The sequence below is a fragment of the Streptomyces sp. NPDC093065 genome (assembly GCF_044754585.1).
In the GTDB taxonomy this organism is placed as follows: Bacteria; Actinomycetota; Actinomycetes; order Streptomycetales; family Streptomycetaceae; genus Streptomyces.
The window spans coordinates 1-55,234 of the sequence record NZ_JBIVPJ010000019.1 but is presented as its reverse complement, the minus strand read 5'-3'; the positions used below and the strand labels follow the sequence as shown (position 1 = coordinate 55,234).

The 55,234-nt window shown below is 71.8% G+C and carries 62 protein-coding genes, 1 tRNA gene and 3 pseudogenes (1 of these 66 cut by a window edge); 53 read left to right on the top strand and 13 right to left on the bottom strand.

The features are described from left to right. Positions 1-3,819, top strand: the 3' portion of a protein-coding gene (locus ACIQFU_RS28325) for a PAS domain-containing protein (RefSeq protein ID WP_402555122.1). It extends 576 nt beyond the left edge of the window; only the last 3,819 of its 4,395 coding nucleotides appear in the window; its start codon lies beyond the left edge, outside the window; the stop codon is at positions 3,817-3,819. An 18-nt stretch (positions 3,820-3,837) separates the two neighbouring features. Here ACIQFU_RS28325 and ACIQFU_RS28320 read toward each other — a convergent pair whose 3' ends face one another. Continuing rightward, entirely contained in the window at positions 3,838-4,416 is a 579-nt protein-coding gene (locus tag ACIQFU_RS28320) for a TetR family transcriptional regulator (RefSeq protein ID WP_402555120.1), read from the bottom strand. Between the two features lie 143 nt (positions 4,417-4,559). Here ACIQFU_RS28320 and ACIQFU_RS28315 point away from each other — a divergent pair, with 143 nt between their 5' ends. Then, complete coding sequence (locus tag ACIQFU_RS28315; protein WP_402555119.1) at positions 4,560-5,876, top strand: MFS transporter; 1,317 nt, start codon at positions 4,560-4,562, stop codon at positions 5,874-5,876. Between the two features lie 88 nt (positions 5,877-5,964). Here the strand turns inward: ACIQFU_RS28315 and ACIQFU_RS28310 are convergent. From ACIQFU_RS28310 to ACIQFU_RS28295, 4 genes and pseudogenes are all read right to left on the bottom strand, one after another. Beyond that, a pseudogene (locus ACIQFU_RS28310) lies at positions 5,965-6,933 on the bottom strand (AMP-binding protein); the annotation flags it as partial. Between the two features lie 29 nt (positions 6,934-6,962). Then, positions 6,963-8,675 carry a recombinase family protein gene (locus tag ACIQFU_RS28305; RefSeq protein WP_402555117.1) on the bottom strand — a complete coding sequence of 571 codons (1,713 nt, stop codon included), beginning with the start codon at positions 8,673-8,675 and terminating at the stop codon, positions 6,963-6,965. Further along, the gene (locus ACIQFU_RS28300) at positions 8,672-9,088 is read right to left on the bottom strand and encodes a hypothetical protein (protein ID WP_402555116.1); all 417 of its coding nucleotides are present in this window, start codon (positions 9,086-9,088) and stop codon (positions 8,672-8,674) included. The genes ACIQFU_RS28305 and ACIQFU_RS28300 overlap by 4 nt, the downstream gene beginning before the upstream one ends. A 15-nt stretch (positions 9,089-9,103) precedes the next feature. Next, positions 9,104-9,550, bottom strand: coding sequence for a helix-turn-helix domain-containing protein (locus ACIQFU_RS28295; RefSeq protein WP_402555114.1), 447 nt, complete (start codon positions 9,548-9,550; stop codon positions 9,104-9,106). A 277-nt stretch (positions 9,551-9,827) separates the two neighbouring features. On the opposite strand from ACIQFU_RS28295, the gene ACIQFU_RS28290 reads away from it, so the two are divergent. The 47 genes from ACIQFU_RS28290 to ACIQFU_RS28060 all read left to right on the top strand — a co-directional run bounded on the left by ACIQFU_RS28290 (position 9,828) and on the right by ACIQFU_RS28060 (position 44,687). Beyond that, positions 9,828-10,052 carry an XRE family transcriptional regulator gene (locus ACIQFU_RS28290; protein ID WP_402555113.1) on the top strand — a complete coding sequence of 75 codons (225 nt, stop codon included), beginning with the start codon at positions 9,828-9,830 and terminating at the stop codon, positions 10,050-10,052. Beyond that, positions 10,049-10,252, top strand: a complete 204-nt coding sequence (locus ACIQFU_RS28285; RefSeq protein WP_402555111.1) for a hypothetical protein — start codon at positions 10,049-10,051, stop codon at positions 10,250-10,252. The genes ACIQFU_RS28290 and ACIQFU_RS28285 overlap by 4 nt, the downstream gene beginning before the upstream one ends. A gap of 70 nt (positions 10,253-10,322) precedes the next feature. Next, positions 10,323-10,697 (top strand): hypothetical protein, encoded by a 375-nt coding sequence (locus tag ACIQFU_RS28280; protein WP_402555109.1) that lies wholly within the window; start codon positions 10,323-10,325, stop codon positions 10,695-10,697. Next, a complete protein-coding gene (locus ACIQFU_RS28275) occupies positions 10,694-11,068 on the top strand; it encodes a hypothetical protein (RefSeq protein WP_402555108.1) in 375 nt (124 codons plus the stop codon). Before ACIQFU_RS28280 ends, ACIQFU_RS28275 begins: the two co-directional genes overlap by 4 nt. After that, positions 11,065-12,147, top strand: a complete 1,083-nt coding sequence (locus ACIQFU_RS28270; protein WP_402555107.1) for an ERF family protein — start codon at positions 11,065-11,067, stop codon at positions 12,145-12,147. The genes ACIQFU_RS28275 and ACIQFU_RS28270 overlap by 4 nt, the downstream gene beginning before the upstream one ends. Beyond that, on the top strand, positions 12,144-12,743 hold the full coding sequence (locus ACIQFU_RS28265; protein ID WP_402555105.1) for a hypothetical protein: 600 nt from the start codon (positions 12,144-12,146) through the stop codon (positions 12,741-12,743). The genes ACIQFU_RS28270 and ACIQFU_RS28265 overlap by 4 nt, the downstream gene beginning before the upstream one ends. Further along, complete coding sequence (locus ACIQFU_RS28260) at positions 12,740-14,434, top strand: DNA cytosine methyltransferase (RefSeq protein WP_402555103.1); 1,695 nt, start codon at positions 12,740-12,742, stop codon at positions 14,432-14,434. Before ACIQFU_RS28265 ends, ACIQFU_RS28260 begins: the two co-directional genes overlap by 4 nt. After that, positions 14,431-14,586, top strand: coding sequence for a hypothetical protein (locus tag ACIQFU_RS28255; protein ID WP_402555102.1), 156 nt, complete (start codon positions 14,431-14,433; stop codon positions 14,584-14,586). The genes ACIQFU_RS28260 and ACIQFU_RS28255 overlap by 4 nt, the downstream gene beginning before the upstream one ends. Positions 14,587-14,656: 70 nt before the next feature. Next, complete coding sequence (locus ACIQFU_RS28250; RefSeq protein ID WP_402555100.1) at positions 14,657-15,607, top strand: mucin-2; 951 nt, start codon at positions 14,657-14,659, stop codon at positions 15,605-15,607. Continuing rightward, complete coding sequence (locus ACIQFU_RS28245; RefSeq protein WP_402555098.1) at positions 15,604-16,308, top strand: cell surface glycoprotein; 705 nt, start codon at positions 15,604-15,606, stop codon at positions 16,306-16,308. The genes ACIQFU_RS28250 and ACIQFU_RS28245 overlap by 4 nt, the downstream gene beginning before the upstream one ends. Beyond that, on the top strand, positions 16,305-16,751 hold the full coding sequence (locus tag ACIQFU_RS28240) for a hypothetical protein (protein WP_402555096.1): 447 nt from the start codon (positions 16,305-16,307) through the stop codon (positions 16,749-16,751). Before ACIQFU_RS28245 ends, ACIQFU_RS28240 begins: the two co-directional genes overlap by 4 nt. Continuing rightward, entirely contained in the window at positions 16,748-16,918 is a 171-nt protein-coding gene (locus ACIQFU_RS28235; protein ID WP_274031426.1) for a hypothetical protein, read from the top strand. The genes ACIQFU_RS28240 and ACIQFU_RS28235 overlap by 4 nt, the downstream gene beginning before the upstream one ends. Positions 16,919-17,036: 118 nt before the next feature. Beyond that, complete coding sequence (locus tag ACIQFU_RS28230) at positions 17,037-17,552, top strand: HNH endonuclease signature motif containing protein (RefSeq protein ID WP_402555095.1); 516 nt, start codon at positions 17,037-17,039, stop codon at positions 17,550-17,552. 2 nt (positions 17,553-17,554) lie between these two features. Next, positions 17,555-18,052 carry a single-stranded DNA-binding protein gene (locus tag ACIQFU_RS28225; RefSeq protein ID WP_402555094.1) on the top strand — a complete coding sequence of 166 codons (498 nt, stop codon included), beginning with the start codon at positions 17,555-17,557 and terminating at the stop codon, positions 18,050-18,052. A gap of 95 nt (positions 18,053-18,147) precedes the next feature. Continuing rightward, complete coding sequence (locus ACIQFU_RS28220) at positions 18,148-18,813, top strand: hypothetical protein (protein ID WP_402555093.1); 666 nt, start codon at positions 18,148-18,150, stop codon at positions 18,811-18,813. Then, positions 18,810-19,022 carry a hypothetical protein gene (locus ACIQFU_RS28215; RefSeq protein WP_402555092.1) on the top strand — a complete coding sequence of 71 codons (213 nt, stop codon included), beginning with the start codon at positions 18,810-18,812 and terminating at the stop codon, positions 19,020-19,022. Before ACIQFU_RS28220 ends, ACIQFU_RS28215 begins: the two co-directional genes overlap by 4 nt. Continuing rightward, positions 19,019-19,822 carry a hypothetical protein gene (locus tag ACIQFU_RS28210; protein WP_402555091.1) on the top strand — a complete coding sequence of 268 codons (804 nt, stop codon included), beginning with the start codon at positions 19,019-19,021 and terminating at the stop codon, positions 19,820-19,822. Before ACIQFU_RS28215 ends, ACIQFU_RS28210 begins: the two co-directional genes overlap by 4 nt. A gap of 53 nt (positions 19,823-19,875) precedes the next feature. Then, complete coding sequence (locus tag ACIQFU_RS28205) at positions 19,876-20,694, top strand: hypothetical protein (protein ID WP_402555090.1); 819 nt, start codon at positions 19,876-19,878, stop codon at positions 20,692-20,694. A 166-nt stretch (positions 20,695-20,860) separates the two neighbouring features. Further along, the gene (locus tag ACIQFU_RS28200; RefSeq protein WP_402555088.1) at positions 20,861-21,724 is read left to right on the top strand and encodes a hypothetical protein; all 864 of its coding nucleotides are present in this window, start codon (positions 20,861-20,863) and stop codon (positions 21,722-21,724) included. A gap of 55 nt (positions 21,725-21,779) precedes the next feature. Further along, on the top strand, positions 21,780-22,133 hold the full coding sequence (locus ACIQFU_RS28195; RefSeq protein ID WP_402555087.1) for a hypothetical protein: 354 nt from the start codon (positions 21,780-21,782) through the stop codon (positions 22,131-22,133). Between the two features lie 56 nt (positions 22,134-22,189). After that, positions 22,190-22,516 carry a hypothetical protein gene (locus tag ACIQFU_RS28190; protein WP_402555085.1) on the top strand — a complete coding sequence of 109 codons (327 nt, stop codon included), beginning with the start codon at positions 22,190-22,192 and terminating at the stop codon, positions 22,514-22,516. A gap of 57 nt (positions 22,517-22,573) precedes the next feature. Next, positions 22,574-23,218 (top strand): hypothetical protein, encoded by a 645-nt coding sequence (locus ACIQFU_RS28185; RefSeq protein WP_402555083.1) that lies wholly within the window; start codon positions 22,574-22,576, stop codon positions 23,216-23,218. Positions 23,219-23,275: 57 nt separating this feature from the next. Continuing rightward, positions 23,276-23,698 carry a hypothetical protein gene (locus ACIQFU_RS28180; protein ID WP_402555082.1) on the top strand — a complete coding sequence of 141 codons (423 nt, stop codon included), beginning with the start codon at positions 23,276-23,278 and terminating at the stop codon, positions 23,696-23,698. A 148-nt stretch (positions 23,699-23,846) separates the two neighbouring features. Further along, a complete protein-coding gene (locus tag ACIQFU_RS28175; protein ID WP_402555080.1) occupies positions 23,847-24,374 on the top strand; it encodes a helix-turn-helix domain-containing protein in 528 nt (175 codons plus the stop codon). Between the two features lie 4 nt (positions 24,375-24,378). Further along, positions 24,379-25,629 carry a PBSX family phage terminase large subunit gene (locus ACIQFU_RS28170; RefSeq protein WP_402555078.1) on the top strand — a complete coding sequence of 417 codons (1,251 nt, stop codon included), beginning with the start codon at positions 24,379-24,381 and terminating at the stop codon, positions 25,627-25,629. Continuing rightward, positions 25,626-25,805 carry a hypothetical protein gene (locus ACIQFU_RS28165; RefSeq protein ID WP_402555077.1) on the top strand — a complete coding sequence of 60 codons (180 nt, stop codon included), beginning with the start codon at positions 25,626-25,628 and terminating at the stop codon, positions 25,803-25,805. The genes ACIQFU_RS28170 and ACIQFU_RS28165 overlap by 4 nt, the downstream gene beginning before the upstream one ends. Beyond that, complete coding sequence (locus tag ACIQFU_RS28160; RefSeq protein WP_402555075.1) at positions 25,792-27,279, top strand: phage portal protein; 1,488 nt, start codon at positions 25,792-25,794, stop codon at positions 27,277-27,279. Before ACIQFU_RS28165 ends, ACIQFU_RS28160 begins: the two co-directional genes overlap by 14 nt. 35 nt (positions 27,280-27,314) lie before the next feature. Next, positions 27,315-29,525 carry a phage minor capsid protein gene (locus ACIQFU_RS28155; protein WP_402555307.1) on the top strand — a complete coding sequence of 737 codons (2,211 nt, stop codon included), beginning with the start codon at positions 27,315-27,317 and terminating at the stop codon, positions 29,523-29,525. Positions 29,526-29,535: 10 nt separating this feature from the next. Next, the gene (locus tag ACIQFU_RS28150) at positions 29,536-29,697 is read left to right on the top strand and encodes an Rmf/CrpP fold protein (protein ID WP_274031409.1); all 162 of its coding nucleotides are present in this window, start codon (positions 29,536-29,538) and stop codon (positions 29,695-29,697) included. A gap of 104 nt (positions 29,698-29,801) precedes the next feature. Then, complete coding sequence (locus ACIQFU_RS28145; protein ID WP_402555073.1) at positions 29,802-30,551, top strand: hypothetical protein; 750 nt, start codon at positions 29,802-29,804, stop codon at positions 30,549-30,551. A 20-nt stretch (positions 30,552-30,571) separates the two neighbouring features. After that, the gene (locus tag ACIQFU_RS28140) at positions 30,572-31,534 is read left to right on the top strand and encodes a major capsid protein (RefSeq protein WP_402555071.1); all 963 of its coding nucleotides are present in this window, start codon (positions 30,572-30,574) and stop codon (positions 31,532-31,534) included. 2 nt (positions 31,535-31,536) lie between these two features. Further along, entirely contained in the window at positions 31,537-31,938 is a 402-nt protein-coding gene (locus ACIQFU_RS28135) for a hypothetical protein (protein WP_402555070.1), read from the top strand. Positions 31,939-31,941: 3 nt separating this feature from the next. After that, the gene (locus ACIQFU_RS28130; RefSeq protein WP_402555069.1) at positions 31,942-32,331 is read left to right on the top strand and encodes a hypothetical protein; all 390 of its coding nucleotides are present in this window, start codon (positions 31,942-31,944) and stop codon (positions 32,329-32,331) included. Continuing rightward, entirely contained in the window at positions 32,328-32,648 is a 321-nt protein-coding gene (locus tag ACIQFU_RS28125; protein WP_402555067.1) for a hypothetical protein, read from the top strand. The genes ACIQFU_RS28130 and ACIQFU_RS28125 overlap by 4 nt, the downstream gene beginning before the upstream one ends. Beyond that, positions 32,645-32,998: a hypothetical protein gene (locus ACIQFU_RS28120; protein ID WP_402555065.1), complete on the top strand. Its 354-nt coding sequence runs from the start codon at positions 32,645-32,647 to the stop codon at positions 32,996-32,998. The genes ACIQFU_RS28125 and ACIQFU_RS28120 overlap by 4 nt, the downstream gene beginning before the upstream one ends. Further along, entirely contained in the window at positions 32,991-33,404 is a 414-nt protein-coding gene (locus tag ACIQFU_RS28115; RefSeq protein WP_402555063.1) for a minor capsid protein, read from the top strand. The genes ACIQFU_RS28120 and ACIQFU_RS28115 overlap by 8 nt, the downstream gene beginning before the upstream one ends. A gap of 13 nt (positions 33,405-33,417) precedes the next feature. Continuing rightward, positions 33,418-33,894: a phage tail tube protein gene (locus ACIQFU_RS28110; protein WP_402555062.1), complete on the top strand. Its 477-nt coding sequence runs from the start codon at positions 33,418-33,420 to the stop codon at positions 33,892-33,894. Next, positions 33,891-34,364 carry a hypothetical protein gene (locus ACIQFU_RS28105; protein ID WP_402555061.1) on the top strand — a complete coding sequence of 158 codons (474 nt, stop codon included), beginning with the start codon at positions 33,891-33,893 and terminating at the stop codon, positions 34,362-34,364. The genes ACIQFU_RS28110 and ACIQFU_RS28105 overlap by 4 nt, the downstream gene beginning before the upstream one ends. A 256-nt stretch (positions 34,365-34,620) precedes the next feature. Next, positions 34,621-37,029, top strand: coding sequence for a phage tail tape measure protein (locus ACIQFU_RS28100; RefSeq protein WP_402555060.1), 2,409 nt, complete (start codon positions 34,621-34,623; stop codon positions 37,027-37,029). Between the two features lie 2 nt (positions 37,030-37,031). Then, entirely contained in the window at positions 37,032-38,342 is a 1,311-nt protein-coding gene (locus ACIQFU_RS28095; RefSeq protein ID WP_402555059.1) for a phage distal tail protein, read from the top strand. A gap of 13 nt (positions 38,343-38,355) precedes the next feature. Beyond that, a complete protein-coding gene (locus tag ACIQFU_RS28090) occupies positions 38,356-39,357 on the top strand; it encodes a hypothetical protein (protein WP_402555058.1) in 1,002 nt (333 codons plus the stop codon). Between the two features lie 11 nt (positions 39,358-39,368). Then, a complete protein-coding gene (locus ACIQFU_RS28085; RefSeq protein WP_402555057.1) occupies positions 39,369-40,469 on the top strand; it encodes a hypothetical protein in 1,101 nt (366 codons plus the stop codon). A 104-nt stretch (positions 40,470-40,573) separates the two neighbouring features. Continuing rightward, a complete protein-coding gene (locus ACIQFU_RS28080) occupies positions 40,574-41,194 on the top strand; it encodes a hypothetical protein (protein ID WP_402555055.1) in 621 nt (206 codons plus the stop codon). A 96-nt stretch (positions 41,195-41,290) separates the two neighbouring features. After that, a complete protein-coding gene (locus tag ACIQFU_RS28075; RefSeq protein WP_402555054.1) occupies positions 41,291-42,892 on the top strand; it encodes a collagen-like protein in 1,602 nt (533 codons plus the stop codon). A 76-nt stretch (positions 42,893-42,968) separates the two neighbouring features. Continuing rightward, complete coding sequence (locus tag ACIQFU_RS28070) at positions 42,969-44,042, top strand: peptidoglycan-binding protein (protein WP_402555305.1); 1,074 nt, start codon at positions 42,969-42,971, stop codon at positions 44,040-44,042. A gap of 64 nt (positions 44,043-44,106) precedes the next feature. Continuing rightward, positions 44,107-44,346, top strand: a complete 240-nt coding sequence (locus ACIQFU_RS28065; RefSeq protein WP_402555053.1) for a hypothetical protein — start codon at positions 44,107-44,109, stop codon at positions 44,344-44,346. Beyond that, on the top strand, positions 44,343-44,687 hold the full coding sequence (locus ACIQFU_RS28060) for a hypothetical protein (protein WP_274031389.1): 345 nt from the start codon (positions 44,343-44,345) through the stop codon (positions 44,685-44,687). The genes ACIQFU_RS28065 and ACIQFU_RS28060 overlap by 4 nt, the downstream gene beginning before the upstream one ends. 156 nt (positions 44,688-44,843) lie before the next feature. Here ACIQFU_RS28060 and ACIQFU_RS28055 read toward each other — a convergent pair whose 3' ends face one another. Together ACIQFU_RS28055 and ACIQFU_RS28050 are read right to left on the bottom strand one after the other, a co-directional pair. After that, a complete protein-coding gene (locus ACIQFU_RS28055) occupies positions 44,844-45,062 on the bottom strand; it encodes a DUF397 domain-containing protein (RefSeq protein ID WP_402555050.1) in 219 nt (72 codons plus the stop codon). Continuing rightward, positions 45,059-45,922, bottom strand: coding sequence for a helix-turn-helix domain-containing protein (locus ACIQFU_RS28050; RefSeq protein WP_402555049.1), 864 nt, complete (start codon positions 45,920-45,922; stop codon positions 45,059-45,061). The genes ACIQFU_RS28055 and ACIQFU_RS28050 overlap by 4 nt, the downstream gene beginning before the upstream one ends. 243 nt (positions 45,923-46,165) lie before the next feature. Between ACIQFU_RS28050 and ACIQFU_RS28045 the strand changes: the two genes are divergently transcribed. Both ACIQFU_RS28045 and ACIQFU_RS28040 read left to right on the top strand, forming a co-directional pair. Next, the gene (locus ACIQFU_RS28045) at positions 46,166-46,609 is read left to right on the top strand and encodes an ATP-binding protein (protein WP_402555047.1); all 444 of its coding nucleotides are present in this window, start codon (positions 46,166-46,168) and stop codon (positions 46,607-46,609) included. After that, a complete protein-coding gene (locus ACIQFU_RS28040) occupies positions 46,606-47,070 on the top strand; it encodes a hypothetical protein (RefSeq protein ID WP_402555046.1) in 465 nt (154 codons plus the stop codon). The genes ACIQFU_RS28045 and ACIQFU_RS28040 overlap by 4 nt, the downstream gene beginning before the upstream one ends. A 277-nt stretch (positions 47,071-47,347) precedes the next feature. Here ACIQFU_RS28040 and ACIQFU_RS28035 read toward each other — a convergent pair whose 3' ends face one another. From ACIQFU_RS28035 to ACIQFU_RS28020, 4 genes and pseudogenes are all read right to left on the bottom strand, one after another. Next, positions 47,348-49,012, bottom strand: coding sequence for a long-chain fatty acid--CoA ligase (locus ACIQFU_RS28035; RefSeq protein ID WP_402555045.1), 1,665 nt, complete (start codon positions 49,010-49,012; stop codon positions 47,348-47,350). A 115-nt stretch (positions 49,013-49,127) separates the two neighbouring features. Continuing rightward, positions 49,128-49,847, bottom strand: a pseudogene (locus ACIQFU_RS28030) (AMP-binding protein); the annotation flags it as partial. A gap of 125 nt (positions 49,848-49,972) precedes the next feature. Continuing rightward, positions 49,973-50,611: a SigE family RNA polymerase sigma factor gene (locus tag ACIQFU_RS28025; protein ID WP_402555044.1), complete on the bottom strand. Its 639-nt coding sequence runs from the start codon at positions 50,609-50,611 to the stop codon at positions 49,973-49,975. Positions 50,612-50,908: 297 nt separating this feature from the next. After that, on the bottom strand, positions 50,909-51,235 hold the full coding sequence (locus ACIQFU_RS28020; protein ID WP_402555042.1) for a hypothetical protein: 327 nt from the start codon (positions 51,233-51,235) through the stop codon (positions 50,909-50,911). Positions 51,236-51,598: 363 nt separating this feature from the next. Between ACIQFU_RS28020 and ACIQFU_RS28015 the strand changes: the two genes are divergently transcribed. Together ACIQFU_RS28015 and ACIQFU_RS28010 are read left to right on the top strand one after the other, a co-directional pair. After that, complete coding sequence (locus ACIQFU_RS28015) at positions 51,599-52,477, top strand: bifunctional DNA primase/polymerase (protein ID WP_402555040.1); 879 nt, start codon at positions 51,599-51,601, stop codon at positions 52,475-52,477. Positions 52,478-52,563: 86 nt separating this feature from the next. Then, positions 52,564-53,043 carry a hypothetical protein gene (locus ACIQFU_RS28010; protein WP_402555039.1) on the top strand — a complete coding sequence of 160 codons (480 nt, stop codon included), beginning with the start codon at positions 52,564-52,566 and terminating at the stop codon, positions 53,041-53,043. A gap of 134 nt (positions 53,044-53,177) precedes the next feature. Here the strand turns inward: ACIQFU_RS28010 and ACIQFU_RS28005 are convergent. Both ACIQFU_RS28005 and ACIQFU_RS28000 read right to left on the bottom strand, forming a co-directional pair. Then, positions 53,178-53,269 (bottom strand) — tRNA-Ser (locus ACIQFU_RS28005). 867 nt (positions 53,270-54,136) lie between these two features. Then, a pseudogene (locus ACIQFU_RS28000) lies at positions 54,137-55,141 on the bottom strand (tyrosine-type recombinase/integrase); the annotation flags it as partial. Between the last annotated feature and the right edge of the window lie 93 nt (positions 55,142-55,234).

The window sequence follows — 55,234 nt, the reverse complement described above, 5'->3', positions numbered from 1 at the left end:
CACACCCTCGTCCTGCACTCGCGCGCCGACGGCTCGCCCTTCCCGTACGACGAGTCCCCGCTGGCCGACACGCTGCGCTCCGGGCGCAAGCACCGGGTGCGCGGACAGGTGGTGTTCGCCAAGAGCGGGGACCAGCTGCCGGTCGACCTGACGACCGCGCCCGTGCGCGACGGCGACCAGCTCGTCGGCGCCGTGATGACCTTCACCGACCGGCGTCCCTACGACGCCCTCGTCAAGGAGCACGAGGAGGCGGAGCAGCGGCACGCCGGGGAACTGGAGCGGATCGCCGAGGAGCACGCCGCGGAGCTGACCGCGCTGCGCGAGCGGCACGCGGCCGAGCTGGAGGAGCTGCGGGAGAAGCACGCGGAGGAGATCGCCGCGGACGCCGACCGCTACGCCGCCCTCGGCGAGCGGGAGAAGGACCGCTACGAGGCGATCGCCGGCCGGCACGAGCAGCTGCTCACCCTCCTCGCCGACTCGCTGCGCGGGCCGCTGGACGAGCTGCGCCGGGAGCTGGCCGCGCTGGCGTCGGACGACGCCGGGCAGTTGTGGCCCGAGGCCAACCAGGTGCTGCACCACCTGTCCGCGGGCTACTCGCGGATCACCACCCTCATCGACAACGTCCTCGGCTACCAGCGCCTCGACGTCGGCAACGAGCAGGTCGCCCGTACGAAGGTGATGCTCGACGCCGTCGTCGCCGCGGGTGTCGACGGGGCGGTGGAGCTGATCGGACCCGGCCGCGTGCAGTTCGCCGTGCACGCGCCGCCGATCGAGGCCGAGGCCGACCCGCGCCTGCTGGCCACCGCGCTCGCGCATCTCGTGGCGGACGTCGCGGGCGTCGACGCCACCGGCAACTCGCCCGTGTCGGCGACGGGCGGGTACCTGGACAACACCGTCGTGGTGGCGGCGGCGCAGCGCGGTGAGGTCGTGCGCATCGAGGTGCGCGGGCCGTACGCCGGCGGGGACCCGGTGCACGAGCCGATCGTGCGCGGGATCGTGCGGGCGCACGGCGGTGTGCTGCAGACGCACGAGGTGCCGGGCATGAGCGGCAGCGCGTACGTGCTGGAGGTGCCGATCGGGGGCGGGGCCGGTGCCGTCGCGGGCTCCGCGCCCGCCGGGACGGCTCCCGTCGTGCCGGCCACCCGGACCGACGCGGCCGGTGCCGCCGGCGCGGGGAACTCCGTGGCCGTCCGGGAGCCTGCTCCCGGGGGCGGGCGGCGGCGTGCGCGCCGGGCGTCCGTCGACGCGTTCCTGGAGAGCGAGGTCGCGGCGGCGCCGGGCGAGACCGGACCCGGGGCGGAGAACGCCGCGCCGACCGGGCGGCGCAGGCGGCGCGCGGCCCAGGCGGAGGCCGAGGCACAGGGCCGGGGTCCGGCTCAGGGACAAGCACAAACACAGGGACAGGGACAGACACAGGGGCAGGGGCAGGGGCAGGCGGCTGCCGCGTCGGCTCCGCTTCCCGTGCCCGCGCAGGCGGGGCCCGGTGAGGGAGCCGGGGCCGGTGGCACCGGACGCCGGCGCGGGCGGCCCGCGGAGGGCCAGGGTGCCGAGGTCGCCGGAGCGCCGCCGGGAGTACCGGCCGGGGTGTCCGAGGGTGCCGTCGTCATGGCGGGCGAGCACGGCGGCGGGTCCGCGGCGTCCAACACCGGGCTCGGCGGGACCGTACCGCCGCAGGGCGTGCCGGCGCCCGCCGGGCGACGGGCCGGGCAGGACGGCGGTGAGCAGCACGCGCTGCCCCCGGCCCTGCCCGTGCAGGCCGGTGAGTCGGACCCGGCCGACGCGGACCGGCCGACGGGGCGCCGACGGCGCGCCCTCGCCTCCGCCAACGAGCGCGCCGCCGCGCAGGAGGCCGCTCCGCGCCAGGTGTTCGCCCTGCCGCCCGCCGACGCGGACCGTCCGGCCGACGCGACCGACGGGGCGCCGGAGGCGGGGGCGCAGGGGCAGGTACCGGGGCACGCGCAGGTGCACCTACCGGGCCAGGCGCAGGTCGGCCCGGTTCCGGTCGGGCCCGGTTCCGCCGTCCCCGGTGACGTCCTGCCCGACGACGGCCGTCACGACGCCGTACCGCACGACCAGGCCGAGGACCACACGCCGCCGCAACCGCACCCCGCCGAGGCGCCCACGGGACGCCGCCGCCGGGCCGGAACCGCCCGGCCGGCCGAGGAACCGGCACCGGTCCCGGCGCAGAACGCACCCGCGCGGAGCGTCCCCGTACAAGGGGCGCCGACTCCGGTGCACGGAGCCCCCGTGCCCACCGCCCCCACCGCAGCACAGGTGCCCCGGCCCGCCGGAGCCGGTGCCGACACCGCGCACCCCGGCACCGCGCACCCCGGCACCGCGGCGCCCGCCGCCCCGGACCGGCCGGGCCCCGCGCCGCAGCCGTGGCCCGCGGCCGGGGACACCCAGGGCGCCGGCGCCCCCGTACCGCCCGGCACGCCCGTACCGCCCGGCACGCCCGCCGGACCCGCGGCGGCTCCGGCAGCCCCTGCCGCGCCCACCGCACCCGCGCCCCCGGCCCCCCAGGGCGTCCCCGCCACCACGCCGAGCCGGGGCACCCCGCTGCCGCCCGAGAACGCGCCCGCCCCGCGCGCGGCGCAGCCGCTGCCCGCCGAGGCGTCCGCGCCCGTCGACCCGAACTCGACACAGGGGCGTGCGATCAGCGTGCGCACCCTGGGCCAGGGTGTCCCGTTCAACCGGCAGGCGCTCCAGGTGCAGCAGCCGTCGGCCACGCCCGCCCCGCACCAGCCGGGCGGCGGTGGCAGGCGCCGCAAGCTGGGCACGCCGCCCGACCCGGCCGCCACCGGGACGGCGCAGTCGGCCCGGCCGCACCCGTCCGCCGAGCAGCCGCCGGGCGCGCAGCCGAAGAAGCAGGCCCAGCCACAGCCGCAGCCCCAGAAGCAGGCCCAGGAGCAGCCGTCCCTGGGCGGCGGTCAGGGACGGCTCGCGCCGGTGACGGAGGGCGCCGGACGGTCGTACGCCATAGGGGCGCCGGACCGGGACGCCGCCGAGGGGCCCGAGCCGCTGGACGGGCCCGGCGGGGCGGTCGAGGTGGCCGATCCGCCGCGTCCGCAGCCGATGGACGACGAGCTGCCGCCGGAGCCGCTGGACAACCCGCGCCGGCTGCTGGTGTGGCCCGCGCCGGACGTCTCCACGCAGCAGGCGCTGAGCGACCGCGGCTACCGGCCGGTGATCGTGAACTCGCGCGAGGAGGTCGACGCGCAGATCGCGGCGTTCCCGGCCGCGCTGTTCGTGGACCCGCTGACCGGGCCGATCACGCGTACGGCGCTGCAGTCGCTGCGGCAGGCGGCGGTGGCGGCCGAGGTGCCGGTGCTGGTCACGGCCGGGCTCGGACAGGCCTCGCGGGATGCCGCATACGGCGCCGATCCGGCCGTGCTGCTGAAGGCGCTCGCGCCCCGGGACAGCGAGCAGCACCCGCCTCGCGTGCTGCTGATCGAGGAGCACGCGGAGATCGCGCTGGCGCTGACCGCGACGCTGGAGCGGCGTGGGATGCAGGTGGCGCGGGCGGCGAGCGACGCCGACGCGGTCACGCTGGCCGGGCAGTTCCGGCCGAACCTGGTCGTGATGGACCTGATGCGGGTGCAGCGGCGCCGGGAGGGGTCCGCCGGGATCGTCGACTGGCTGCGCGCCAACGGGCAGCTCAACCGGACCCCGCTGGTCGTCTACACCGCCGCCGTCGACCAGGACGACCTGCCGCGCCTCGCCTCCGGCGAGACGGTGCTGTTCCTGGCGGAGCGTTCCACCAGCGGTGAGGTGCAGGCCCGGATCGTCGAGCTGCTCTCGCGGATCGGGACCAACTGACGGCCCGGCGCGCCCGCGCTACACGTCGACGATCCTGCGCGCCGCCTTCTTGATCGAGGCGCGCAGGCGTTCGGTGTCCGTGTCCTCGGCGCCGACCAGGACGCGCTTCATCTGCGGCATCAGTGACGCCCAGTTGGCCATCCCGATCAGCAGGAAGAGCAGGTCGGGCGCCGCGATGGCGTCGGTGACCAGACCGCGCTCCTGGCCGTCCCGCACGGCGGCGACCTTCCGGGCGTAGTGATCCTGGCGTTCGGCCTCGTGGGGCAGCTCGCCGGTGCCGTACTCCATGCCCTCCCAGAAGAGGAGGCGCAGCAGCTCGGGGTGGGCGGCGTGATGGTCCAGCATGCGGTCGACCCAGCCCTCGGTGTCGTCCGGGTCGAAGGGGACGGCGATCGCGAGGTCGAGCATCTTCTTCTCTAGGACGGACGCGAACAGCTCGCTCTTGTTGCCGTAGTAGGCGTAGATGAGCTGCTTGTTGGCCTTGGCCTCGGTCGCGATGCGGTCGACCCGCGCGCCGGCGATGCCGTAGCGGGCGAACTCGCCGACCGCCGACGCGAAGATCCGGGCTTTGGTGGCCTCGGGGTCCCTTACTGCCATGAGGACAGAGTAGCCGGATCAGGGAAGGTAACCAACCGTTTGGTTGACAAGCCGGGAAATGCGGATCAGACTCCAGGAGTTGCCAGTAACCAACCAGTTAGTTGCTAGCGCGTACTCGCGTACTCGAAGGGGTCGCTCCGCTCATGTCGTCACCGTCACCGTCACCCTCGCAGTCACCGTCCCCGGCGCCTTCCGCAGCCACCCGGGCAGGGTCCCGGACCGGGTCCCGGAACGAGGCCCGCCCCGCGCACCCGCTCCCGGAGAAGCCGTCCATCGCCTCCCGGCTCTTCCTCCCCCTGATCGCCGTCTGCACCGCCGTGACGGCCGCCAACATCTACCTCGCGGCACCGCTGCTCCCCCTCATCGCCCGCGACTTCGGCTCCACCTCCTCCGGGGTGGCCTGGCTGGCCTCGGTCGCGCAGCTCGGCTACGCCGCCGGCCTGCTCTTCTTCGCCCCGCTCGGCGACAGCGTGAACCGGCGCCGACTGGTCGCCGTCCTCTCCCTGGTCGCCGCGGCCGCCCTGCTCGCCGGCGCCGCGGCGGCCGGGACCGGCGCGCTCGCCGGTGCCGTCCTGGTCGCGTCGGCCGCGACCGTCGTACCGCAGCTCCTGGTCCCGCTGGTCGCCCAGCGCGCCCCCGCCGACCGCCGGGCCCGTCATGTCGCGGCCGTCGTCGCGGGCCTGTTCACCGGCGTCGTCGCGGCCCGGGTCCTCGGGGGACTGGCCGGGCAGGCCTTCGGCTGGCGCGCGGTGTTCGTGGGCGCCGCCGTGCTGACCGCCGTACTGGGGCTGGCGACGGCGTACATCCTGCCCGTGGAGCGGCGGCAGCGGCAGGGCCCGCTGTTCGCCGGGCTCGTCGCGATACCGGGTGTGGTGCGCCGCTCGCCCGACCTGTGGCGGGCGTGCGTGCGCCAGGCGGGGATGTACGGCGCCTGGAGCGCCCTGTGGACCTCGCTCGCCCTGCTGCTCACAGGGGACGAGGGGTACGGCTGGACCACCGCGGCGGCCGGGCTGTTCGGCCTGTTCGGGCTGGCGGCGAGCGTCGTGGCGCCACTCGCCGGGGGCCTGGTCGACCGGTTCGGCGCCGCCAAGGTCGTGCGGTCCGCGTACGTTCTGGCCGCCCTGTCGGTCCCGCTGTTCTGGCTGGGCGGGCAGACGATGGCGGCCCTGTGCGCGGCGGCCGTCCTGGTGCACGCCGCCCTGGTCGCCTCCCACGTCGCCAACCAGACCCTCGCCCTGACCACCACCTCGGCCCCGGCCACCGCCAACACGGCCTACGTCGTCTCCGGCTTCGCGGGCGGCGCGCTGGCCTCGGCCCTGGCGGGACCCGCGTTCGGCCACTGGGGCTGGGACGGCGTGTGCGCGGTGGCGGGAGCCTGGCTGCTGCTGGGGTGGACGGCCACGGCCGTACGCCCCGGACGGTCCGCGCGGCCCGCGGAGGCTGGGCGGTCCGCGCGGTGAAGACGGGTGCCGGGCGGGAGCCGGCCGGTTTCCGGGCGGGCAGGGGACCGTGGGGCCCGCCCGCCCGGGTGGTCGGTGCTCGCGCCGGTCAGAGCCGCGTGACGTCGAGGCCGCCGTCGGCGTACTGCCTGCGCAGCACCTTCTTGTCGAACTTGCCGACGCTCGTCTTCGGCACCGTCTCGATGACCGTCCAGCGCTCCGGGAGCTGCCACTTGGCGATCTTGCCGTCCTCGGCAAGGAAGGTGCGCAGGGCGGCGAAGTCGGTGGTGGCGCCCTCCCTGAGGACGACGGTGGCCAGCGGGCGCTCGCCCCACTTGTCGTCGGGCACGGCGACCACGGCGGCCTCGGCGACGTCCGGGTGGGCCATCAGCGCGTTCTCCAGCTCGACGGAGGAGATCCACTCGCCGCCGGACTTGATCACGTCCTTGGCCCGGTCGGTGAGCGTGAGGAACCCGTCCGGGGAGATCGTGCCGACGTCACCCGTCTTCAGCCAGCCGTCCTCGCTGAACTTGTCGTCGGGACGCAGCGGCTCGGCCCCGGGGCCGTTGTAGTAGGCACCGGCGATCCAGTTGCCGCGCACCTCCAGCTCGCCGGCGGACTCGCCGTCCCAGGGCAGGTGCTCGCCGCCGGGACCGGTGAGGCGCGCCTCGACGCCGGCCGGGAAACGGCCCTGGGTGAGGCGGTAGGCGAACTCCTCCGGTGTCCCGACCACGTGGGCCGGCGGCCGGGCGACCGTGCCGAGCGGCGAGGTCTCCGTCATGCCCCAGGCGTGGCAGACCCGCATGCCGAGCTCGTCGAACGCCTCCATCAGGGAGGGGGGACAGGCGGAGCCGCCGATGGTGACCTGGGTGAGGGAGGAGACGTCGCGGGGCTTGGCGGTCAGCTCGGCGAGCAAACCCTGCCAGATGGTGGGGACCGCGGCGGCGTGCGTCGGCCGCTCGCTCTCGATCATCGCGGCGAGGGGCGCGGGCTGCAGGAAGCGGTCCGGCATCAGCATGTTGACGCCGGTCATGAAGGTGGCGTGCGGCAGTCCCCAGGCGTTGACGTGGAACTGTGGTCCTAAAGGGGCAAATAAAAAAGCCATGCTCAGAACAGGGTTTCCCCGTCGGCGCGGTCGCCGACCTCGGTCGGCTCGTCCTTCCGGGCGACGACCTCGCCCGCGATCGGGGCCCACGGGTCCGGCTCGTACACGGGGTGCACCTCGACCCGCACCTCGATCCAGCGCGACCCTTCCGTGCGGATGTCGTGGCACACGACTCGCCGCACGATCTGTCGCAGAAGTGCGTTCTTCTCGATCGGCTCCATGAGGTCCCATGCCTCGATCAGGTTCGCGATCAACGGTGCGAACTGTTCGCGCGTCGGGGTCGCCTCGACCTCGCCGAGTTCGTTCATCGCGTTCATGATCGACCCGCGCTGTCCGGCAAGCTGGTCACGGACGCGCGCGAAGCTGTCGGCCGGGTACTTCTCCGGGTTCAAGGCGTTGTCCATGACGAGTCGGTCGAGGGCTTTCTCGACCTTGGTCAAGTCGACTTGCAGCCGTGCCCGCTCACGCTGCGCGCGGGCGCGCGGGTCCTCGGCCGGCTCCGACCGCTGCACAGGCAGGCGCGGCGACGCGTCGATGCCGGGGGCGGCCTCGCGCTCAAGCCAGTTCTTGACCTCGCGCTCGACGAAGTCGCGCCGGACGTTGATCCCCTTCGGACACTCGACCTTGCTCGTGTGCTTGTTCCGGCTGCACACCAGGTTTCGGCCGCGCATCTGCTCGCCCTTGTACGTGTACGACGCTGCGCTCATGTGGTGGCGGCAGTACCCGTGTCGGAGCAGACCGGTAAGGGGGTACGTCGCCTTCCGGGCCCGCGGGGGCGTCGCCTTGGTGGTCTTCCGGTGTTCCTTGTACGCCTCCCACTGGTCGGGCGTGATGATGCGCGGCTGTGCGCCGGGCAGATAGATGAACCGGTTGTCGGGGCACCCGCTCCGCTTACCGCTGCTGTACCCACAGGGGCACGTCTTGTCGTGCGTGCGGAGCAGACCGGCGGCGAACCCTGAATCAAGGAATCGCGAGACGCTGCTCACCCCCCACGCCTTCCCGCGTAGCGTGGGGATGACCAACTCTTCGTTGAGCCAGTGCGCCAGGGCGTTGAACCCCTCGTACTCCTCGGTCTTCCGCTCGTACAGTTCCTCGACCACGCTCGCGTAATCGGGGTGCAGGGTGTACCGCTCCTGTTGCAGCCGGATGCCGTTCGGCGCGGTCGCGTCGGGGACGGCCCGGCGGTGCCAGATGTACCCGAACCGGCCGCGCCCGGTGGCGGGCAACTTGGCGGCGAGCCGGTGCTCGTGGGTCTCCTTCCACTGCTCGCCCGCGCGGTCGCTCTCGAACGCGGCGAACTCCATGTACATGCCGCGCGCGAACCGGCCGATGGCGGTCGAAGCGTCCACAGGTTCGGTGGCTGATTCCAGCAAGCCCCCGGCAGCCTCGACGCGCGCAAGGTTGGCGGCGTTCCCGGTCCTGTTGCGCCCGAACCTGCTGTACCGCCACACCGCGATTCCGCGCACTTCGCGGCGCTCGATGCGCTCAATGCCGCCCATGATCTTGCGTTTGAAGTGGCGACCGGACTCGTCGAGGTCGACGATCCAATCGACGATGCGGCGCCCGGTGCGCGCGGCCCACTGCTCGATCGCAGTCCGTTGCAGTTCCGGGCTGATCTTCTCCTCTTTCCACGTCGACACGCGGATATAGCCGATCCACGGCTCGCCAGCATGGGCGGGACCGTGGAACGTGGTTGGGATGTCGGGAAGGGTCATACGATCTTCCGTTCGTCGTGGTCACTTCGGGTGCGCCGCAGCGGGCGCACGTTGTTGGGGACGGCGGGGCCGATGGCCCCGTTGCTGAGGTCCGGGTCGAGAGTGGCGCGGTCCTCGACCGGGTTTACGTGCGTCCCGCCGTCCGGCGGTGCGGATTTCCTGCTGAGCAGGCCCTTAGCGACGTGTTCGAGGGCGAGGCGGTAACCGGCTTCGTGGGCGTCGGCGACCTGGTCCTCGACGGCGTCGTGTGCGCGCTGCGTCTGCCAGTAGCAGAGTGGGGGGAGGGCGGCGAACGCGATCAGGATTCCGGCGCGCGATACGTTGCCCCCGTCCTCGAAGATCCCAAGCAGGCCCAGCGTGATGCCTGTTATGAGGATGGCGAGGGTTGGGGCGTACATCCTGCGGCCGTTCAACGGTGCCTCCGTGCGTTAGTGCTCTGCGAGTCGGTCCTCGCCTGTGTCGGGGGGTGGCTGTTGGAGCGTTTCCGTCATCGACACGAAGACGGCGCGCTTATGGGGATCGGTGATGTTGAGGCGCGTTGCTGCCTGTTCGGGAGTCATCGCGTCGGGGCCGGTCTCCGGCTCCTGTACCGCGATCAAGTCGTCGTGATCGACGATGCCCGCACGGAGTAGGACCGTGCCCAGGGTGATGCCGAGTTGGTCGGCGAGCCGGGCGAGTACATCCATGTCCGTGACCCGCTTGCCGTCGAGCAGCCGGCCGACGGTTGAAGGGCTAAGGCCCGAGTCTTCGGCGAAACGGCTTTTTCCCCCGCTGCGCGGTCCTGATAGGTCGTATCCCGCGGCGGTCAGCTGGTCGTGAAGCCAGCCCGCGAACTGCTCGGCGCGGCCGGTCACGTCGCGCTTTCTGTTTTTCATGGGTGAAAGATAGCGCGTAGCTGTCTCGCGCGAAACATAGCGCTTGAGACAAGGCGCGTCGGCGCACCGGTTCACCCCCCTTGCGGCCCGAACACAGGCAGTGACCTGCGCTCTAGCCTCGAACGTACGTCCGATTCTGTATCGGGCGTACCGGCCTGTCAACGCCATAACACCCACCGTTACAAGCCGTGACCCCCTGCTCTAACTTTCACCCCTGAAAGATAGGTGCTACTTTCTGTCCAGACAGGCAGACTGTCTGACCGGAAAGGAACGGCCCATGTACGACCGTGCGCACCTTGTGGCAGTTGCCAACGACAAAGGCGACCGGCATTACACAGACCTCGCGGCCCGGCTGAAAGTTGCCCCCGTGACGGCTTGGCGCTTGTGGACCGGCAAGACCGCGCCGAGTGCCCGGCTCGCCGCCGCCGTCCAGGACGAGTACGGCATCCCTGCCTCTCGCCTGCTGAAACTCCGCGAGTCGAGCACCCAGGCCGCCGCATGACCGGCCCCTCGACCGTCATCCCGCGCGAGGTCGCGTTCGCCAACGCGCGGCGTGTCCTCGACCGCGCCCTCGACCGGATCGCCCGCGACCGCGCCGCCGGTCGCCTCGCACCCGAGGCCGAACTCGCCATACGCCGCATCGAGCGCGACCGCCGCGCCCAGCAGGCCGAGCAGGACGCCCCGCACCGCGCCGCCGCCTGACAACGCGAAGGGCCGCCCGGTCGCGACCCGGACGGCCCTCCCCGACCGAACCCCGAAAGAGGCACCGATCGTGAACACCCCCCAGATTACCGCCCGCCCCCGCGCCGCAGAGGCGATAGCGGGCGCCCTCGCCGCCCGGAAGCGGCTCGCCCTGACCGGCGTACTCGCCCGGCAGCTGGACGAGATCGCCCCCGGCACCGTCCGCGTGCGGATCGTCCCTGTGCACACCGACCGCGACGGCGAGCAGCGCGTCGCGATGTGGGTCGCCCTCGACGACGCCCTCGGTCTGCCGCTCAAGGCCGACCGGCCCGCGCACCGCGCCGCCCTCGGCCTGCTGCGCCAAGCGTTCCCCGCCGCCGACTGGACCCGCCCGCACACCTACGACGCCACGACGGGCGACCTCGCCCTCGACGTGCCGACCCTGCCCGAGGAGCTGCACCAGTGATCCGCCCCCAGCTCACGGCCGACGGCCTCGCCGTCCGTCTGCCGATCGCCGCCCGCGCCGAGCAGCTGCTCGACGACCTCGCCCTCGCGTACGTCGAGGCCCCCGACGACCTCGGCGCCCTGCTCGCCCACCACGGCGAGAACGTCGCCGCCCTCGACCGAGCGATCTACGGGCACGACGTGCCCGAGTACGAACGGGCGATGCGCGCCGCCGCCGCCGACGGGAGCCGCGAGGCGCTGGCCGCCGAGGCCCCGATCACCGCCGACCTCGACGACCTACTCGACCCCGACGCGGCGATCACCCTCGCCGCCCGTATCACCCGCCTCGCCGGTCGCATCCGGCACCGCAAGACCAGGAGCACGCGCCCGTGACCGTCACCCAGCTGCACCCGAACCAGCCCGCACCCGCCCCGGTGGCCGCCGAGGCCGTCCCCCCCATCCGGACGGCGTACGAGCCCGCCCCGTCCGGCTCCCCCGCCGACGCCCCGCGCGTGTTCCAGGTCATCCACGGCGTGATGCAAGACGTGATGCCGGTCAGCAAGGACAAGCAGAACACCCAGCAGAACTACAGCTTCCGGGGTGTCGACGACGCCATGTCCGCCATGGCGGGCCCGATGCGCAACCACGGCTGTTTCATCGCGCCCGAAGTCGTCGAGCACCGGCAGCGCCCACGCGGCGAGAAGGGCACCCACACCGTGCTCAAGATGCTGTACCGCATCTACGGGCCCGCCGGCGACTGCCTGCTCGTGACCCTGCCCGGCGAAGCCATGGACAGCGGCGACAAGAGCACCAACAAGGCCATGAGCGCGGCCCTCAAGTACATGTTGTTCTGGGTGTTCATGATCCCGGTCGACTCCCGGTCGATCGACGACAGCGACCAGGACACCGCGCCGATCCCCACCGCGCCCCAGCAGCGCCAGCAGGGCGGGCACCGCCAGCAGCAGCGCCGCAACGGCCAGCAGCAGCGGCAGCAGGGCGGGCAGCAGCAGCCGCGCCGCAGCAACCGCGCCGAGGCGGGCCCGTGGGAGCAGCAGGCCCCGGCCCAGCAGCAGCGCCAGCAGCGCCCCGACTACCTCGCACAGGCCCGGAAGGCCCCGAACCCCGAGGCGTTCGCGAAGGTGCGCGCCGCCGCAGTCGCCGCCGGGGCCCCGCCCGAGTTCGTCGCCCAGCTGGACCAGGTCGACGCCGCGAAGAGGCAGGCCGCCCAAAAGTCGCAGCAGGCACCCGCCGGTCAGCAGCAGCGCCCGCAGCAGCCGCAGCCGAACGAGGAGCAGGCCGCAGCCGTCGGGGAGTTGTACGACGCCGCCCGCAGCGCGGGCGTGACCGACCGCGCCGAAGTCGAGCAGCTGTTCAGCTCGAAGTACGGCCGCGCCTCGGCCGAGGGCACCGTCGAGCAGCTGCGCGAGATGCGCGACGACCTGCTCGACGCCGCGAAGGCGGCGAGCGCATGAGCGAGCCGACGTACGCCGAGCAGCCGCTCGATGCCGAGCCCGCCGTCGCTCAGCCGGCTGAGTCGCTGCGCGACCTCGCGACCGAGGCCGCCGTGTTGAAGCTGCTCGCCGAGCGGGTGGCCGCCGCGCAGAAGGACGTGAAGGCGCGCACACAGCGGGCCCTCGACGCCGCCGAGAGGCGCGACGGGACCGAGCGCGTCGTCGCGTCCCTGCCGACCGGCGAGCAGGTCGCCACGCTCTCGCTGCGCAAGGGGGAGACGGGGCCGGTCGTCACCGACGAGGAAGCCCTCGCCCGGTGGGTCCGGCAGACGTGGCCCGACGAGGAGTGGACCACGACCCGCATCGTGCGCGAGGTCAAGCCGTGGAAGCTCGCGGAACTGCTCGCCGAGATGGACGCCGCCGAGGCCGCGAAGCTGGTCGATAAGACCACGGGCGAAGTCCTCGACGTGCCCGGCATCGTCATCAAACCGACCAGGGCGCGCACGTACGCGATCACGTGGCGCAAGGGCGGGAAGGACACGACCGCCGAGGCGTGGCGCTCCGGTGCCCTCGCGCAGCAGCTCGCCGCGATCACGGCGGGGGGCGAGGCCGCATGACGCGCACCCTCGACCGCGCCGAACAACTGATCGCCGAGCGGTTCACCGACGTTCCCGGACAGCTCGCCCTCGACGTGTCCGACGGGTTGCGTATCGGTTCTCTGTGCAGCGGATACGGCGGCCTCGACATGGCCGTTATGAAGCTGCTCGGCGCAACCGTGGCGTGGCACTGCCAGTACGACCCGGACGACAAGCACCAGTACGCCGCGCGCATCCTCGCGCACCACTGGCCGGACGTGCCCAACCACGGCGACGTGACCCGCGTCGACTGGTCGGCCGTCGAGCCGGTCGACATCCTGTGCGCCGGTTTCCCGTGCCAAGACGTGAGCCTCGCCGGCAAGCGGGCGGGCGTCATCGGCGACCAGGTCATCCCCGCGGGCGCCCTGCTCTGCGGTAGCTGCCGGTGGGGCGACCACGACCACGCGACGTGTGAGGCCGCCTCGCCGTCGGGGGCCGTGCCGTCGCGTCTGTCCGGCATGGCCGCCGCCGCCGCGGTTGCCGAACTCAACGCCCGCGACCTCGCCGACCCGGCGGGCCCGCCGCCCGAGCGCGTGATCAAGGGCACCAGGTCCGGCCTGTGGTTCCACGTGGCCCGCGCGATAGCCATCCTCCGACCCCGATTGGTAGTGATCGAGAATGTTCGCGGACTCCTCTCCGCCAAGGCCGTTCGCAGTCTGGGACTCGACGGCGCGCCTGTGGATGAGGACGACGGAGACGCCGACACTCTTCGAGCTGTCGGCGCCGTTCTCGGCGACTTGGCCGACCTCGGGCTCGATGCGGAATGGCACGTGCAGCGCGCATCCGAAGTCGGGGCCCCGCACCAGCGCGAGCGCGTTTTCATCATCGCGTGGCCTGCTGCCGACCCCGACAACGAGCGAGTGGAACGGGCCGGGGGCCCCGGACGGGAACCGCAACGACACGTTGCGGGCGCGCATAGCGCAGCTGCCGACGCCCAGGGCGAGGGACAGCAAGGGCGTGGGGTTCGAGGACGGCCTACCGGCGGTCGTCCGGCTGCTCAAGACCCCGACGGCGCAACTCGCGGTGAACGGGGGGTCGCAGCACCCGGAGAAGAGGAAGCGGGGCGGGCACGGCCCGACGCTCGCGGACGAGGTGGAGCACCTGTTGCCGACGCCGACGGCCGCCGACTCGCGCGGGTCGAGGAACCGGCGCGAGGACGGGACACCGTACGGGCAGGGGTACGGGGAGACGTTGACGGACGCCGCGCCCCTGCTGCCGACGCCGAGGGCGAGCGACACGGGGACGCCGGGACGCCGGTCGAGCGAGGGGTTTCGGCCGCCGCTGTCCGAGGTCGTGTTGCCGATGTTCCCGACGCCGAGGGCGAGCGACGGAACCAAGGCGAGCCCGAACCAGAAGTACGGGGACGGGACGCCGACACTGGCGAACGCCGCCGCCTCGATTGGGGACAGTACGCCCCCGCCGTCGACCGTTGGGAAGCGGCGACGGGCCGACCGGCACCCCGGCCAACTGACGATCGAGGCCGCCTGACCGCCGAGTTCGTCGAGTGGATGATGGGCCTTCCCCACGGCCACGTGACCGGCGTGCCGGGCCTGTCCCGACCCGCCCAGCTCAAGGCGTTGGGGAACGGCGTCGTGCCCCAGCAGGCCGAGCACGCGATCCGGTCCCTGCTGCACCGCGCCGGTATCGCCGACCGGTTCGGCCTCGCCGCATGAGCGCCGCCGAGCCCCCGCCGCCGCCCGCGTGCGACCACGGCAACCCCCGATGCGGCACGCGGCCGGTCCGCCCGTACGTGTGCGGGTGGCGCTGCGAGGAGCACCAGCCCGCGCGGACCCGCCCGTACTTCCAGCGCCAGCGCGCCCAGTGAACGCCCCGGGGCGAGGACGAGCCGACCGGCCCCTCGCCCCGGGCGCCCCATCCCAAGGAGCACAACCCCCGTGACCTGGTTCAAAGTCGACGACACGGCGCACACGAACCCCAAGCTACTCAAGGCCGGTAACGCCGCCCTCGGCCTGTGGGTCCGCGCGGGCGCCTACGCGGCCCAGCACCTCACCGAGGGCGTGATACCGGGCGTCGTCGCCCAGCTGTACGGCACCGCGCCCCAGGCCCGGAAGCTGGTCGCGTCCGGCCTGTGGCACGCCCACGGCCACGACTGCACCCGGTGCGAGCAGCCGCCCGCCGGCGACTACGTGATGCACGACTTCCTGACCTACAACCCGACCCGCGCCCGCGTCGAGGACGACCGCGCCGCCGCCGCCGAGCGCCAGAAACGCGCCCGCGAACGGGCCGCAGAACAGCGGAACCAGGAGCGTAATCCGCGCGATCCGTCGGCGAATCGTCCGCGAATCGACGACGATCCGTCGGGCGAAAATCGCGAACCGTTCGCGAATCAGATCGAGTTTCCCGACGACATCGCAGGTCAGGGGCACAGGTCACACCGTGACGGCGAGGAACCGTCACGGTCCCCCCGTCCCGACCCGTCCCGTCCCGCTGTACCTCCTACGGAGGTACAGCAAGCTAGCTACGCCTCGACCCCCGCCGTGCCGGTGAACGTGGTTCCGCTCCGCGACGCGCTCACCGCCGCCGGGATCGTCGTCGAGTGGTCCCTCGAAACGGCCGACTGGTTCCGCCTTGAGGCGATCGTCGCGAGGACATCCGTCGCCGCCCTGGTCGACCACGCCCGAGGGCAGTGGGGCCGGGCCCGCTCCCGCCCGCGCTCGGTCCGGTACTTCCTGCCCGGCTGGACCGCGCTCCCCCCGGTGCCCGCCGGGGCCCCGACCTCGCCCGGTGCCGAGGTGATCCCCCTCGACGCCGCCCGCCCCGGCCGCGTTGCCCGCGCCGCCGACATGTTCGCCGCCGCCCTCAACCCCCAGGAGAACGCCCAGTGACCCGCGAAGAAGTCGCCGCCCTGCTCGCCTACGCCGTACGCCTCGACCCCCGCCTCGCCCCCGTCGACCAGCCCGAGGCCGACGAACGCCTCGACCAGTGGTTCGACCTGCTCGCCGACGTACCGACCACGGCCCCACACCCCGACGGCCGCAACTGGGACGCCGGGCACGTCGTCCGCCACCACATCGCGAGCAGCGCCTACCGGCTCCAGCCGTCGGACGTGTCGCGCCCGTGGCACAGCTTCAAGGCCGACGTACTCGGCCGTCACACCGACCCCGTTCCGCCGGTCGACCCCGACGACCACCAGGCGTACCGCGCCGTCCTCGCCGACACCAGGCAGGCCATAGCCGCCGGGCAGGCCGCCCCGTCGGTGTACCGCGAACTGACCGGCGGAAGCACCCGCGAGGAGCGGAACGAGTTCGCCGCCGCCCGCCTCGCCGCCCTCGGCGACTACATGCCGAAGACCGTCCGCGACGCCCTCGCCGACTTCCGCAAGACGCGCGGCGAGCGCGAGCGCCGCGCCGCCGCCGGACTGCCCGACCCGCTCGACGTGACGTGCCCGTACGTGACGTGCCGCGCCCGCCCCGGCCAGCCGTGCCAGCAGGGCGGGAAGCGCCGCGTGGACCGCACCAAGCCGCACCCGTCCCGCCTCGACCTCGCCACCGCCCAGCACTACGCCCCGAGGGAGCCGGCAGCATGAACCGGAACAAGAAGCACCCCGAGCGCACCGCGCACCGCCGCCGCGCCAAGGCGACCGACCGCACGAAGAACACGAACGGGTTCCGGATCACCGGATCGTGGGACGACCGGCCCGACCGGCCCGCCGTGAAGCCGACCAGCGACCGCAAGGCCGCCCGCCGCATCGCGCGCAGCATGGCCGACCAGGGCGCGTACGTCATCGTCGAGGAACATCAGGGGTACGGCCACTGGTCGACGTGGTTCGAGGTCAACGGGCCCGCCCAGCTCGCCGCCCGCCGCGCCGCCGAGGCCGAGGCCCGCGCCCGCGCCGAGGCGCAGCGCCGCGCCGCCGAGCAGGCCGAGCGCGACCGCGACGCCCTCGCCCGCATGATGGTGCGCCCGCCGGTCGCCCGCGAGCAGTGCGGACGGCGCGAGGCCCGGCACGTGACCGGCGCGCAGCGATGATGCCCGACGCCGCCCTCGCCGCCATCCGGGCCGCCGTCGAGGTCGCCCACGGCAACGGCCTACAGGACGCCGAGGACGTGGCCGAGGCCGTCGCCGGCGAACTCACCGCCGTGGGGTGGACGCTCACCCTCGACGAGCCCGAGAGCGGCGCACCGGCCGCCGCATAGCCGCAGAACAGTGGGGCGTTTCCTCGTGACGTGCGCGCCCCCCTGTCTGTTAGCTTTCTGCCCAGACAGATAGCCTGTCTGTCTGGCAAGGCCACTACATCCCGACGGAGGTACATCCATGGAACGGCCCTCCCCGGCCGCCCGGTTCGCCGCCAAGGTGAACCCCGCGGGCCCCTGGTCACTCCGCCGGGACTGCCCCGGCCCCTGCCACCTGTGGGACGGCGCCCAGAACGAGAAGGGTTACGGGACCTTTTGGGTTGCCGGCCGCACCGTCAAGGCCCACCGCTACGCCTACGAACAGCACCTCGGCCCGATACCCACCGGCCTTGAGGTCGACCACCGGTGCCGCCGCCGCGAGTGCGTCGCCCCCAGCCACCTTGAGGCCGTTACGCACCGCGTGAACGTGCTCCGGTCGACGAACCACGTCGCGCAGCGAGCCGCTGTCACGCACTGCCCCGCCGGCCACGCCTACGACCAGCCGAACACCATCCGCGCGAAGGACGGAACGAGGAAGTGCCGGGCGTGCAAGAACGCCGCCGCCCGAGCCGCCCGAGCCCGCGCCCGCGAGGCCCGCCTCGCCCCCGTCGCGCCCCTACACCCCCGCACATCCCGCACCCTCGAAAGGGCCGCATAACCATGAGTGGCGACACCGTCATCACATTCACGGGCAACCTCGTTGCCGACCCGGAACTCAGGTTCACCCCGTCCGGCGCCGCCGTCGCCAACTTCCGCATGGCCAACACCCCCCGCAAGTTCAACCGCCAGGCGAACGAGTGGGAAGACGGCGAGCCCGTGTTCCTCGGCGTGGCCGTGTGGCGCCAGCAGGCCGAGCACGTCGCCGAGTCCATCAAGCGCGGCGACCGCGTGATCGTCGTCGGCCGCCTCACCCAGCGCCAGTACGAAGCCACCGACGGCAGCAAGCGCAGCAGCTACGAGATACAGGCCGACGAGGTCGCGCCGTCGCTGCTGCGCGCAACCGCGGCTGTCACCAAGGCGACCAGCAACGCCCAGCGAGGCCAGCAGCCCGCCCAACAGGCGTACGGACAGCAGTCGTACGGCCAGCAGGCCCAGGGATACGGCCAGCAGCAGGGCGACCCGTGGGCGACCCAGGGAAGCACCGAGCCCCCGTTCTGACCGGCCCCGTCCGGGCCGCGCGTCCGGACGCGGGCCCTCCCGCGCGCGTGAGCGCCACCTCGACCCCTTCGGACCCGAGACAGGAGCACCACCCCATGCCCCGCATTCCCGACGCCGTCGCGTTCGCCTCGCTCGACACTCACCGCCTGATCGTCACCGTGCCGAACAGCGGACCGGCCGACGTGGCGTGCAACCTCCCCCGCCCCGTGGCCGCCGACATCCTGCGACAGCTCGCCAACTCCCTTGAGAGCCCCGCCGGGGCGTGCGACACCGCGTACGCGACCGGCGCGCCGTGTCCCCTTCACGACGCCCCCGTACCGCGCCCCGCCGGTCTCGACGCCCTGCTCGCCGCCGTCGCCGACCAGCTGCCCGCCGACGACCCCGACCTCGCCGCCCTCGGCCTCGCCACCATGACCACGCCCCAGCAGCGCGACCAGGCGCAGCCGGCGCCGGATTGGGTCGCCGACGTACGGAGCGCCCTTGCCTTCAACGCCGAGGCCAATCACCCCGTGGTCATCACGCTGCGCGACGTGCTGCTCGACGACGCCCGTCGGACTCCCGAGCAGGCCCTCGCCGCCGCCCTGGTCCTGCTCGCCGCGCACACACGCGAGCTGTCCGCCCTCGCCCAGCGCGACACCGACGAGTACCGCGACGAGCACGGGGTCAACCGGGGCACACGCGGCCTGCTCACCGGCATGCAGCACACGCGGAGGGTGCTCGACCGGCACGCGACCGGCCTCGACGCCCAGGTCACCGAGTGAGCGGCGCAGCGTGGGCGATCGTCCTCGCCCTGTTCCTCGCGTCCGGCGTGCCCCTCGGCCTGTGGGCACGCCGCCGCGACCCCGGCCCGCTCCGCGACCGCACCGCCGACCGAGCCCTGTTGCGCCTCGCCAAGGGGGAAGGCCGATGCCCCCGCGGCTGCACCACATGCCAAGTGCTCACGGAACGCACCAAGGAGAACGACCAGTGACGACCACCGCCTCGCGCCGCCGGCGGCACTCCCGCACCAAGGGGCGCGACCACGAGCGCAGCGACCGGCGCGCCGGGCTCGACATCCTGCTCGCCCGCGCCGACCGTGGCACCCTCAGCCGCACCGAGGCCGCCCTGTTGCGCGAGTACGTCGCCGAGGAGCGGCGCACCGCCGACGAGTCCCGCAAGGCGAACGCCGGGTCGACGCGCGCCCTCGCCCGGCACCGCGAGGCCGCCGACGCCGCGATCGTCGAGGCCGAGCAGCGCGCCAAGCAGGCCGAGGAGATAGCGCGCGCCGCGCACCAGTGCAGCAATGAGGCCGAGCGCCACCGTGCCGCCGCCGACCGCGCCCTCGACCGCGTGCGCGACCTTGCGCACCGGATGCGCGCCGGTTCGCCCATGGGGGCCGCCGCCGTCTACGCCGAGCGCATCGAGCAGGCCCTCGACGGCGACCTCGCCGCCATGAACGCCGGACAGACCGCCATGCACGCAGCGTTCGCCGAGGCCGCCGAATCAACGCGGGCATGCCTCGCCGAGCAGCAGCGCGACCACGACATCGCCCTCGCCACGGCCGAGCAGCGTATGCGCCGACTGGAGAAGGACGCGCGCGACAACGGGGCCGACGCCCGCGCCGAGTACGCGCGCGCCAAGTCCCTTGAGCAGCAGCTCGCCGCCGTCCGGGCCGCACTGCCCGAGGAGCCCCGGCCGCGCCTCGGCCTACCGACCGACCTCGCGTACGCCAACGGCCGCCACGACCTCGCCGAGTGCGTCCGGCACGTCCTCGACCAAGCCCCCGCCTGACCGGCGGCCCCGCCCTCGCCCCGCCGTACGCACCAAGCACAGGAGCCGCACCCATGACGACCCCCCTCGACCACATAGCGCCGCCGGTCGCCCGCCGCGCCGCCGTCGACCTCGCCGCCGTGCGCGAGCAGTGGGGCGACCTGCTCGCCGCGATCAGCCGCCGACCGGCCGCCGAGTGGCCGCCGCGCGACTCCCGCGCGTACATCGACGGACACCTCGCCGAGCAGGCCGACACCGTCGAGGACGAGCAGCCGGCGGCGACCGTCGGCCGGCTCCCCCTACTGCTGCGCGAGCACCCGGCCCCGCTCAACCTCGACGCCCTCGACGCCGCGATCGAGGTCGAGGGCGAGCTGTTCGACCTCGCCGACGCGGTCGCCGAGTACGTGCAGCGCCCCATACGACCGGCGCGCGACAGCCGGGGCCGGTCCGTCACGGACCAGGCCGACGCCGCCGACCCGGCCCGGTGGCACTACCAGGCGCAGACCTCGCCCGGCTCGCGCGCGTTCGGTCTGCACTGGGCCGCCGTGTGGCTTGAGGGCCGGGCCCTCGACGAACCGGCGGGCGACCTGTTCGAGCCGATGCCGGTCCGGCTGCTGGACCAGGTCGCCGCGACCGCCGCGCGGGCCCGGCGCACCGTCGAGCGGGCCCTCGGCCGCGACGGCCGGTCGACGACCCTCGCCGAGCCGTGCCCATGGTGCGCCGGGTGTCTGACCGGCCGGACCCGTCCGGGGGGCGAGCCGGTCGTCGCCTGCTCGACCGGCGCAGCGTGCACCGCGCCCGCCGACGGCCGCCGGGCCGGGGAATGGCGGGGGGCCGACCTGGTCGCCTTGTGGGTCGCCCTCGCCGAGGCCCGGCAGCAGCCCGCCGGGTAGGGGCCGGGCCCAACGGGCCGGGGGTGCCGGGCAGTTGCTCGGCACCCCCTTTCGTGAACCAACTTCTGAACCGACTTGTGAAGTGACTTCAGAAGTGGTTACAGTGCTCCCACAACAACACAACGGCGGCCCTCACCCGCCACACCGACCAAGGGAGCGACCCCCGATGAACGCCAGCAGCCGGACCCGATACCACGTCGGCATGAACGAGATCGGCCTCGACCCCGAGTACCGCATCGAGTGCCTGCCGGACCTCGACGGCGCCCGCGCGTGGCTCACCGCCGACATCGAGAACACGGCCGAGGACGCCGAGGACGAGACCGAGTTCGACGCCCTGCTCGACAAGCTCGCCCAGCTGCCCGACGCCGAGATCGTCGGCGAGTGGACCTGTGACGCGTACGTGTTCTGGGTGCGCGCCGTCGAGGACTGCGGTTGCCCGTGCGACTGCGCCGAGACGGGCCGCGCCGACGAGTGCAACGGCACCCACAGCCGCGAGGCCGCGCCCGAGCCCACCCTCGGCGAGCCCGACGAGCAGGGCCGTTCCGCCTTCCAGATGCACGGCACCGAGTACCGCGTCTTCAACACGGCGGGCACGCCCCTTGACGGGTACTGGACCGTCGAGCGCGTCGCCGCCGACGGCTCGCAGCTGCCGAGCCGCGACTACGTGTTCGTAGGCCAGCTGACCCGCGAGGGCGCGTTCGAGCGCGCCGTCGAGAAGCTGCGCCCGTACGCCGTGATCACCTTCCTGCCCCAGCGCTACCGAGACGTGTGCATGTCGCAGGAAGACCAGGACATGACCGAGTACCCCGACCACGTGCAGCGCGACGGCTGGTACTGCGCGTGGTCGACCGCCGGATACGTCGTCGTGTTCGAGGACGGCACCGAGCGCGGCATCGTGTGGCCCGGACGCCCCATCGAGGCGCACATCACGGGCAAGGACGGCCGCTGGATCGAGTTCGACGGCGAGTGGAAGTTCTGGGAGCAGGCCGCCGCCGCCGTCCGCGCCCACGTCATCGACAACCGCGCCTGACCGACCACCGAGGGGGCGCCCCGCGCGGGCGCCCCCACCCCCGAAGGGACACACGATGTTCGTCGAGTTCTTCCCCGTGGTCGTGACGGCGCTCCCCGCCGACAAGGATCACGCCCCCCTGCTGGTCGACCCCGCCGCCGCCCGCATCGTGCGCGCCGAGCAGGTCGTCGAGGGCGACACCGTCCTCGCGGCGTTCGTGGCGTACGGCGACCGCCTGCCCGCCGCCGACTACTTCAACGACCAGTACACCGCCCGCCCCAAGACCTACGACCCGACGTGCGGGTGTGGGTCGTGCGCCACCATGGCCGACCACGAGGGGCCGGTCGTCGACCTCGGCGACGACAACCCGTGGGACGTGTGCGACCCGTGGCCCGCCGCCGACCTGGTCCTGATCGTCCCCGCCGCCTGACACCGCCGAAGGGGCCCGCCCACCGAGGGCGGGCCCCGCCAAGGGAGACACCCCCAGTGGAGACCTACGCAGTGCGCGGCGCCGCCCTCAAGACCACGGGCCACTACCGCCGCCCCGGAACCCGAGACCTGTTCTGCGGTCGCCTCGCGGGCGGGCGCAACGGGATCTTCGCCGTGGTGCGCGGGTGGCACCTGTGCAAGCGGTGCGTACGGGCTGAGGCCCGCGACCGCGCCGAGGCAGCCGCCGTCGCCGCCCAGTGGCGCACCGAGGCCCCGCAGCCCGAGCCGCGCCCCGCGCCCCTCACGGCCCCCGTGCGCCCCGTACAGCTCGCCCTCAACGGACTGCCCCACAAGCCCGAACAGGTCGCCCTGTTCGCCGCCTGACCGCCTCGCCCGCCCTCGCCCGAGGGCGGGCCCGACCACCGACAGGAGCACCACCACATGAGCACCAACGACCCCGAGCCCGAGGCGTCCGTCGAGCAGCAGGCCGACGCACTGCGCAGCTACGCCGCCGAGCGCGGCATCGAGGCCCGGCCCGCGCCCGACGCCCGCGAACTGCTCGACCAACTGCTCGACGGCCGCCCCCAGCTCGCCGCCCTCGCCCTCAACCTGCTGACCGCCGCCGTCGAGTCGGGAGCGGTCGTCACCGACAGCCGCCCCCTGTCCTCGCTCGACATCGTGAGCACGCTCCGCCGGGGCCGCCGGTCGCAGATGCTCGCCGAGCGCGCCGCCATGATCGAGCGGGATTTCCCCGCCGAGTTGGGCCCCATGGCGCACGCCCTCGCCCAGCTCGCCGAGACCCGCAAGGCGGGCGAGAAGGCGACCGAGTCGACGCCGGTCATGATCCGCCGCGCCAAGGCCGAGGGCATGAAGCCCGCCGACATCGCGCGCCTGCTCAAGGTGTCCGACTCGCACGTCTACGCCATGCTGCGCAAGGAGCCCGACGGGACGACAACCGCGGTCGAGAAGTTCCTCGCCGACATGCTCGGCACGTTCGAGGAGCACGAGCGCGAGACCAGGGCCGCCCGCCGCCGGACCGCCGAGGCGCACGGCGTCGAGCCGGACCTCGACGACGAAGACCAGTAAGAACCCACGCGGGCCCGCCGGCGCCTCACACGCCGAACGGGCCCGACTACCGACACGATGGGAGCGACCCCCACCATGGGCAACAACAACTCTACCGACCGCCGACCGGCCAAGAAGGCGGGCCCGCCCGCAGCCGGCGACCGGCCGTCACTGCGCATCGACGACGAACTCGCCGCCGACCTCGCCGAGATCATGAGCGTGCACCCCACGTTCGCCGACGCTGTCCGACGGGCCGTCGGACAGCTCGCCGAGCAGTACCGCACGGCATGGGCGAACAACGTGTGCCCGTCGGACACCGCGCCGGTACTGCTCGCCTACCAGCTCACCAACCCGGCGACACTGCGTCGGACACGGCCGGTCGCCCGGCGGATGCCCCCGCCGCCGCTCGCCGAGCAGCTGCGCCCCGTGTTCTCCGAGACGCTGCTCGGCGGTACGCCGCCGCCCGCGCGTCCGGACGCGGAGCGCCCCGCGCGCACGTGACCGTTCCAGGTTGCGCCGTTATCGGTTCGTGACCTAAAGTCGGGACCGACCTCGGCGTGCCCGGAAACGGACGCCCCACCCGAACGCCCCGCCGCTCCCCACCCCAGCGGCGGGGCGTTCGCATGTCCGGGCGAGGAGGTGACCGCGCGTGGCTCGACCCATCGACGACGACCGCGAGCAGGTGCGCACCCTTCACGCCCAGGGCAAGGGCCGCAACTACATCGCGAAGGCGATCCGCCGGTCGCCCTCGACCGTGTCCAAGATCGCCGCCGGGTTCGAGCCCCCGCTCACCTTCGACCGCGCGGGCGAGGTCGCCGTCGCCACCGAGGTACGCCGGGCCGACCTCGCGTCGCGCCGGACCGCCCTCGCCCTCACCCTGCAATCCGACGCCGAGCAGCTGCGCGCGCAGCTGTGGGAGCCGTGCACCATCGGGGCGTTCGGCGGTAAGGACAACGTCTGGAACGACACCAGGCTCGACCGGCCCACCTTCCAGGACCAACGCGCCATCCTCGCGGCGACCGGTACGGCGATTGAGAAGTCGCTCAAGCTCGCGCCGGTCGAGGGCGGCGAGGGCGTCGAGCAGGTCAAAAGCATGTTGGGAGCCCTCGGCGACGCCTTGACGCGCGCAGCCGGCGACGACGACGCCGACGAGGACGGGGGCGCCGACGGGGGGTGAGCCGGTGCTCGACCTCGACCGTCTGCCCCTCTCCCGTAAGCAGCTGCGCAGCATCGGACAGGCCACACGCCGTATCAACGTGTGGCACGGCAGCGTTCGGAGCGGGAAGACCATCGCGAGCCTGCTCGCATTCGTGATCGCCGTCGCCGGGGCGGGCCCGTCCGGCCTGATCATCATCTGTGGCCGGTCGCTCCAGACCATCGAACGAAACTGCCTCGAACCCCTACAGGACCGCGCCTTGTTCGGGCCCCTCGCCCGGCACATCGTGCACACCCGCGGGGCGACCACGGCGACGATCCTCGGCCGCACCGTCCATCTGATCGGCGCCGCCGACGCGCGCGCCGAGGGCCGCCTACGTGGCTTGACGGCGCAACTGGCGTACGTGGACGAGGGAACCCTCTTGCCCGAGGGCTTTTTCGTGCAGCTGCTCGCCCGCTTGTCCGTGCCGGGCGCGCGCCTGTACCTGACCACGAACCCCGACTCGCCCCGGCACTGGCTCAAGACCGGGTATCTCGACCGCGCCGCCGACCTCGACCTCGCGTCGTGGCACTTCAAGCTGTCCGACAACCCGTCACTGAGTGCCGAGTACGTCGCGAGCCTCGCCGCCGAGTACGTCGGACTGTGGCGCCGCCGGATGATCGACGGCGCGTGGGTCGTCGCCGAGGGCGCCATCTATGACATGTGGGACGAAGATCGCCACGTCGTCACCCAGCTGCCGGACATGCGCCGGTACTGGTGCGGCATCGACTACGGCACCACGAACCCCACAAGCGCGATCCTGCTCGGCGAGGGCGTCGATAACCGGCTGTACGTCGCCGCCGAGTGGCGCCACGACTCCCGCGCCACCCACCGCAGCATGACCGACGCGCAGTACAGCACCGCGATTCGGGCATGGCTCGACGGCCTCGACATCGTCCCCGAGTGGACGTTCATCGACCCGAGCGCCGCCTCTTTCTCAACCCAGATGTGGCAGGACGGACACCCCGGCCTCGCCCGCGCCTCGAACGAGGTCGCCGACGGCATCCGCAGCGTGTCGAGCCTGCTCGCCGCCGACCGGCTGCTCGTACACGAGTCGTGCGAGGGACTGCTCGACGAACTGCCCGGCTACAGCTGGAACCCCAAGGCCACCGAGCGCGGAGAAGACGCGCCCCTCAAGGTGGACGACCACTCAGCCGACGCACTGCGCTACGCCGTCCACAGCACGGCGCACGAGTGGCGGCACCTGCTCACCGCGCCCAGGGAGGCCGCCCCGTGATCGCATCGTTCACCCTGCCCGTTCGGTTCTCCGTCGGCGAGCACACCGTCGAGGTAGGCGAACTCACCCTCGACCCTGGCGAGCAGCTGCGCCCCGCCCTCGCCGCGATGTTCCGCGAGGCCGCCGACGCGATCGAGAACGGCACCGACGAAGGGGGCGACGATGGCACTCCCTGACCAGGGCGCAGCGTGGCCGCCCCCGGCGTGGGCCCCGCTGTACGACGCGATGCGCATCGACGACGCGTGGTACAGCGGCGACCGGCAGCGCCTCGCGCGGGTCTACACGAACCACAAACGGCCGACCGAGCGCCGCCGACTGTGGGGCCGCCGGTCGTTCGAGCACCGCATCGACCGGCGCGACAACCGCCTACACGTCCCCCTGCCCGGCGACATCGCGAGCACCAGCGCCGACCTGCTTTTCGCGGACATGCCGACGATCAAGGTCGAGGACGCGACTACACAGGACCGCCTCGACGTACTGCTCGACGAGGGCCGCGCGCAACAGGTGTTCCTCGGCGCGGCCGAGCAGGCCGCCGCCCTGTCCGGGGTGTTCCTCCGGGTGACGTGGGACCGTGAGTTGACCGACCGGCCGCTGTTGACCGTCATGCAGCCCGACGGCGCGATCCCCGAGTTCCGGTTCGGCATGCTGCGCGCCGTGAACTTCTGGCGCGAGCTGGACGGCTCGACCGAGTCGACCGTGTGGCGGCACTTCGAGCGGCACGAGTCCGGCCGGATCGTCCATGCCCTGTACGAGGGGAGCGGCGACAATCTCGGCCGCCGGGTGCCGATCACCGAGCACCCCGACACGGCCGACCTGGTCGACTCGCTCGACGCCGACGGCGAGGGCGACAGCATCGCGACCGGCATCCGGGATCTCACCGCCGCGTACATCCCCAACATGCTGCCCAACCGGCTGCACCGCGGTTCCCCGCTGGGCCGCTCGGACTACGCCGCGCCGATCTACGACATGTTCGACAGCCTCGACGAGGTGTGGACATCGTGGATGCGCGACATCCGCCTCGCCCGCGCGCGGCTGATCATCCCCGATGGGTACATGCGCAACGACGGGCCGGGACGCGGGGCGTCGTTCGACGACGACCGCGAGGTCTGGCACAGCTTGAAGATGCCGCCGAACGAGGGCGTGGGGATCACCCTCGCTCAGTTCGATATCCGGGTCGAGGAGCACCGCAGCAGCGCCGAGGCCATCATGCGGCAGGCCGCCCAGGCCGCCGGCTACTCGCCCCAGTCGTTCGGACTGGACGGCGAGGGACAGCCGGTCACCGCGACCGAGGTCGACAGCCGCGACGCCCGGAGCATGGTCACCCGCCGCAAGAAGGCCGGGTACTGGCGACACGGCGTCGCCGACATGTGTCACGTGCTGTTGCAGCTCGACGCGGCCCTGTTCGGGAGCCGCATCACGCCCGCGCGCCCGCGCGTGGAGTTCGGCGACGGCGTCGCCGAGAGCGAGCAGTCGACGGCGACCACGCTCGACCTGCTCAACCGCGCCGGGGCCGTGTCGACCTCGACCAAGGTCAAGATCCTGCACCCCGATTGGGACGACACGGCGGTACGCGCCGAGGTCGACGCGATCCTCGCCGAGACCGGAGCAGCCGCGCCCGACCCCGTCGGGAACTTCCCCATGGCCGCGTGACCGACGGGGGGTGAGCCGTGCCGATCCATCCGGGCATGGTCGAAGACCTCGCCGCCGGTACGCGCGACCTGTACGCGGACGCCGAGGCGCGGCTGTTGGGCATCATCGCCCGGCAGCTCGCCGACGGCCTCGACGCGCCGGGGTGGGCCGAGCGGAAGCTCGCCGCCGTCCAGGCCGTACGCCGCGCCTCACAGGCCGTGGTCGACGAGTTGGGCAAGGCCGTTTCCCTCGACGTGTTCGACGCCGTCGCCGACGCGTACAACACGGGGCACCGCGCCGCGGTTGCCGAGTTGGGCGCCCTGTCCGACGACGCGCGCCGTCTGGTCGACGACGTGACGCCGAACGCACAGGCCGTCGACCGGCTCGCACAGGAAACGGTCGACCTGCTCACCGAGCGGCACCGCTCGATTCTGCGGACCGTCGAGGACGGGTACCGCGGCGTCGTCGCCGAGGTCACCGCCACGCCGCTACTGGGCACCGGCACCCGCCGACAGGCGACACAGGACGCCATGCGCAGGTTCGCCGACCAGGGCATTACGTCGTTCCGCGACCGCGCCGGGCGCCGTTGGCAGCTCACCTCTTACGCGGAAATGGCCGTCCGGACATCCGTCGGCCGCGCCGCGACCGAGGCGCACACGCGCACCCTCGCCGAGGCCGGCGTCGACCTGGTCATCGTGTCCAACGCCCCGCGCGAGTGCCCGCTCTGCCGAGACTGGGAAGGCCGGGTACTGACCGTGGGCGGGCCCGACGGCGAGCGCACGGTCGAGGTCGAGCACGCAGTCGAGGACGGCCGCATGGTCCGCGTGAACGTCGCCGGATCGCTCGACCAGGCCCGCCGGGCAGGGCTGCAACACCCGAACTGTAGGCACAGCGTGTCGGCATACACCCCGGGTCTGACAGTGGCCGAGCAGGCCACCAGCGACCCCGCCGGGTACGAAGCGGGACAGAGACAGAGGGCGATCGAGCGGAACATCAGGAAGTGGAAGAACCGCGAGGCCGCCGCCGTCACCCCCGAGGCGCAGCGCGCCGCCCGCGCGAAAACCCGCCAGTGGCAAGGGGCCATGCGCGACCACCTCGCCGCCCACCCCGACCTACGCCGGTTGCGGCACCGCGAGCAGCCGGGCGCCTCGAACCTCCCCGCACCGCGCACCAAAGCGACCCCGCAGCAGGTCGACGCCGCGCGCGTCTGGGCGGGCGACGACCGGTCGGTACGGGAGATGAGCGACGACCAGCTCGCCGCCGCCGAAGGGTCGCGCCTGCTCGACGACCGCGCCCGCGCGAGGATCGCCGCCGAGGCCGACCGGCGCGACCTCGACGACCTGCTCGGCCGCGTACGGCCCGGCGGGCGCCTCGCCGACGACCTGCTCGCCTTCAGCGACACCGACCTCGCGCGGGCGTACCCCCACCTCGATGACGGCGACACGTTGCGCGTCATGGCGGAGATGAACCGGCGCGACCTCGCCAGCCGGCTACCGGGCGTGCGCTCCGACCTGGTCGGCCTGTCCGACCACGACCTCGCCGCACGCGCGCGCGTCGCCCAGGGCGACGACCTCGCCGCCCTGGCCGCCGAGGCCGACCGGCGCGACCTGCTCGGCCGGTACTTCCCCGGCGGGAACCTTGCCGCAGACCTCGCGGACGTGGGCGACGACGCCCTCGCCTGGTGCATGCAGTACGCCAACAGCGAGGAACTGCTCAGGATCGCCGCCGAGATGGACCGCCGCGACGCCGTCGCCCTACCGCCCCCGGCCGTCACCGGGAACGCGGTCGACGACCTGCTCGCCGACGGCGACGCCCTCGCCGAAGTGATGGACCCCGCGCCGCCCCCGGACACGTGGGGGGCGCACGCCGAGGACGGCGAGGACGGGTTCTGGGCAGGCATCAGGGAGGCCGCCGAGAAGCTGTACGGCAAGGTCGCGGAGGCCGACGACGAGCGGCACCTCATTACCCGCCGCGAGGCCCGGCAGCTGTACGACGAGTACGTGTACCGGCAGTACCTCGCCGCCGAGGACGCCTGTAACGGCTACCTGCTCAACAAGAAGGCAGCCGCGGCGGGAATCAACCCGGCATCCTTGTTCAGCGGGCCCGCGCGCATCGCGTACGCCCGCGCCTCGGACGAACTCAAGGAGTGGTGGGCCGCCCATGGCCGGCTGACTCAAGCCGAGTTCGTCGAGCAGGTCACCGGCCGCGAACAGCGCTGGGCGTCCGGGGCCCGCAAGAACGAGACGGACCAGCAGAACAAGCGGTGAGGGGGAACGCGTGGGCACACGCGAGGACATCACGCGGGCAGTCATCCAGGGAGCCGAGGCCGGGCGCCGAGGCGACGACGTGAGGACGTGCCCGCATCCGTCCGATTCCCTGCTCCGTACTGCATGGATCAAGGGTTACGCCCGCGCTCGGCCGGTGGCCGACCAGGAGTAGCCCGAGCAGCACCGACACCCCCAGGGGCCCGCCAGGAGCGGGCCCCTTTTGCATGCCCGAACGCGCCCGCCAGGAGCGGGCCCGACGCACCAGGAGTGCACCCCATGAACACGCGCACCCTCGCCCGCCGCCGCCTCGACGGCGCCGGTTGGGCCCACCCCTACGCGGTGAACCCGTTCTCTCCGATCCTGTACGCCGACGGCGGGCAGGGCACCGGCGAGGGCGGCGACGGCGGGCAGGGCACCGGACAGCAGGGCGACCCGAACGGCCAGCCGGGCGGGCAGGACCCGACCCAGCAGAAGCCCGCCGAGCCGCCGCAGCAGCAGCCGGCCGAGGGTGACGAAAAGACCCTCCCCGCGTGGGCACAGAAGGCCCTCAGCGACGCGCGCGCCGAGGCCGGTAAGGGCCGGATCACGGCGAAGCAGAAGGCCGCCGACGAGGCCCGGACGGAGATCGCGCAGCAGATCGGGAAGGCCCTCGGCCTGGTCCAGGACGACGGCCCGCCGGACCCGGCGAAATTGACCGAGCAGGTCGCCGACCTCTCCGGGCAGCTGCGCGCCGCCCGCTCCGAACTGGCCGCGTACCGCGCCGCCGGGGCCGAGGGCGCCAACGCCTCGCGCCTGCTCAACTCCCGTTCCTTCGTGGACAAGCTCGCCGCCCTCGACCCGACGGCCGAGGGGTTCGCCGAGCAGCTGAAGAAGGCGATCACGGACGAGGTCGCCACCGACCCCGACCTGTACCGCGCCGCGCCCGCCGGGCCCCCGCGCGGCGGCGCCGAGTTCCAGGGCGCACCGACCGGCGACCGGAAGCCCGCCACCCTCACCGACGCAATCGCCGCCCGTCTGGGCGGCTGACACCCCAGGAGTAACCGCACATGGCCGTGACCCTCGCTCAGGCGAAGCTCAACACACAGGATGACATCGACCTGATGGTCATCGACGAATTCCGCAAGTCGTCGTGGCTGCTCGACAACCTGACGTTCGACGACGTGGTCAACCCGGCGGGGGGCGGGGCGGTGTTGACCTACGGGTACACCCGCCTGATCACGCAGCCCACCGCCGCGTTCCGTGCGATCAACAGCGAGTACCAGAAGACCGAGGTGACGCGCCAGCGGTTCACCACGGATCTCGCGGTTCTGGGCGGCGCGTTCCAGATCGACCGCGTCCTCGCGAACATGGGTCCGGCCGCATCGGGTGAGGTCAGCCTCCAGATGTCGCAGAAGATCAAGGCGGCGAACGCGACGTTTTCCGACGCCGTGATCAACGGCGATTCGGCGGTCGATGTCGATTCGTTCGACGGCCTCGACAAGGCCCTCGCCGGGTCGAGTACCGAACTCACCCTCGGCACCGCGACCGGCTACGACTGGTCGGCCGTCAACTCGCAGGTGACCGGCATTGCCGCGCTCAAGCACCTGCGCCGGCTGTACGCCAAGCTGGACGGCTCCCCGACCGCGCTCCTGATGAACGCCGACGCCCTCGCGGCGCTGGAGACCATCGGCGACTTCGTGTCGCAGCTGGGCACCCTCGAAGGGTTCGGCCGCACGATCACCACGTGGCGCGGGATTCCGCTGGTCGACCTCGGCGCGAAGGCGGGCAGCAACGACCCCGTGATCCCGACCGACGCCGAGGCGGGCACCACGGACATCTACGCCGTGCGCCTCGGCCTCGACGGTTTCCACGGCATCAGCACCACGGGCGGCGCCCTGGTCCGTCAGTGGCTCCCGGACTTCACCAGCGCGGGCGCCGTCAAGACGGGCGAGGTCGAGATGGGGCCGGTGGGCGTCGCGCTCAAGGCGACCAAGGCCGCCGCCGTTCTCCGTGGCGTGAAGGTGGCGTGATCATGGCGACCCTTCACAGCCCCGTTGAGGGGTTCACGGGCGACGGCCCGGCCGGTCTCCGGTTCCGCAACGGCAAGGCCACCACGGACGACCCGGCGCTCATCGCGTACGCGCGCCGCCGGGGGTACGGCGTCGACACATCGGCGCCGCCCCCGCCCGAGCCGGTCGAGCCGGTCGACCCGCGCGAGGTCGAGGTCGAGCAGGTCGGCACCGCGCTGCGCGATGCGGCGGTCGACCCGCGCCCGAGCGACACGGGCGCACCGTCCGGGGCCGGCGAGGTCAACCCGCACGGGCCCGAGTCCGTCGCCCCGGGCATCGCGGCCGAGCCGGTCGAGGCCCCCAAGCGCAAGCCGCGCCCGGCCGCCCGCCGCAAGACGGAGCAGGGCACGACCGACGGGGGGTGACCGGTGGGCCGCGTCTACGCCACCCCCGAGCAACTGGCCGCGTGGACCGGCACCCCGGCCCCGCCGGGCGCCGAGCGGCTGCTCGCGAGGGCGTCCGAGGACATCGACGACGCCCTACTCACCGCCCTGTACGGGACGGACGGCCTCGGCATGCCGACCGATCCCGCCATCGTGTCGGCCCTCGCCGACGCCGTGTGCGCGCAGTGCGAGTACCAGCTCGCCACGGGCGACGACGGCACGGGCGCGGCGGGCCGGTGGGGAAGCGTCTCCATCGGCCCTGTCTCGCTCGGCGACCGCCGCGACGGCCCCCAGGCAGTCGGCGACGTGGACCTCGCGCCGCGCGCGCACCGCGCCCTGACGCGCGCCGGACTGCTGCCGGGGGTGATCTGGTGAACGTTCCGCGCTACCTGCTGCGCCACCGGATCACGGTCGAGCCCTACCTCGGCGACAGCGCGTACGGGCCGACGTACGGCCCGGCCGTCGAGGACGTGCCCGCCCTGGTCTCGGCCGCCGTCCGGCAGGTGCGCCGGGCCACCGACGGCCGCGAGGTCGTCAGCACCACGCAGGTGATCACCGAGCCCGGCCTCGACAGCCCGCCCGGCTCCCGGATCACCCTCCCCGACGGGCGGACCACCACGGCGATCACGACCGCCGAGCACACCGCGCCGGGGCTCCCCGTTCCGGCCTGTACGGAGGTGAGTTGCGAGTGACCGCCCGCGCCCGCCTCACGTGGAACGGCACGGCCGCACTGCGCGGCACCCGCGCCGGGGCCGTGCGCGGCCTACGGCTCGCCGCCGAGCACGTCCTCGAACGCTCCCGCCGCCGCGTGCCGATCGAAGAGGCGACCCTCGAACGGAGCGGCGTCGCCTCGGTCGACGAGAGCGCGCTCACCGCGGGCGTGTCCTACGACACCCCGTACGCGATCAGGCAACACGAGAACCTGCACTACCGGCACGACGGGGGCCGGACGGCGAAGTACCTCGAAGGGCCCCTCACGGAGGAAGCCGGCGCCGTCGCCGAGATCATCGCGGCCCAGGTGCGGAGGTCGCTCCGTGGCTGACCTGCTCGACGGCCTCGCCCGCTACCTCGACGGCCTCGGCCTGGTCACCTACGACCCCACCGGCCGCGCGGGTGACCTGTTCGTCGAGGCGATGCCGCCCGCGCCCGACGCCGCCGTGTCGCTCGCCCTGTACGACGGGCCCGCGCCCGAGGCGCGCGACGACGCCGAACAGCGGCGCCTACAGGTCCGCGTACGGGGCGGGCCCGACCCGCGTCTGTCCCGCGCCCGGTGCGAGGCCCTGTACCGCGCCGTACACGGCCTCGCGGGCGTGGAGCTGCCCGGCGGCCTGTGGCTCACCCTCGCCGCCGCGCGCGGCACCCCCGCCCCGATGGGGCCCGATTCCACCGGCCGACACGAGCACGTCGTCAATTTCGACCTTGACGTGTCCGGCCCCGCACCCACGTAAGGAGAACCCCCCGATGGCAGGCAACTCCCGCCCCATCGACGCCCGCGGCTGGATTTTCGAGGTCGAGGACGCCGAGGCCGGTACGGAAACATGGCTCCCGATCGCCGGTATCAACACTTTTACCCACAATCCGGGTGAGAACGAAGAGACCACCGAAACGACCGTGTTCGAGTCCGAGGGCATGTACGAGCAGGACGTCATGCAGCGCGGCGCGTCCCTCTCGATCGAGGGTCAGTACCGCATCGACAAGACCACCAAGGCCCAGGACCCCGGACAGGCGTACATCGACACCGTGTGGACGAATCGCCTGGGATTCGAGTCGCGCGGGCGCGTCCGGTGGCGTCACGAGTCACAGACTCAGTGGGTCGTGTGGGAGTCGACCGTCACGCCCGGCGAGCAGGGCGGGGGCAACAACGACAAGACGAGTTGGTCAGCGACGATCACGCGATGCGGGACGCCGACCACCGCCGCGGTGGTGACGACCCCGTGACCGACCTCGACCTCGACCAGGACGACGAGCAGCACCTCGACGCCGCCGGTCTGGCCGACTTTGACGCGTTCTTCGCCGAGGAGTCCGCCACCCGGCCGCGCGAGCGGCTGACCCTGTACGGGAGCACGTACACCCTGCCCGAGTCCCTGCCCCTGATGTTCACACTCCAGATGGAGCGCGTACAGGAGTCCAGCGACCCCGACGACGTGCGGCGGATGCTCGCCACCCTGTACGGGGCCGATGTCCTCGACACGTGGGCGGAAGCGGGCATGACCGACCGGCAACTCGGCGTCGTGCTCATCTACTCGGCCGCCAACATCCGCAAGCCCGGCAGCTGCACCATGGTGCGCGCCGCCGAGCTGTACGAGCAGCAGGAAGCGGGAAAAGCCGCCGCGCCGAACAGGGCGGCGCGCCGGACGACCGCGAAGAAGAAGGGGAAGAAGGCGGGGAGTTCTGGCGCTCGGTCCTGATCAACTGGACCGCCGTCGAGGCAGACCTCGCCCGCGAGTACGGCCTCGCCGCCCATGACCTCGCCGCCCTGTCCACCCGCCGGTTCCTGGCCTTGATCTCTGGCCTGTCCGGCGACGCGAGGTTCGCCCGCGCCTGGTCGCGCACCCCCCGCAAGGTGACCGACCCCGCAGAGATCGCAGCTATCACCGGCATTCCCGCCGCGTAACCGCACTACCGGCACCGCGCCGGATGACCCCCGACAGGAGGTGATCCGGCGTGTCCCTGACCGTCGGCGAACTCCTCGCCACGATCACAGTCGACGACGGCCCCGCCGCCGCCGGCATGCAGCGCGCCGAGGCCGGTATGCGCGCGACCGGCGACACGATGATCGCCGACGCCAACCGCGCCGGTCAGCAGGCCGGGAACGCGATCGGCGACGGCATGGCCGACGGCGCCGACAGCGCCGCCGACCAGGGATCGAGTGCCCTCGCGGCGTTCGGTTGGGCCGCCGTCGGCGCGACGATCGGCGCGGCCCTCATGGCCGGAGTCGGCCAGGCCCTCGAACAGGGCAAGGTGCAGGGCAAGCTACAGGCCCAACTCGGCACCACGGGGCCGGTGGCCGCGCGGTACGGCAAGGTCGCGGGTGACCTGTACGCGGGCGCGATCGTCGACTCGGTCGAGGACGGCGCCGAGGTCATCAAGGGCATTGCCCAAAACGGGCTTTTGCCGCCCGAGGCGACACAGGCCCAGATACAGACCATGTCCAAGCGGGTCGCGGACACCGCGGCCGTGATGGGCGAGGACGTGGGGAAGGTGTCCCGCGCGGTCGGGACGATGCTCAAGACCGGCGTTGCGTCGTCTGCGGATGAGGCAATGGACGTTCTCGTAAAGGGAACGCAGAAGGGCGTCAATTCCGCCGAGGATTTGCTCGACACCTTCACCGAATATCCGACACAGTTCCGCGACCTCGGCCTCGACGCGCAAACCGCGATGGGCCTTATGCAACAGGGGTTGCAGGGCGGCGCACGCGATGCGGACACCGTCGCGGACGCGCTGAAAGAATTTGCGATCCGCAGTAAGGACATGTCTGCGGGGAGTGTCGCGGCTTTCAAGGACATTGGCCTTAACGCGGATGTCATGGCTAAGACGTTCACTAAGGGCGGGCCCGAGGCCAGTAAGGCGCTCGGCGATGTCCTCCAGCGCATCAAGGCCATTGAGGACCCGGCCAAGCGGAACGCGACCGCTGTCGCGCTTTTCGGCACCAAGGCCGAGGATTTGCAAGGCGCGCTTTTCAAGCTCAATCCCGCCACCGCAGTAAAGGCACTCGGCGATGTCAAGGGCGCGACCGACAAGGCCGGAAACGCGATGCGGGACAATGCCGCGACCAAGTTCGAGGCATTCAAGCGCGGCGCCATGCAAGCACTCGTCGGCGTCATGGGCGACTACGTCGTACCGGCCCTGGTCACCGGAGCCGAGTACGCGCTCAAGTTCGGCAAGGGCGTAGCCACGGCGGCCGGGTTCGTCTCCGACCACTCGACGGCCTTCACCGTCGCCGCCGGGCTGATCACGGCCTTTCTGCTCCCGACGCTGGTCGCCCTCGCCGCACAGGCGTGGGCCACCTCAACGGCGGTCGTCGCCGGGTGGATAGCCCAGGGCACCGCCTCGGCGGGCGCGGTCAGCGCGTTCCTGGTCGCCAACGCGTCGATACTCGCCGGCTGGATCGCCCAGGGCGCGGGGGCAGTTGCCGCCGCCGCCCGCGTGGTGGGGGCGTGGGTCCTCATGGGCACACAGTCGATGATTCAGGCCGCGCGGATGGCTGCTGCGTGGGTTCTCTCGATGGGCCCCGTGGGGCTCATCATCGCGGCCGTGGTCGCCCTGGTCGCGCTCATCGTCGCCAACTGGGACACCATCGTGAGCGCCACTGCTGCGGCGTGGGACTGGATCTGGGACAAGATCAAGTCCGTGGGTCAGTTCCTCCTCGACCTGTTCCTGAATTTCACGCTTGTTGGAATCATTATCAAGCATTGGGATTCGATCAAGTCGGGAACCGTTCGGGTCTGGAACGGAATTGTGGATTGGGTCAAGGGCCTGCCGCAAAAGCTGATCAACTTCTTTCTTAACTGGACCTTGCCCGGCCTGATCATCAAGCATTGGCAGTCCATCAAGGATGGAAGCGTTCGCAAGGCGACGGAACTCGTCAACTGGGTGCGCGGCCTGCCCGGCAGAATCGTTTCCGCCGTCGGTAGTCTCAAGGATCTGTTGTCGGACAAGGGGCGCGACTTGATTCGCGGCCTCTACAACGGCGTTCGCTCAATGGGCAGTTGGCTGAAAAGCCAGCTGATTTCCTTTGCGAAAAACATGATTCCCGGACCGATCGCCAAGGCTCTGGGAATTCACTCGCCGTCGCGGGTCATGGCAAAGCAGGTCGGCCGGTGGATTCCCGCCGGTCTGGTCAAGGGAATCCAGAGCGGCGCGGGCGCGGTCGCCCGCACCATGCGGAACCTGGTCGAGCCGCCCGCCGTGCCCGCCCTCGCGGGCGCGGTCGTGCCCGGCTACGGCTCGCCGTTCGCCGCCGCGCCGTCGTCCGGCCCGACCGTGCACGTCGAGCACTGGCACGCCGCTGAGAACGGCAGTCCGGACGACAACGCGCGGGCCCTCAACTGGCTTGCCAAGGCGAGGGGGTGACGATGGCTGTCGGCGACCAGGTCACCCGGCCCGGACACGTCCAGTACGGCGACCTGTTGCTCGGCCCCGGCACCCCCTACGGGTGGCGGACCCTCACCGGGTGGGAAGACCTCCCCGGCCTCGACTCCGGAACCGTCCCGCGCAGCGACGCGCACGGCGCGTTCCCCGGCGGCTTGCTCGCACAGGCCCGGACGATCGGCCTCGACGGGTTGGTCATCCGGGCCCCGCGCGCGTCCGTCGGCGCGGTCGTGGCCGCCCTCAACCGGGGCACGGTGCCGGTCGAGGACGAACTACCGCTCGTCGTGTGGATCGACGAACGCGGGCCCCTGCTCGTGTGGGCCCGCGCGACCCGCCGGGCGATACCCGCGAGCCTCGGCTACCGGCTCGGCACCATCACGGGCGGCGCGGTCGAGTTCGTCGCGACCGACCCGCGCCGGTACGGCCTGGTCGAGCAGGTCGCCCCCGCGACCCTGCCCGCCCCGGAAAGCGGCCTGATGTGGGACACCGACCCCGAGCAGGTTCTCGACGGCGAGCAGGCCGCCGGCGTCGGCGAACTCTGGCGCTGGTGGACGGACGGCGACCCCGTCCTCGCCGGCGACGGTGTCGGCACGGTAAGCGTTCACCCCCAGACAGCCGGCGGTGAACTGGTCTGGTCGGCCGAGTCGAGCGACTACGGGTGGCCGGTGTCCGTTGGGGCCGAGGTCGCGTTCGCGTCGGCGCTCGCCGCCGCCCAGGGGGCGACGATCATCCTCCGGTGGTGGGACGCGTCCGGCGCGTACCTGGCCGACTCGACCGGCGACCAGGGCGACGGCACGTTCGACGCGACGGCGCCCGCCGGGGCCGCGTGGGTGCAGCCGGTCGTACTGCTGCCCGCTGCGCTCCCCGCGCCGGTCCCGATCGGCACGTCGTCGCTGCTGATCGGCTCGCCGTCCGGCGGCCTGTCGTGGCCGCTCGACTTCGGCACCCCCGGCAGCACCGGCACGTTGTCGGTCGTCAACGCCGGGGACGCCGCGACCCATCCACTGATCGAGTTCCGGGGCCCGGTGGAACGGCCCTCGATCACCAACGTGGACACGGGCGACGTACTCGAATACGACCTACCGCTCGCCGCCGAGGACGTGCTCGCCGTCGACACCGCGGCGGGCACGGTCACGCTCAACGCGACCGCCTCGCGGATCTACACCGCGACCGCGCGCTCGGTTCCCGAGCAGACATGGACTCTTCCGCCGGGCCCCTCGCAGCTGCAATTCCGCGCCGCGTCCGGCGACCCCGCCGCGACCGCGACCGTGCGGTACCGCCCGGCCTACTGGTAAGGAGACACCCCCCGTGACCGTGCGTTCCGCATGGCTGCTGCCCAAGGCGCAGACCCGTGAAGACACCCGCCTCGCCCCCGTGTCGCCCGTCGCGCACGAGTCCCCGATCAGGGTCCGCGACGGTGTCTTGCCGGGCGGCGACCCCTTCGCCGCGACCGGCGCCGCCGCAATGCAACTCCAGATCGGCGCCGGGCGCGCGTACGTACAGGGCACCGACGCCCAGGGCGCGTACCCGATCGCCAACGACGGGCCGGTCACCCTCACATTCACCGATGGCGACGCCCAGTTCGGCCGCATCGACACCGTGGCCGTGCGCGTGCTCGACGCCCTGTTCGACCGGGAAGGGCAGAACCTCGCCCGTATCGAGATCGTCGAGGGCGAGCCGGACGCGACCCCGACCGCGCCGACCCTGGAGCCGGCGAGTCTGCGCCTGTGGGACGTGGCCGTACCCGCGGGCACCTCGGCGGGCGTGGGCGGCATCAACTGGGCATCCGCCCTCGCCGACCGGCGGCGCTACACCACTGCCGCCGGGGGCATCATCCCGCGCGGGTGGGGCCTCGGCTTCAACGGCTCGTACGACGGCCAGTACCGCGACAACGGCAGCGTGCTGGAACGGTGGAACGCGACGGCCGGTGAATGGCAGACCTACCGGACCCCGCGCCGGACCGAGTCGACCGCGACCGGGTTCGCCGTCTCGTCCGCCTACACGCTGAACACCTTCGCCGCGCGCCGCAATCCCGACGCGGGCGTGTGCTCGTTCGTCGTCGAGGTCAGCCGCAAGGGCGCACAGCTCAACGTGCCCGCAGGGGGCAACATCAACGACGAGACGATCGGCACCCTGCCGAGCGGGTGGCGCCCGAACATCGACGCCGACATATCCGTGTCCGACGGATACGGCGAGGGGTCCGCCCGCCTGGCCACGTCCGGAGTGATCACGCTGCGCACCTGGTCCGGGGGCGGCGCGCTGCGCAGCGACCGGAACATCAGGGCGTCGTGCACATTCCTGCTGCCGTGACGGGGGGTGCCGTGCGAGCCGCGCCCCCGTACCGGGTCCTGTTCTGTGACCTGCGAACCGACCAGCTGCTCGACGCCCTTCCCGTACAGGGCGTCGCCCTCGACGACTACATCGGCAAGACCGGCCGGTTCACCGGCACCGTGCCGATCCCCAACCGCGCCGTGGCCGAGCGGGCCCGCCGGGCGATCCTGCCCGGCCGTACGGGGATATGGGTCGAGCGCGGGCGCGACCTGTGGTGGGGCGGAGTCCTGTGGACGCTCGCCCTCGCCTCGGACGCCCGCGGCTTCCTCGGCGCCCAGATTCAGGCCGGCGGGTGGGAAAGCTACCTGTACCGCCGCCTGTTGTACGACACGCAGATCGCGCAGCAGGTCGACCAATTCGACATCGCTCGCGGCCTGGTCGACTACGCACAGAACGCACCCGGCGGCGACATCGGCATCACGTACGACGCCGACCCGTCCGGCATCGCGCGTGACCGCACCTTCCTGCGGTACGACCTCCCGAGCGTCGGCGACCTGCTCGACGACCTCGCCGCCGTCGAGAACGGGTTCGAGTGGCGCATCGCGAGCTTCCGCGACAGCGACGGCCGCCGGATCAAGCGGTTGCAGCTGGGACACCCCACGATCCGTACGGGCGCGTCCGAGGTCGTCCTCGACCATCCGGGGCCGGTCCTGTCCTACACGTGGCCGGTCGACGCCACCAAGAAGGCGAACACCTGGCAGACGCGCGGCGCGTCCATCAATACCAACCAGGCCGCCGACTCCTTCCCCCTTACCTCGCCGGTCCTGGTCGCCGACGACGACCTCGCCGCCGGGTGGCCGCGCCTCGACGGGTCGAGCGACTACACCACGGTTGAGCGACAGGACACCCTCGACGCCTACGCCCGCGCCGACCACGCCGCCGCCCGTACCCCGGTCACCATCCCGGAAATCACGGTCCGGCTCGGCGGCGCGATCACGCCGGGCCTGCTCGGCTCGACCATCCGCCTACGCATCCGCGACCTGTGGCACCCGACCGCCCTCGACGCCCGATACCGCGTAGTCGGCATCAACGTGAGCCCGCCCGAGCGCGGGCGCCCCGAAACCGCGCAGCTGTACTTGGAGGCCCCGTAATGCCGTTCGTCCCACAGGACGTACTCGACCGGATCGCCGCCCTCGAACGGGAGGTACGGCAGCTACGCGGGCGCGCGCAGATGCGCCCGGCCCTCAATCAGGTCATGGCCGGCGACGTGGTGATCGGCGAGGGCGGGCAGCTGATCGCCCAGACCCCCGGCGGACAACGGACGTTCATCGTCGGGCAGACCCCGCAAGGCGATTGGGGCGTCGGCCTCGGCCGCGAAAGTGGCACTGCCGCCCTGACCGTCGGCGACGACGTGAACAGCGCCGACTCGCAAATGATCCGCATGTGGTCACGCGACGGCGAGGTCATCGTCATGGATGACGCCTACGCAGACGGGTTCCTCGGCCGCCCCTCGATGCCCGTCCCCATGCAGTCGACCGCCGGCCAGCAGACCGCGAACACCGGCACCACCACCGCATGGACCGGCGCGACCCGGCTCATGAACTCCGTTCTGTACGCGGCGTTCGAGACCTACACGCCCGCCGGGACCACGGCCAATGTCCAGTTCGAGGACAGCGACGGCGTGATCGAGTCGTGGGTCGCGAACACCTCGAACGGCTGGACGCTGCGACAGATCACGAAGCCGGTCCGGCAGGGGTTCATGGACCACGTCAACTACCGGTTGAAGCACTCCGTACGGAGCGGCAACGGCCCGATTCAAACGAACTGCCTCGGCGTCTACACCCGGAACGCCTTCACCGCAGCGGAGGCCCCGTGACCACGCCCGCACCCGACGCCGCGAGCAGCGGCGTCATGCCCGACCCGGGCAACGACCCCCACGCCTACGCACCGCCGACCATGGAGGACCCCACCGATGCCGCTCCCCGAGGGGATACCGACCGTCCGACTGACCGGCCGGTTCCTGACCCCTGACGGCCGCCCCCTTACGGGACAGGTCGTGTTGCGGGCCCCGAGCCTGGTCACGTTCGGCGAGTTCGACGTGATCCTCGGCGGACCCGTAACCGCGCCGCTCGACTCGACCGGCGCTTTCGAGGTCGTCCTACCGGCCACCGACGCCCCCGGCATGAACCCCGACGACTGGTCGTACCAGGTCGCCGAACAGCTCGCGGGCGTCGCGACGAACCGCGTGTACTCCATCCTGCTGCCTGCCGAGGCCCCCGAGGTCGACCTCGCCGACATCGCGCCGACCGACCCCTCGACCCCGACCTACGTCGCCGTGCGCGGTGACTCGGCGTACGAGGTCGCCGTCGCGCAGGGATTCACCGGCACCGTGTCGCAGTGGCTCGCATCCCTGATCGGCCCCCAGGGCGTCAAGGGGGACACCGGAGCGACCGGCCTCGCCGGTAGCGACGCGTACGAGGTCGCCGTCGCCGCCGGGTTCACCGGCACCCGCGCCCAGTGGCTCGCGTCCCTGATCGGCCCCAAGGGGGCCAAGGGCGACCAGGGCGCACCCGGCACGCCCGGCACCAACGGAGCGGACGGCGCACCCGGAGCACCGGGCGTCGTGCAGTCGGTCAACGGCATCAGCGCCGCCGAGGTCATCCTCGCCGCCGCCGACGTGGGGGCCGTCCCCGCAACCGCGCCAGGGGCGGCGAACGGCGTCGCGCAGCTGGACGCGTCCGGCAAGGTCCCCGCCGCCCAGCTGCCCACGTCGAGCGGCGGGGGCGCTGTCGCGTCCGTCAACGGGTACACGGGCGTCGTCGTCCTCGCCGCCAGCGACGTAGGCGCGGCGACCGCCAGTCACACGCACACCGCCGCGCAGGTCGGTGCCCTCGCCACGACCGCGCGAGCAGCAGCGAACGGCGTCGCATCCCTCGACGCCTCGGCCCGCGTCCCGATCGCGCAGCTTCCCGCCGCCGCCGGCCGGAACGCGTGGACGCCGCAGGCCCTCGGATTCGAGGCGTGGTCATGCGACCCGTACACCGTGGCGAACCCCGTCGCGAAGTACCTCAAGCCCAACCGGCTGTACTTCGTCGGGTTCAACATCACGGACTCGACAACCGTCGACAGGATCGTCATGTTCGCCCGCGGCTACGGGGGCGTGTCCAGCAACCGCTACCGGGCGGGCATCTACCGGGAGAACGGGACCAAGGTCGTCGAGTCGGCCGCCGTCGCGCTCACTCAGGCCGGGCAGGAAACCGGCTCGATGCCCGCCATGGTCTCGAACCACATCGGAGCCGTACCCCTCGCGATCACGCAAACCGTGCTCACGCCCGGCCGGTACTGGGCCGCCTGGTCGCTGGTCGTGGGCGGAACGGCCGACTTCGCGTTCTACCACGTGCAGAACGAGGCGCCGGTCGCTACGGCGAACTTCTGGATGCCCGGAACGCCGTTCGCGCGCGCCTGGTACACGGAAGGCCAGTCAAACGCCGCACTGCCCACCACCGTGAGCCAGTCGGCCGCCGCCGTCCTCGCCGATCACGACATCCCGATCATGGCCCTCGCCAACGTCTGAACCCTGCTCGCCCCGTACGCCTCGCGCACCGCGCCGGGGCGTTTTTTCATGTCTGGAGACACCCACCGTGGCACGTATGCCCGGCGCCACCTGGCGCCCGATCCCGATCAACTACACCGACAACGGACAGGCCGAGGTACGCGGCGTCGTCGTGCACATCATGGCCGGAACGCTCAGCGGAACCGATTCGTGGTTCCGCAACACCAAGGCCCGCGCGTCGTCCCACTTCGGCACCGGCAAGGGCGGCGCCCTGTATCAGTGGGTCGACACATCCGACCGCGCGTGGGCCCAGGCCGCGGGTAACACGTCGTGGCTGTCCGTCGAGAACGAGGGGCAGGGCGGCGACACCCTCACCGACGACCAGCTCGACCGCAACGCCGAGGTACTGGCGTGGGCCCACGTGACCTACGGCGTGCCGCTCAAGGTCGCCACGTCGACCAGCGACCGCGGCCTCGCGTACCACGGCCTCGGCGGTAGCGCGTGGGGCGGACACACGTCGTGCCCCGGCTCCCGGATCGTCGCCCAGCTGCCCGAGATCGTCCGCCGGGCGAAGAAGCTCACCGGCAGCACCTCGCCGAGCGAGCCGACCGTCGCCCGCTACCGGGTCACGATCAGCGGCCTGTCCTACGGATACGGCGCCAAGGGCGACCACGTGACCAAGGTCGGCCGCGCTCTGGTCGCGAAGGGGTTCGGCAAGCACTACGCCCAGGGCCCCGGCCCGGCCTGGTCGGACGCCGACACCGAGAACTACGCCGACTATCAGCGCAGCCTCGGCTACTCCGGAGCGGACGCCGACGGCGTGCCGGGGGAAACGACTCTGCGGAAGCTGCTCGGCACCCTGCCCGGCAAGCCGAAGCCGGCGGCGAAGGTCGTCGACCTGTCCAAGCTGCTCGCCGCCGCCCGGACCGACCCGGCCAAGTCCGGTACGCCGGTCTCGTACGCGGGAGCCCGGATCGTCGAGGACGCCCTCGCGGCCGAGGGACTGCTCGCCAAGAAGTACGCAGACGGCCACTTCGGCACCCAGACCAAGGCCGCGTACGCCGCGTGGCAGCGCCGATGCGGGTACCACGGCGCCGACGCCGACGGACTGCCCGGCCGCGCCTCGCTCGACATCCTCGCCAAGCACCACGGGTTCACCGTCACCGCGTGACCCCGCCACCCTCACCGGCCCGCCCCGACCGGGGCGGGCCCACCCGGAACAGGAGCACCACCACATGACCGACGCCAACAAGCGCACCGCGCGGACCGTCCTACAGGGCATCGTCGGGTTCGCCGTCGCACTGCCCGCCATCGTGGACGCGTCCGGCGTGCCCGAGTCCCTGCCGTGGGTCGCCGCCGGTCTCGCCGCAGCCGGCGGCCTCGCCCGCGTCATGGCCCTGCCGAGCGTCGAGGCCCTGCTCGACCGGCTCGGCCTCGGCCTGGTCGACGACGACAAGGAGCACACCGCGCCGTGACGACCCAGCCCTCGCCGTCCGACCCGGCCGCAGTCGCCCTTGAACTGGAGCGGATCAGGCGGACGATCGAGGTCGGGTTCACGCGCACCGACGGCGCCCTCGCCCTGCTCGTACAACGCCACGACCAGACCGACGAAGCGATCAAGGAACACGCGCGCCGCCTCGACGACCACGACGCCCGCCTCGACACCCTCGAACGCGGCGAGACCGAGCGCCAGAAGCGCAACGACACCCGCCTCGCAGACCTCGAACGGTCCCGGTGGCCCCTGCCATCCGTCGCCGCCCTGGTCGCCCTGGTCGGCCTCGCACTCACCCTGTGGCAGATCGCCACCCGCACATAAGCAACGCCCCCCGTACGGCCGCGTATGGCCGTACGGGGGGCTTTGTGTTGTTCCCCCGGCAGCCTGCTCGCCGTAGGCTCGCGGCCGGGGCCCGCACGACGGACGGCCCGCCCCCGAATGCCGCGGGGGCGGGCCGTCGTTACGTCTGCGGCTCCCTTACATCTGGCCGAACTGACCGGCCGCCGCCGCTACGGCAAACGAGGTCAGCGCGGCGCGGCCGATCAGCAGCGCGGGCCCGTGGGGGTCCTTGCTGTCCCGGACGGCCACCGTTTCGGCATCGAGGATGCCGCACTCGACGCACTGCGCCCCGCTGTCGCTGTACGTGGACTTCCACCACGTCACCGGCAGGGTGGAGGCGTCGTCAACATGTGTCATGCGTTCTTCCTTATCTCTGTGATCAGTTCCGCCGACGCCTCAACCGAGAGCGCGGCAGAGGTCAGCCGCTGCCAGGCGTCCCGGTGTGCGGCGACCTGCTCGCGTTCCTCGACGTACAGTGCCGAGGTCAGGCCCTCCGTGTGCACAACGTCAAGGTCTGCATGAGGGCCGAAGCCCAGAAGGGTGAAGCTGCCCAGCTGCCCGACGTGCAACGGCGCGTTGACGGGCAAGACCTGTACGTTCACGTTCGGCCGCTTCCCCATAGTCAGCAACCGGCCCAGCTGTTCATGCATCACGCCGTCGCCCTCGGACGTCGAGCGTAGGGCCTGCTCGGCGACGATCGCCCACAGGGTGAGCGGGTCCTCGCGGCTCAACACCGCCTGTCGCGCGAGGCGCACCTCGACCAAGGCATCGACGCGCGCCTCGACCGCCTCAGACATAGCCGTTGCCCGGATGATCTCGCGAGCGTAGTCGCCGGTCTGGAGCAGGCCCGGAATCACGCCCAGCTGCCACGACGAGACCGATTCGGCCTCGGCTTCAAGGCTGATCAGGTCCTCGTACACAGGCGTCAGGACGCCCCGATACGAGTGCCACCAACCGCGCTGCGCGCCTTCCTTGGTGAGCGTGAGCAGCGCGGCGCGCAGTTCGTCGCTCACCTCCCGGCCCAGCGTGACGTACAGGTCGAGCAGGGCGTCGATGTCCTTCGCCTTGGCCGGACTCTTCGCCGTCTCGATCCTCGACAGCTTGGAGTACACGAACAGGCCCTCGGACCGTTCGGCTACCTCTTCGAGGGTGAGTTCGGCGCGCAGCGCTCGCAGCTTCGCACCGAGGCGCCGACGGCGCACTGTAGGCGCACTCATTCCCTTCCCCTCCCCTTCCGTGGCTCGCTCACCAGTCTGCCCGGCCCCGTCATCGGCTGTCACCTGCGTACTTAACACACTGCACTCTCCTCCTACCGGCATATGCAAATTTCTACCGCAGAGCGCCAGGGCTTGCACTAGGGGGAGTTGGGAGAGCAATCTTGTGTGACGAAAGGTCAAGGCTGCCCGGAGCGTGCTACGAAAGACCTGCGCGCTCTAGCGCTCACCCGTGAGGGGAAAAGCATGATCGAAAAATGGCGGGCCGGACTGCCCGCTTGCTGCACACCACCCGACGGCCCGCCGCCGATTCTCTTACTGCCGGGCGAGGCCCAATCAGCCCGCGCGGCACGGGAGTTCGTACGCGAGTTCGTGACGTACCACGTTCCGGGCGCATCCGAGGACCACCTCGACACCGCCGTCTTGGTCGCGTGTGAACTGGTCACCAACTCGATCCGCTACGGCACCGAACCCGAAGACTCCGTACGCGTCGTACTCGACGCCGACGACAGCCGGACGCGCATCGAGGTACACGACCCCGTGCGCCGAGTGCCCAAGGTCCGTCCCGAGTCTGAACACCGCGACCGTGGGCGAGGCTTGATCATCCTCAACGCCCTATGCCCCGACGCATGGGGCGTAACCGACATCCCGTTGGGCAAGGCCGTGTGGGCGGAAGTGAAGGCATCATGACCGTGTCTCAGATCACGACGCCGCCCGGTCCTGGCTTCGTCTGCGGGATACACCTCGCGACCGGCATCCACGCCACCGAAGCGTTCACCGTCGCCCAACTGCTCGCCTACCACTCACCACCACGCCTCGCGCACGAAAGCGCCGAGCGCATCAGCGAGAACATGCGAACCTTCGCCGAAGCGCTGCGGCTCGGCCCGAGCGCCGAACACCCCCCGCACATCGGACACCGCATCCGCGTTCGGCGCGGTATGCCGTTCCTCGACTACGGCGACAACACGTACCGGCTGCGCGTCCCCGCTGCCACCTCATGGACACGCCTAGTGGCCGCTGGCAGACCGGTACGCATCCTCGTCCTGTTCGACCCCCTCGACGGCGGGGCCAGCCAAGGGGAGATCGCCGAGCATGTGCGCGCCTGCTTCGGGCGCGGAACCATGCGATGGGGCACGACCTACCACGTATGACCGACGGAATGATGGGCCGCCCCGGAGTACAGCACACTCCGGGCCGACCCACCCCGCGCCGAGCGTACAAGGCGCCCCACAGCACCCCAAAGGGGTTCAGCCACTCGCAACGCGTGTCCCGTACACGCGTCGTAAGCCCCTCGCTACCGGACCCGGTGAGACGGTAGCGAGGAGGTCCGCCGTCGCCGTATCCCCCGAGCGGCGCGGCGGGCCGGAACCAGGACGGCCCCGGTACCAGGTACCGGGGCCGTCCGCTGCTCCGTGAGACTTCCGGGCGTCAGACCCGCGTAACCTGCAACGCGCCGTCGGCGTAGCGCCCGCGCAACACCTTCTTGTCGAACTTCCCTACGCTCGTCTTGGGCACCTCCGGGATCAGGGCCCACCGTTCCGGCAGCTGCCACCGTGCGATCCCATTCGCGGACAGATGTTCCCGCAGCGCGGACCAGTCGGCCGAGGCACCCTCGCGGAGTACAACGGTCGCCAACGGCCGCTCCCCCCACTTCTCATCCGGGACGGCGACGACGGCGGCCTCGGCAACGTCGGGGTGGGACATGAGCGCGTTTTCCAGCTCAACCGACGAGATCCACTCGCCACCCGACTTGATCACGTCTTTCGCCCGGTCGGTCAGGGTCAGGAATCCATCGGCACTGATCGTGCCAACGTCGCCGGTCTTCAACCACCCGTCCGCGCTGAACTTGTCTGCCGGGCGGGCGGCCTCGCCGTCGACTCCGCCGAAGTACGCGCCGGCGATCCAGGGGCCGCGTACTTCCAGCTCGCCGGCTGACTCGCCGTCCCAGGGAAGTTCCTCGCCGCCCGGACCGATGAGACGCCCCTCGACACCTGCCGGGAATCGGCCCTGAGTCAGCCTGTAGGCGAACTCTTCATCGGTGCCGGGTTCCACTGTGGCCGGCGGCCTCGCCACCGTGCCCAGGGGCGAGGTTTCGGTCATGCCCCACGCGTGGAACACCCGCATGCCGAGGTCGTCGAACGCCCTCATCAGGGCGGGAGGACAGGCGGAACCGCCGATCGTGACCTGAGTCAGGGTGCTGACATCCCGAGGCTTCGCCGTCAGCTCTGCAAGCAAGCCTTGCCAAATGGTCGGCACAGCCGCGGCGTGGGTCGGCCGTTCCTGCTCGATCATTTCGGCGATCGGCCCCGGCTGTAGGAAGCGGTCCGGCATCAGCATGTTGACGCCGGTCATGAACGCGGCGTGCGGCAGACCCCAAGAGTTGCAATGAAACTGCGGGACGATCACAAGCGAGAGGTCCGCGTCGGTAAGCCCCATCGACTCAGCCATGTTGACCTGCATCGAGTGCAGGTAAATGGACCGGTGCGAGTAGGCGACCCCCTTCGGCTCACCAGTCGTCCCGGACGTGTAGCAGAGCGAGGCCGCGCGGCGCTCGTCCAGCTCCGGCCAGTCGTAGACCGTGGGCCGGTCGGCGATCAGTTCCTCGTACTCGTGCACCTGCACGCCGGAAGCCTTGGACAGCGCCGCGCGGGCGTCATCCGCCATGGGGCCGGACACCACCACGTGATCAAGGCGGGGCAGGTTCGGAAGGAGTGGGAGCAGCAGCCCGACCAGTGAGCCGTTGACCAAGATCACCTTGTCGCCCGCATGGCGCGCGATGTAGCTCAGCTGGTCGGCAGGAAGGCGCAGATTGAGCGTGTGGAGCACTGCGCCCATGGACGGCACGGCGAAATACGCCTCGACGTGCTCGGAGTTGTTCCACATGAGCGTTCCCGTAACGTCGCCCTCGCCGACGCCCAGCTCGCGGAGCGCGTGAGCGAGCTGGGCGGCGCGGTCGCCGACCTCGGCGAAGGTGCGTCGTTGCGCGGGGCCGGACCCCGTCCACGTGATGACCGTCGATGAACCGTGGACGCGCACGCCGTGACGCAGGATGCGGCTCACGGTCAACGGGGCGTCCTGCATGGTGCTAAACATGGCGGCCTCCCGCGAGCACGCGCCGGGCACCGCACGCCGCGCGGTGGCTCACATTGGGTCGTCGCCTATGTGGTGAGCGGCACCGCCGTGGGGATGCCCCTTTAGGCTCACAGTTGTGGAACTGCGGGACCACGACCAGTGAGGTGTCCTGGTCGGTCAGGCCCATCGACTGGGCCATGTTGACCTGCATGCAGTGCAGGTAGATGGAGCGGTGGCTGTAGACCACGCCCTTGGGATCGCCGGTGGTGCCGGAGGTGTAGCACATGGCGGCCGCGTCCCGCTCGTCCTGCTCCGGCCAGTCGTAGGCGGTCGGCTTCCCCGCGATCAGGTCCTCGTACTCGTGCACCCGGACGGCGGCCCCGTCCAGCAGGGAGCGGTCGCCCGGCCCGGAGACGACGACGTGCTCGACGGTCTTGAGGTGCGGCAGCAGCGGAGCGAGCAGCGGCAGCAGCGAACCGTTGGCGATCACCACCCGGTCGGCGGCGTGGTTGACGATCCAGGCCAGCTGCTCGGGCGGGAGGCGGAGATTGAGGGTGTGGAGGATCGCGCCCATGGAGGGGATCGCGAAGTAGGCCTCGACGTGCTCGGCGTTGTTCCACATGAGGGTCGCGACGCGTTCGTCGTCGACGACGGCGAGATCCTCGCGCAGGGCGTGCGCCAGCTGGGCGGCGCGGTCACCGATCTCGGCGAAGGAGCGGCGGTGCGGCTCGTCCTCACCGGTCCAGGTGGTCACCTGCGAGCTGCCGTGGACGGTCGACCCGTGGGTCAGGATCCTCGAAACCAGCAGCGGTACGTCCTGCATCGTGCTCAGCACGGTGTCCTCCCGGGGCGACATTGCCTACGCGGCGGTAAGGGTTGCGCTGATTCTGCGCACATACCGCGCGGTATGTCACTAGTCCCGGGTGATCGATCAGCGATCGGGTCCGAATACGCGATCCCACCGGGGGTTCACACAACGGCTCAGGACCGGACAAACCCCAGCTCAGGGTCTTCACGGAGCTTGCCGAGGGCCCGGGAGACGGCCGACTTCACGGTGCCCACGGAGACACCCAGCACCTCGGCCGTCCGGGCCTCGCTGAGGTCCTCGTAGTACCTGAGGACGACCATCGCACGCTGCCGCGCGGGCAGCTTCATGATCGCCCGCCACATCGCGTCGTGCAGGGCCTGCCGCTCCGCCGGATCGTCTCCGCCGGACACGGGCTCCGGCTCGGGCAGCTCGTCGCATGCGAACTCGTCGACCTTGCGCTTGCGCCACTGCGAGGTCCGGGTGTTCAGCAGCGCCCGGCGCACGTAGCCGTCCAGGGCGCGGTGGTCCTCGATGCGCTCCCAGGCCACGTACGTCTTGGTGAGCGCGGTCTGCAGCAGGTCCTCCGCGTCGCTCGGGTTCGCGGTGAGCGACCGGGCGGTACGCAGCAGCACCGGCTGGCGGGCCTTCACGTACGAGGAGAACGACGGGTACGGGAAGGTCTGCGTCCTTGCTGTGGCCGTGGCCAGAGCCGAGCCCGGGCCCGGGCCCGGAGCCAGGGCCGGGGCCGGCGCTGTGGCCGGCGCCAGGGCGGTGGCGGCGTTCGAAGCGCTGGTGCAGACGGGTGCGGTCATGGCTCAACGCTATGAGCGCGGGGGCGCCCGGCGGATCGGCCGCAGGTCCCGAAGGAGAGTCCCCCTCAGGTTGTAGGGGTGGTGGTGGCCCCACCTCCTGTAGGTGGAGTGGGGGAGGAGGGGTACTGCGGGTTCACCCCTGGGTGCTCCCACCCAAGGTGCTTCCACCCGGAACGTGCAAACGTCCGGGCGACGGTACCGAAGTACCGCCGCCCGGACGCACTGCGACCCCATGAAGCACACCCGCACAAGGAACCGGGGGCCGGTGCGGCAGCGCACCCGCGCCGGCCCCTCAGCTCACCACCACAGCGGGGAGAAGCTGACGGCCACGTTCTCGTTGCCCTGATTGATCGCCGTGAACGCGGAGCCGTCGACCTGCGCGGTGTTGCTCTGGTTCGAGGCCCCCGAGCCGACCGCCTGCTGCTGCGTGGTGGACGAGTTGCCGCTGTTGTTCCCGCCGACACCACTGCCGAGGATGCCGGCGTTGGCACTGGCGGCGGTCGCGCTCGATCCGTCGTCCGCGAAGGCGCCGTTGTCCGCCGCCGCCACCCCGCCGAGGAGAGCGACGGCGAGCGGGAGGGCGGCGACGGCGGCGACGACACGGGCGGTACGGATGCTTGCCATGTTGTTCCTCCAGAACAAGTGCGCACCGGCTTCCAGCCGACAACGCGAGAAGTACGTGAACCAGGATTTGTGCCAAGGCAGTTGGCCGACCGCCTCGACGCTGTGCACGACGTCGCGTGATCAGAGTTGCCCACCGAATCCCCGGCGAACCACCCCGGAAGCACTGATTCGCCCTCAAGCGTGAGGACAAGTCGATAAACCCCTTTGCTTCCCTTCCGTACCACCACGACACAGTACGGACAGCTCCACCCCAAGCCCCGCAAGAGGTGAAGCGTTCCGCCACTTTCTCCACCCGGCCGGCCCGCCCCGGCGTGTCACACGCCCGCCCTTCCCTTTCTCGAACATACGTACGAACATAGACCCATGGCCACCACCGACCGGCGGGCCACGACTCTGGCCCTCGCACACGCCCTGTCAGCCGCGGAACGCGGACTGGCCGTCATCCCGCTGGCCCGGACGAAGCTCCCGGCGCTGCGCTCCCCGCACCGCCGGGCCCCGGCCCCCGGTCCCCTCACCTGCCACGGCGAGTGCGGCCGCTTCGGCCACGGTGTCCACGACGCGTCGACCGACCCGGTCCGCATCCGGGCCCTGTTCGCCGCCGCCCCCTGGGCCACGGGCTACGGCATCGCCTGCGGTCTGCCGCCGCACCACCTGATCGGCATCGACCTCGACACGAGGCCCGGCGAACCGGAGCCGGACTCCTCGACCGCCCTGCGCGAACTGGCCCTGCGCCACCTGTTCACGATCCCGCCCACGGTCGTCGTCCTCACCCCCAGCGGCGGCCGCCACCTCTGGCTCACCGGCCCACCCGACCACGTCGTCCCCAACTCGGCCGGCCGCCTCGCCCCCGGCATCGACGTCCGGGGCGCCGGCGGCTACCTGGTCGGCCCCGGCTCCCGCACCCGCCACGGCGCCTACACGACCGCCCCCGGCACGTCCCACCTGGCGCCCGCGCCCTGCCCGCCCGCGCTCCTCCGCCTGCTGCTCCCGCCGCCCGTGCGGCATGCCGGGAGCGGACCCACGGGTGGCGACGGCCGGGGTCTGGTCCAGTTCGTCCTCGCCGCGCACGAGGGCCAGCGCAACACCCGCCTCTTCTGGGCGGCCTGCCGCGCCTACGAGAACGGCGTCGGCCCGGCCCTGCTGACCCCCTTGCTGGAAGCCGCCCGCGCCACCGGCCTGCCCGAACACGAGGCCCGAGCGACCATCGCGTCGGCGGCACGCATGACGGCCCGGCACCCCTGACACCCGACGAAAACCGAGCGCCTGCCCCTCGCCTGGGGCCGCACCCGCCCCACCCGACCCCACCGGCACCGAACTGAAAGACCCCGATGCACGACCGTTCCCGAGTGCCGACCCTGTCGCTGACCCGGATCGTCCTGACCGACGGCCGCAGCGTCGACCTGACCGAACTGCGCCTCACCCCGACCTACGGCGACCTGCCGCACGGCTACCCCTGCCGCCCCGCCAACGACCTGCGCATCCAGGCCCTCCTGCACACCGCCGCCCGGCTGTCCCCCACCGTGCCGGTCCACCTGATCCCGCCGCCTCGCGAGTACCCGGACCAGTACGCGGGCGCCTTCGGCCCCGTCGAGACACTCCCGCGCGTGGCCTGCGTCGGCCACTTCTCCTCCACGCCCCTGACCCCGGCCAGGGACCCGATCACCTACCGCTCCGGCCTGACCGTCATCTGGTTCCAGCCGACGACCCGCGTCCCGGACCCGTACGACACGGACCCGGCCCTGCGAGACGTTGACTGGCCGACGCTGGCCCTGGACTACGAACTCCAGAACCCGTCGAGCCAGCCCTAGAAACCCAGCCGCACGCCCCCGCCCCGGAAGTACTGCAACTGCATCACGGCCAACATCAGACCCCCACCCATAACCCGACCCCGCCCAAGACGACGACCCCCGACCGTAACGCCTGGTCAGGGGCCGTCAAACACCGCGGTGGGTGTGGGATTTGAACCCACGGTGGCTTGCGCCACGACGGTTTTCAAGACCTTTTGCGGCTCGGGTTCCGCTTCAGCTCCCACGCTGGTCAGGCGGGCAACATCGCATCGATGAAAGAGCAGCCTGGTTCGTTGTGCCCCCTTCGTGCCCCAAGGAGCCTGCCGTGCGGGAGCAAGAGCCGATCAGCACGTACATCGGGTGTCGCTACGCACCTCGAACACGCTCGCGACGCGGTCGCCCAAGGAGCGCAGAACCCCTTCAAAAACATGGCCCGAAGCTCCCGTCACCCTAGGAACCCCGGCGACACGGAGCATCCAACACGACGCCTAGCGGGTGTACGGATCCCCATACAGGCATCGAAAGGCATAGAGGCCCATCAGGCCATCGAAAGCAAGCCACCCGAGTGGAATCACCTTGCGAACCGCGATTGTGACGCAATTGATCCCGTGGAATCAAAAAAAACTTTCCAGAAGGGATTGTATCCGCCCATCCAACGCGGTCTACTTCTCCTTGCGGCGTCGCTCAACGACGCACCACCGATGGCTAATTGACCCAGGATGGCTGGGTCATCACGCCGCAACTGCGAAGAGAGCCCCGACATCGACCTCGGGCGTCCAAACCACAGGTCAGTGGGGCTCTCAGCGCGTGCTTCCCCCATCCGCGATCTGAGAACGGAGAAGTCACGACTCGTGAATGATAGGCAGCCGACGCAGGGCCCGCATAGGCATGTGACCGAATCGGCACGACGAGCACTTCGCTGGATCACGCAGCACCGCAGGACTGCGGCACTGCAAGTCCTCCGGGGCGCGTCGTACGGCGCAGGGACTACTGTCGTCAGCTTGATCGCACTGTGGATCAGGGCCCGCTACTAGTCGCCTCAATGGCAAGCCGCTGAGGTGAACACGGGCAAAGGGGTGTCTCTCGACGGAGGCACCCCTTTGCCCTTCACAGGTCAGGGCTCATTGAGCCATCCGTCTGCAGCCGCCGCCACCTGGTCATCCCGTCCGGCAACCGGCCGCGCGTAGTGCCGGGTTGTGACGCTCGCATTCGAGTGGCCGAGCCGTTGGGCGGCGATCATCACGCCGTACCGGTCAGCGACCCAGGTGCCGTGCGAGGCACGCAGATCGTGCGGGGTGACGTCAGTCAGTCCAGCGGCAGCCACGGCAGGATCGAAGTACGCCTTACGCCACTGGTTGTAGCGCAGGGGCTTGCCACCAGGGGTCGTGAAGAGGAGCGTGTCATCCCCACCGGGCAGAGTCTCCAAGTGCCGGCCGAGCCGCTCGGCGAGGGACGGGCCCACACGAAGCAGTCGCTTCTGATGTGACTTGGGAGTATCGAAAACCAGCGTGCCGTTCGCCTCGGCCAGGTTCTCGTCGACCAGGACGAAGCCCCCGGACACGTCGATGTCCACGCGCCGCAGGGCGAACGCCTCGCCGACCCGCAGACCCGCGTATGCGAGGAGCGCGATCAGCAGGTCATGCGGCTTGGTCGCGCCCTTGACGATCCGCGACGCTTCCAGCGGCGTGAGGATGTGCGGCTCCGTCTGCGGCATGCGAGGCAGCCTCACGCCCCTGCACGGTGTCTGCGGGATCATGTCGTTGTCGACGGCAGAGCGCATGATCTGCGACAGCACCCGGTACGCCTGCCGGATACGCGACGGGCTGAGCCCCTTGGTCCGCATCGCACCCACCCACTCGGTGACCGTGATGGGCCGAAGGCTGGAGAGTTCACGATCACCAAGTGCCGGATTGATCAACGAGTTGATCAGTGACCGGTACGACGCCTGGGTCTTGTGCTTGAGCTGAGGCGACACGGCCGCAAGCCAGCGAGCCGCCCAGTCGCGAACGGTCGTCTGCCCCTCAGCCGGGTCGAGCCACCGCCCTTCCTCGATCTCGATGCGCTTCCGCATGAGCCAGCGGTCCGCGTCCGTAGTCGTGGCGAACGTCCGGTCCGCAGGGGACTGTAAATCGTTCGGTGTAACTCCCGATCATGGAGGATGCATCGATGACCAGTGAGAACGTAGCTGAGCCCGGAGCTGTTGAGCTTTCGA

Excerpts from the sequence above, each read along its gene's own strand:
- ACIQFU_RS28320 (WP_402555120.1), bottom strand. The coding sequence starts at position 4,416 with ATGGCAGTAAGGGACCCCGAGGCCACCAAAGCCCGGATCTTCGCGTCG.
- ACIQFU_RS28315 (WP_402555119.1), top strand. The coding sequence starts at position 4,560 with ATGTCGTCACCGTCACCGTCACCCTCGCAGTCACCGTCCCCGGCGCCT.
- ACIQFU_RS28305 (WP_402555117.1), bottom strand. The coding sequence starts at position 8,675 with ATGACCCTTCCCGACATCCCAACCACGTTCCACGGTCCCGCCCATGCT.
- ACIQFU_RS28295 (WP_402555114.1), bottom strand. The coding sequence starts at position 9,550 with ATGAAAAACAGAAAGCGCGACGTGACCGGCCGCGCCGAGCAGTTCGCG.
- ACIQFU_RS28290 (WP_402555113.1), top strand. The coding sequence starts at position 9,828 with ATGTACGACCGTGCGCACCTTGTGGCAGTTGCCAACGACAAAGGCGAC.
- ACIQFU_RS28285 (WP_402555111.1), top strand. The coding sequence starts at position 10,049 with ATGACCGGCCCCTCGACCGTCATCCCGCGCGAGGTCGCGTTCGCCAAC.
- ACIQFU_RS28265 (WP_402555105.1), top strand. The coding sequence starts at position 12,144 with ATGAGCGAGCCGACGTACGCCGAGCAGCCGCTCGATGCCGAGCCCGCC.
- ACIQFU_RS28260 (WP_402555103.1), top strand. The coding sequence starts at position 12,740 with ATGACGCGCACCCTCGACCGCGCCGAACAACTGATCGCCGAGCGGTTC.
- ACIQFU_RS28255 (WP_402555102.1), top strand. The coding sequence starts at position 14,431 with ATGAGCGCCGCCGAGCCCCCGCCGCCGCCCGCGTGCGACCACGGCAAC.
- ACIQFU_RS28240 (WP_402555096.1), top strand. The coding sequence starts at position 16,305 with ATGAACCGGAACAAGAAGCACCCCGAGCGCACCGCGCACCGCCGCCGC.
- ACIQFU_RS28235 (WP_274031426.1), top strand. The coding sequence starts at position 16,748 with ATGATGCCCGACGCCGCCCTCGCCGCCATCCGGGCCGCCGTCGAGGTC.
- ACIQFU_RS28230 (WP_402555095.1), top strand. The coding sequence starts at position 17,037 with ATGGAACGGCCCTCCCCGGCCGCCCGGTTCGCCGCCAAGGTGAACCCC.
- ACIQFU_RS28225 (WP_402555094.1), top strand. The coding sequence starts at position 17,555 with ATGAGTGGCGACACCGTCATCACATTCACGGGCAACCTCGTTGCCGAC.
- ACIQFU_RS28220 (WP_402555093.1), top strand. The coding sequence starts at position 18,148 with ATGCCCCGCATTCCCGACGCCGTCGCGTTCGCCTCGCTCGACACTCAC.
- ACIQFU_RS28205 (WP_402555090.1), top strand. The coding sequence starts at position 19,876 with ATGACGACCCCCCTCGACCACATAGCGCCGCCGGTCGCCCGCCGCGCC.
- ACIQFU_RS28200 (WP_402555088.1), top strand. The coding sequence starts at position 20,861 with ATGAACGCCAGCAGCCGGACCCGATACCACGTCGGCATGAACGAGATC.
- ACIQFU_RS28195 (WP_402555087.1), top strand. The coding sequence starts at position 21,780 with ATGTTCGTCGAGTTCTTCCCCGTGGTCGTGACGGCGCTCCCCGCCGAC.
- ACIQFU_RS28185 (WP_402555083.1), top strand. The coding sequence starts at position 22,574 with ATGAGCACCAACGACCCCGAGCCCGAGGCGTCCGTCGAGCAGCAGGCC.
- ACIQFU_RS28180 (WP_402555082.1), top strand. The coding sequence starts at position 23,276 with ATGGGAGCGACCCCCACCATGGGCAACAACAACTCTACCGACCGCCGA.
- ACIQFU_RS28160 (WP_402555075.1), top strand. The coding sequence starts at position 25,792 with ATGGCACTCCCTGACCAGGGCGCAGCGTGGCCGCCCCCGGCGTGGGCC.
- ACIQFU_RS28155 (WP_402555307.1), top strand. The coding sequence starts at position 27,315 with ATGGTCGAAGACCTCGCCGCCGGTACGCGCGACCTGTACGCGGACGCC.
- ACIQFU_RS28145 (WP_402555073.1), top strand. The coding sequence starts at position 29,802 with ATGAACACGCGCACCCTCGCCCGCCGCCGCCTCGACGGCGCCGGTTGG.
- ACIQFU_RS28140 (WP_402555071.1), top strand. The coding sequence starts at position 30,572 with ATGGCCGTGACCCTCGCTCAGGCGAAGCTCAACACACAGGATGACATC.
- ACIQFU_RS28135 (WP_402555070.1), top strand. The coding sequence starts at position 31,537 with ATGGCGACCCTTCACAGCCCCGTTGAGGGGTTCACGGGCGACGGCCCG.
- ACIQFU_RS28110 (WP_402555062.1), top strand. The coding sequence starts at position 33,418 with ATGGCAGGCAACTCCCGCCCCATCGACGCCCGCGGCTGGATTTTCGAG.
- ACIQFU_RS28095 (WP_402555059.1), top strand. The coding sequence starts at position 37,032 with ATGGCTGTCGGCGACCAGGTCACCCGGCCCGGACACGTCCAGTACGGC.
- ACIQFU_RS28080 (WP_402555055.1), top strand. The coding sequence starts at position 40,574 with ATGGCCGGCGACGTGGTGATCGGCGAGGGCGGGCAGCTGATCGCCCAG.
- ACIQFU_RS28075 (WP_402555054.1), top strand. The coding sequence starts at position 41,291 with ATGCCGCTCCCCGAGGGGATACCGACCGTCCGACTGACCGGCCGGTTC.
- ACIQFU_RS28070 (WP_402555305.1), top strand. The coding sequence starts at position 42,969 with ATGCCCGGCGCCACCTGGCGCCCGATCCCGATCAACTACACCGACAAC.
- ACIQFU_RS28065 (WP_402555053.1), top strand. The coding sequence starts at position 44,107 with ATGACCGACGCCAACAAGCGCACCGCGCGGACCGTCCTACAGGGCATC.
- ACIQFU_RS28055 (WP_402555050.1), bottom strand. The coding sequence starts at position 45,062 with ATGACACATGTTGACGACGCCTCCACCCTGCCGGTGACGTGGTGGAAG.
- ACIQFU_RS28050 (WP_402555049.1), bottom strand. The coding sequence starts at position 45,922 with ATGAGTGCGCCTACAGTGCGCCGTCGGCGCCTCGGTGCGAAGCTGCGA.
- ACIQFU_RS28045 (WP_402555047.1), top strand. The coding sequence starts at position 46,166 with ATGATCGAAAAATGGCGGGCCGGACTGCCCGCTTGCTGCACACCACCC.
- ACIQFU_RS28040 (WP_402555046.1), top strand. The coding sequence starts at position 46,606 with ATGACCGTGTCTCAGATCACGACGCCGCCCGGTCCTGGCTTCGTCTGC.
- ACIQFU_RS28035 (WP_402555045.1), bottom strand. The coding sequence starts at position 49,012 with ATGTTTAGCACCATGCAGGACGCCCCGTTGACCGTGAGCCGCATCCTG.
- ACIQFU_RS28025 (WP_402555044.1), bottom strand. The coding sequence starts at position 50,611 with ATGACCGCACCCGTCTGCACCAGCGCTTCGAACGCCGCCACCGCCCTG.
- ACIQFU_RS28020 (WP_402555042.1), bottom strand. The coding sequence starts at position 51,235 with ATGGCAAGCATCCGTACCGCCCGTGTCGTCGCCGCCGTCGCCGCCCTC.
- ACIQFU_RS28015 (WP_402555040.1), top strand. The coding sequence starts at position 51,599 with ATGGCCACCACCGACCGGCGGGCCACGACTCTGGCCCTCGCACACGCC.
- ACIQFU_RS28010 (WP_402555039.1), top strand. The coding sequence starts at position 52,564 with ATGCACGACCGTTCCCGAGTGCCGACCCTGTCGCTGACCCGGATCGTC.